At 68.8% G+C, this 55,938-nt stretch carries 53 protein-coding genes and 1 pseudogene (1 of these 54 only partly in view); 22 read left to right on the top strand and 32 right to left on the bottom strand.

Annotated features, from left to right (window positions below):
* Both ACRYA2_RS20270 and ACRYA2_RS20265 read left to right on the top strand, forming a co-directional pair.
* Positions 1-397 (top strand): annotated as a pseudogene (locus ACRYA2_RS20270) (PAS domain S-box protein); its annotated part reaches 992 nt to the left of the window's first position; the annotation flags it as partial.
* Entirely contained in the window at positions 309-1,121 is an 813-nt protein-coding gene (locus ACRYA2_RS20265; RefSeq protein ID WP_433632535.1) for a sensor histidine kinase, read from the top strand. The pseudogene ACRYA2_RS20270 and the gene ACRYA2_RS20265, both read left to right, overlap by 89 nt.
* A gap of 18 nt (positions 1,122-1,139) precedes the next feature.
* Here the strand turns inward: ACRYA2_RS20265 and ACRYA2_RS20260 are convergent, their stop codons facing one another.
* From ACRYA2_RS20260 to ACRYA2_RS20245, 4 genes are all read right to left on the bottom strand, one after another.
* Complete coding sequence (locus ACRYA2_RS20260; protein ID WP_433632370.1) at positions 1,140-1,859, bottom strand: DUF2270 domain-containing protein; 720 nt, start codon at positions 1,857-1,859, stop codon at positions 1,140-1,142.
* Positions 1,860-1,955: 96 nt separating this feature from the next.
* Positions 1,956-3,008, bottom strand: a complete 1,053-nt coding sequence (locus ACRYA2_RS20255) for an enolase-like domain-containing protein (RefSeq protein WP_433632368.1) — start codon at positions 3,006-3,008, stop codon at positions 1,956-1,958.
* Between the two features lie 55 nt (positions 3,009-3,063).
* Entirely contained in the window at positions 3,064-4,116 is a 1,053-nt protein-coding gene (locus ACRYA2_RS20250) for a TrmB family transcriptional regulator (protein ID WP_433632365.1), read from the bottom strand.
* A gap of 57 nt (positions 4,117-4,173) precedes the next feature.
* Entirely contained in the window at positions 4,174-6,252 is a 2,079-nt protein-coding gene (locus ACRYA2_RS20245) for an alpha-amylase family glycosyl hydrolase (RefSeq protein WP_433632363.1), read from the bottom strand.
* 106 nt (positions 6,253-6,358) lie between these two features.
* Between ACRYA2_RS20245 and ACRYA2_RS20240 the strand changes: the two genes are divergently transcribed.
* Complete coding sequence (locus tag ACRYA2_RS20240; RefSeq protein ID WP_433632361.1) at positions 6,359-8,389, top strand: DUF7997 domain-containing protein; 2,031 nt, start codon at positions 6,359-6,361, stop codon at positions 8,387-8,389.
* Here the strand turns inward: ACRYA2_RS20240 and ACRYA2_RS20235 are convergent.
* Positions 8,386-9,513 carry an ABC transporter ATP-binding protein gene (locus tag ACRYA2_RS20235; RefSeq protein WP_433632358.1) on the bottom strand — a complete coding sequence of 376 codons (1,128 nt, stop codon included), beginning with the start codon at positions 9,511-9,513 and terminating at the stop codon, positions 8,386-8,388. The genes ACRYA2_RS20240 and ACRYA2_RS20235 overlap by 4 nt on opposite strands.
* 256 nt (positions 9,514-9,769) lie before the next feature.
* Here ACRYA2_RS20235 and ACRYA2_RS20230 point away from each other — a divergent pair, with 256 nt between their 5' ends.
* The 4 genes from ACRYA2_RS20230 to ACRYA2_RS20215 all read left to right on the top strand — a co-directional run bounded on the left by ACRYA2_RS20230 (position 9,770) and on the right by ACRYA2_RS20215 (position 14,143).
* On the top strand, positions 9,770-11,008 hold the full coding sequence (locus ACRYA2_RS20230; RefSeq protein ID WP_433632356.1) for an extracellular solute-binding protein: 1,239 nt from the start codon (positions 9,770-9,772) through the stop codon (positions 11,006-11,008).
* Between the two features lie 7 nt (positions 11,009-11,015).
* Positions 11,016-12,035 (top strand): carbohydrate ABC transporter permease, encoded by a 1,020-nt coding sequence (locus ACRYA2_RS20225; protein ID WP_433632353.1) that lies wholly within the window; start codon positions 11,016-11,018, stop codon positions 12,033-12,035.
* Positions 12,032-13,114 (top strand): sugar ABC transporter permease, encoded by a 1,083-nt coding sequence (locus ACRYA2_RS20220; protein ID WP_433632351.1) that lies wholly within the window; start codon positions 12,032-12,034, stop codon positions 13,112-13,114. Before ACRYA2_RS20225 ends, ACRYA2_RS20220 begins: the two co-directional genes overlap by 4 nt.
* A 63-nt stretch (positions 13,115-13,177) precedes the next feature.
* Positions 13,178-14,143, top strand: coding sequence for a diacylglycerol/lipid kinase family protein (locus ACRYA2_RS20215; protein ID WP_433632348.1), 966 nt, complete (start codon positions 13,178-13,180; stop codon positions 14,141-14,143).
* Between the two features lie 233 nt (positions 14,144-14,376).
* On the opposite strand, the gene ACRYA2_RS20210 is transcribed toward ACRYA2_RS20215, so the two are convergent.
* The 3 genes from ACRYA2_RS20210 to ACRYA2_RS20200 all read right to left on the bottom strand — a co-directional run bounded on the left by ACRYA2_RS20210 (position 14,377) and on the right by ACRYA2_RS20200 (position 16,527).
* The gene (locus ACRYA2_RS20210) at positions 14,377-14,574 is read right to left on the bottom strand and encodes a DUF7835 family putative zinc beta-ribbon protein (RefSeq protein WP_433632345.1); all 198 of its coding nucleotides are present in this window, start codon (positions 14,572-14,574) and stop codon (positions 14,377-14,379) included.
* A 267-nt stretch (positions 14,575-14,841) separates the two neighbouring features.
* The gene (locus tag ACRYA2_RS20205; protein ID WP_433632342.1) at positions 14,842-15,198 is read right to left on the bottom strand and encodes a hypothetical protein; all 357 of its coding nucleotides are present in this window, start codon (positions 15,196-15,198) and stop codon (positions 14,842-14,844) included.
* Between the two features lie 108 nt (positions 15,199-15,306).
* A complete protein-coding gene (locus ACRYA2_RS20200) occupies positions 15,307-16,527 on the bottom strand; it encodes an ornithine cyclodeaminase, nickel-pincer nucleotide-dependent (protein WP_433632339.1) in 1,221 nt (406 codons plus the stop codon).
* Positions 16,528-16,724: 197 nt separating this feature from the next.
* On the opposite strand from ACRYA2_RS20200, the gene ACRYA2_RS20195 reads away from it, so the two are divergent.
* Positions 16,725-17,474: an SDR family oxidoreductase gene (locus ACRYA2_RS20195; RefSeq protein ID WP_433632336.1), complete on the top strand. Its 750-nt coding sequence runs from the start codon at positions 16,725-16,727 to the stop codon at positions 17,472-17,474.
* A 96-nt stretch (positions 17,475-17,570) separates the two neighbouring features.
* On the opposite strand, the gene ACRYA2_RS20190 is transcribed toward ACRYA2_RS20195, so the two are convergent.
* From ACRYA2_RS20190 to ACRYA2_RS20170, 5 genes are all read right to left on the bottom strand, one after another.
* On the bottom strand, positions 17,571-17,723 hold the full coding sequence (locus tag ACRYA2_RS20190) for a hypothetical protein (RefSeq protein ID WP_433632333.1): 153 nt from the start codon (positions 17,721-17,723) through the stop codon (positions 17,571-17,573).
* Between the two features lie 235 nt (positions 17,724-17,958).
* Positions 17,959-18,405, bottom strand: a complete 447-nt coding sequence (locus ACRYA2_RS20185; protein ID WP_433632330.1) for a universal stress protein — start codon at positions 18,403-18,405, stop codon at positions 17,959-17,961.
* A 133-nt stretch (positions 18,406-18,538) separates the two neighbouring features.
* Positions 18,539-19,510 carry an aldo/keto reductase gene (locus tag ACRYA2_RS20180; RefSeq protein ID WP_433632328.1) on the bottom strand — a complete coding sequence of 324 codons (972 nt, stop codon included), beginning with the start codon at positions 19,508-19,510 and terminating at the stop codon, positions 18,539-18,541.
* Positions 19,511-19,623: 113 nt separating this feature from the next.
* Entirely contained in the window at positions 19,624-21,021 is a 1,398-nt protein-coding gene (locus tag ACRYA2_RS20175) for an FAD-binding oxidoreductase (protein ID WP_433632326.1), read from the bottom strand.
* Between the two features lie 426 nt (positions 21,022-21,447).
* Complete coding sequence (locus tag ACRYA2_RS20170) at positions 21,448-23,178, bottom strand: MutS-related protein (protein WP_433632323.1); 1,731 nt, start codon at positions 23,176-23,178, stop codon at positions 21,448-21,450.
* 66 nt (positions 23,179-23,244) lie between these two features.
* On the opposite strand from ACRYA2_RS20170, the gene ACRYA2_RS20165 reads away from it, so the two are divergent.
* Together ACRYA2_RS20165 and ACRYA2_RS20160 are read left to right on the top strand one after the other, a co-directional pair.
* A complete protein-coding gene (locus ACRYA2_RS20165; RefSeq protein WP_433632321.1) occupies positions 23,245-25,968 on the top strand; it encodes a PAS domain S-box protein in 2,724 nt (907 codons plus the stop codon).
* Between the two features lie 61 nt (positions 25,969-26,029).
* Positions 26,030-27,298 (top strand): M20 family metallo-hydrolase, encoded by a 1,269-nt coding sequence (locus tag ACRYA2_RS20160; protein ID WP_433632318.1) that lies wholly within the window; start codon positions 26,030-26,032, stop codon positions 27,296-27,298.
* 115 nt (positions 27,299-27,413) lie between these two features.
* Here the strand turns inward: ACRYA2_RS20160 and ACRYA2_RS20155 are convergent, their stop codons facing one another.
* Positions 27,414-27,824, bottom strand: a complete 411-nt coding sequence (locus tag ACRYA2_RS20155) for a hypothetical protein (RefSeq protein WP_433632316.1) — start codon at positions 27,822-27,824, stop codon at positions 27,414-27,416.
* A 152-nt stretch (positions 27,825-27,976) separates the two neighbouring features.
* Positions 27,977-28,708 (bottom strand): DUF502 domain-containing protein, encoded by a 732-nt coding sequence (locus tag ACRYA2_RS20150; protein WP_433632313.1) that lies wholly within the window; start codon positions 28,706-28,708, stop codon positions 27,977-27,979.
* Positions 28,709-28,924: 216 nt separating this feature from the next.
* Here ACRYA2_RS20150 and ACRYA2_RS20145 point away from each other — a divergent pair, with 216 nt between their 5' ends.
* Positions 28,925-29,278 carry a hypothetical protein gene (locus ACRYA2_RS20145; RefSeq protein WP_433632311.1) on the top strand — a complete coding sequence of 118 codons (354 nt, stop codon included), beginning with the start codon at positions 28,925-28,927 and terminating at the stop codon, positions 29,276-29,278.
* A 42-nt stretch (positions 29,279-29,320) separates the two neighbouring features.
* Here the strand turns inward: ACRYA2_RS20145 and tuf are convergent, their stop codons facing one another.
* On the bottom strand, positions 29,321-30,589 hold the full coding sequence (tuf, locus tag ACRYA2_RS20140; RefSeq protein WP_433632308.1) for a translation elongation factor EF-1 subunit alpha: 1,269 nt from the start codon (positions 30,587-30,589) through the stop codon (positions 29,321-29,323).
* Between the two features lie 223 nt (positions 30,590-30,812).
* Here tuf and ACRYA2_RS20135 point away from each other — a divergent pair, with 223 nt between their 5' ends.
* Together ACRYA2_RS20135 and ACRYA2_RS20130 are read left to right on the top strand one after the other, a co-directional pair.
* A complete protein-coding gene (locus ACRYA2_RS20135) occupies positions 30,813-31,166 on the top strand; it encodes a DsrE family protein (RefSeq protein ID WP_433632306.1) in 354 nt (117 codons plus the stop codon).
* 96 nt (positions 31,167-31,262) lie between these two features.
* The gene (locus tag ACRYA2_RS20130) at positions 31,263-32,327 is read left to right on the top strand and encodes a zinc-dependent alcohol dehydrogenase family protein (protein ID WP_433632304.1); all 1,065 of its coding nucleotides are present in this window, start codon (positions 31,263-31,265) and stop codon (positions 32,325-32,327) included.
* A 115-nt stretch (positions 32,328-32,442) separates the two neighbouring features.
* On the opposite strand, the gene ACRYA2_RS20125 is transcribed toward ACRYA2_RS20130, so the two are convergent.
* A complete protein-coding gene (locus tag ACRYA2_RS20125) occupies positions 32,443-32,646 on the bottom strand; it encodes an HVO_2901 family zinc finger protein (protein WP_113276325.1) in 204 nt (67 codons plus the stop codon).
* Positions 32,647-32,788: 142 nt separating this feature from the next.
* On the opposite strand from ACRYA2_RS20125, the gene ACRYA2_RS20120 reads away from it, so the two are divergent.
* Together ACRYA2_RS20120 and ACRYA2_RS20115 are read left to right on the top strand one after the other, a co-directional pair.
* Positions 32,789-33,058 (top strand): MarR family transcriptional regulator, encoded by a 270-nt coding sequence (locus ACRYA2_RS20120; protein ID WP_433632300.1) that lies wholly within the window; start codon positions 32,789-32,791, stop codon positions 33,056-33,058.
* An 87-nt stretch (positions 33,059-33,145) separates the two neighbouring features.
* Entirely contained in the window at positions 33,146-33,574 is a 429-nt protein-coding gene (locus ACRYA2_RS20115; RefSeq protein ID WP_433632298.1) for a DUF7979 domain-containing protein, read from the top strand.
* Here the strand turns inward: ACRYA2_RS20115 and ACRYA2_RS20110 are convergent, their stop codons facing one another.
* From ACRYA2_RS20110 to ACRYA2_RS20090, 5 genes are all read right to left on the bottom strand, one after another.
* Positions 33,575-35,419, bottom strand: coding sequence for an SLC13 family permease (locus ACRYA2_RS20110; protein ID WP_433632295.1), 1,845 nt, complete (start codon positions 35,417-35,419; stop codon positions 33,575-33,577).
* Positions 35,420-35,461: 42 nt separating this feature from the next.
* Positions 35,462-38,353 carry an Eco57I restriction-modification methylase domain-containing protein gene (locus tag ACRYA2_RS20105; RefSeq protein WP_433632292.1) on the bottom strand — a complete coding sequence of 964 codons (2,892 nt, stop codon included), beginning with the start codon at positions 38,351-38,353 and terminating at the stop codon, positions 35,462-35,464.
* A 31-nt stretch (positions 38,354-38,384) separates the two neighbouring features.
* Positions 38,385-38,660: a DUF7521 family protein gene (locus ACRYA2_RS20100; protein ID WP_433632290.1), complete on the bottom strand. Its 276-nt coding sequence runs from the start codon at positions 38,658-38,660 to the stop codon at positions 38,385-38,387.
* Positions 38,657-39,028, bottom strand: a complete 372-nt coding sequence (locus ACRYA2_RS20095; protein ID WP_433632288.1) for an ArsR/SmtB family transcription factor — start codon at positions 39,026-39,028, stop codon at positions 38,657-38,659. The genes ACRYA2_RS20100 and ACRYA2_RS20095 overlap by 4 nt, the downstream gene beginning before the upstream one ends.
* A gap of 124 nt (positions 39,029-39,152) precedes the next feature.
* Positions 39,153-41,801, bottom strand: coding sequence for a heavy metal translocating P-type ATPase (locus ACRYA2_RS20090; RefSeq protein ID WP_433632285.1), 2,649 nt, complete (start codon positions 41,799-41,801; stop codon positions 39,153-39,155).
* 257 nt (positions 41,802-42,058) lie between these two features.
* Between ACRYA2_RS20090 and ACRYA2_RS20085 the strand changes: the two genes are divergently transcribed.
* The 3 genes from ACRYA2_RS20085 to ACRYA2_RS20075 all read left to right on the top strand — a co-directional run bounded on the left by ACRYA2_RS20085 (position 42,059) and on the right by ACRYA2_RS20075 (position 44,415).
* Complete coding sequence (locus ACRYA2_RS20085; RefSeq protein WP_433632283.1) at positions 42,059-42,451, top strand: SPW repeat domain-containing protein; 393 nt, start codon at positions 42,059-42,061, stop codon at positions 42,449-42,451.
* A gap of 92 nt (positions 42,452-42,543) precedes the next feature.
* Positions 42,544-43,548 carry a uroporphyrinogen decarboxylase gene (hemE, locus tag ACRYA2_RS20080; RefSeq protein ID WP_433632280.1) on the top strand — a complete coding sequence of 335 codons (1,005 nt, stop codon included), beginning with the start codon at positions 42,544-42,546 and terminating at the stop codon, positions 43,546-43,548.
* A 45-nt stretch (positions 43,549-43,593) separates the two neighbouring features.
* Positions 43,594-44,415 (top strand): ABC transporter permease subunit, encoded by an 822-nt coding sequence (locus tag ACRYA2_RS20075; RefSeq protein ID WP_433632277.1) that lies wholly within the window; start codon positions 43,594-43,596, stop codon positions 44,413-44,415.
* A gap of 56 nt (positions 44,416-44,471) precedes the next feature.
* On the opposite strand, the gene hemG is transcribed toward ACRYA2_RS20075, so the two are convergent.
* Positions 44,472-45,803, bottom strand: a complete 1,332-nt coding sequence (gene hemG, locus ACRYA2_RS20070; protein ID WP_433632274.1) for a protoporphyrinogen oxidase — start codon at positions 45,801-45,803, stop codon at positions 44,472-44,474.
* A complete protein-coding gene (gene hemH / locus ACRYA2_RS20065; protein ID WP_433632271.1) occupies positions 45,796-46,848 on the bottom strand; it encodes a ferrochelatase in 1,053 nt (350 codons plus the stop codon). The genes hemG and hemH overlap by 8 nt, the downstream gene beginning before the upstream one ends.
* A 132-nt stretch (positions 46,849-46,980) precedes the next feature.
* Between hemH and ACRYA2_RS20060 the strand changes: the two genes are divergently transcribed.
* Positions 46,981-47,577, top strand: a complete 597-nt coding sequence (locus ACRYA2_RS20060; protein ID WP_433632268.1) for an AsnC family transcriptional regulator — start codon at positions 46,981-46,983, stop codon at positions 47,575-47,577.
* An 18-nt stretch (positions 47,578-47,595) separates the two neighbouring features.
* Here ACRYA2_RS20060 and ACRYA2_RS20055 read toward each other — a convergent pair whose 3' ends face one another.
* The 4 genes from ACRYA2_RS20055 to ACRYA2_RS20040 form a co-directional block, all read right to left on the bottom strand.
* Positions 47,596-48,570 (bottom strand): aldo/keto reductase, encoded by a 975-nt coding sequence (locus ACRYA2_RS20055; RefSeq protein WP_433632265.1) that lies wholly within the window; start codon positions 48,568-48,570, stop codon positions 47,596-47,598.
* A 39-nt stretch (positions 48,571-48,609) separates the two neighbouring features.
* A complete protein-coding gene (locus ACRYA2_RS20050) occupies positions 48,610-49,299 on the bottom strand; it encodes a triose-phosphate isomerase (RefSeq protein WP_433632263.1) in 690 nt (229 codons plus the stop codon).
* 57 nt (positions 49,300-49,356) lie between these two features.
* Entirely contained in the window at positions 49,357-49,845 is a 489-nt protein-coding gene (locus ACRYA2_RS20045; protein WP_433632260.1) for a hypothetical protein, read from the bottom strand.
* A 67-nt stretch (positions 49,846-49,912) separates the two neighbouring features.
* Entirely contained in the window at positions 49,913-50,071 is a 159-nt protein-coding gene (locus tag ACRYA2_RS20040; RefSeq protein ID WP_433632258.1) for a hypothetical protein, read from the bottom strand.
* A 90-nt stretch (positions 50,072-50,161) separates the two neighbouring features.
* Between ACRYA2_RS20040 and ACRYA2_RS20035 the strand changes: the two genes are divergently transcribed.
* On the top strand, positions 50,162-50,818 hold the full coding sequence (locus ACRYA2_RS20035; RefSeq protein WP_433632256.1) for an O-methyltransferase: 657 nt from the start codon (positions 50,162-50,164) through the stop codon (positions 50,816-50,818).
* 44 nt (positions 50,819-50,862) lie between these two features.
* On the opposite strand, the gene ACRYA2_RS20030 is transcribed toward ACRYA2_RS20035, so the two are convergent.
* The 3 genes from ACRYA2_RS20030 to trpS form a co-directional block, all read right to left on the bottom strand.
* The gene (locus tag ACRYA2_RS20030; RefSeq protein ID WP_433632254.1) at positions 50,863-51,723 is read right to left on the bottom strand and encodes a universal stress protein; all 861 of its coding nucleotides are present in this window, start codon (positions 51,721-51,723) and stop codon (positions 50,863-50,865) included.
* A 61-nt stretch (positions 51,724-51,784) separates the two neighbouring features.
* On the bottom strand, positions 51,785-52,579 hold the full coding sequence (locus ACRYA2_RS20025; RefSeq protein ID WP_433632252.1) for a creatininase family protein: 795 nt from the start codon (positions 52,577-52,579) through the stop codon (positions 51,785-51,787).
* A gap of 54 nt (positions 52,580-52,633) precedes the next feature.
* On the bottom strand, positions 52,634-53,737 hold the full coding sequence (trpS, locus tag ACRYA2_RS20020; RefSeq protein WP_433632250.1) for a tryptophan--tRNA ligase: 1,104 nt from the start codon (positions 53,735-53,737) through the stop codon (positions 52,634-52,636).
* A 237-nt stretch (positions 53,738-53,974) separates the two neighbouring features.
* Here trpS and ACRYA2_RS20015 point away from each other — a divergent pair, with 237 nt between their 5' ends.
* On the top strand, positions 53,975-54,307 hold the full coding sequence (locus ACRYA2_RS20015; RefSeq protein WP_433632248.1) for a hypothetical protein: 333 nt from the start codon (positions 53,975-53,977) through the stop codon (positions 54,305-54,307).
* Positions 54,308-54,409: 102 nt separating this feature from the next.
* On the opposite strand, the gene ACRYA2_RS20010 is transcribed toward ACRYA2_RS20015, so the two are convergent.
* The gene (locus ACRYA2_RS20010; RefSeq protein ID WP_433632246.1) at positions 54,410-55,660 is read right to left on the bottom strand and encodes a chloride channel protein; all 1,251 of its coding nucleotides are present in this window, start codon (positions 55,658-55,660) and stop codon (positions 54,410-54,412) included.
* Between the two features lie 11 nt (positions 55,661-55,671).
* On the opposite strand from ACRYA2_RS20010, the gene ACRYA2_RS20005 reads away from it, so the two are divergent.
* Positions 55,672-55,938, top strand: a 267-nt coding sequence (locus tag ACRYA2_RS20005; RefSeq protein ID WP_433632243.1) for a hypothetical protein, incomplete at its 3' end; no start/stop codon positions are given.

The raw sequence follows: 55,938 nt of genomic DNA, 5'->3' as shown, positions 1-55,938 counted from the left end.
TATCGCCGACCAGACGATACAGAACGGCGAGTCGTACGTCATCGACGACGTGCGAGAGGTGGAGGACGCTAGCCCGGCGCAGTCGGAGTACCGCTCGCTCGTCAGCGTCCCGCTGGGCGAGATGGGCGTCTTCCAGGCGGGGTCCCGGGAGGTGGGCGCGTTCGACGACGACGTGGAGCTGATAGAACTCCTGCTCTCGCACGCCGTCGAGGCGCTGCGACGCATCCGTTCACAGGAGGCGCTCCGGGAGAGCGAGGAGAAGTACTGCACCCTCGTCGAGCAGAGCCACGACGCCATCTACATCTACCGTGACGAGGAGTTCCTGTTCGTCAACCAGCGCGTGTGCGAGCTCACCGGCTACTCGCGGTCGGAGCTGTACGAAATGCAGGTCTGGGACGTGTTGCATCCGGACGAGCGCGAGCGCCGTCTCCCACGACCTTCGGAATCCGCTGAACGTCGCGCAGGGTCACCTCGAACTCGCCCGCGAGCGCGAAGAGGACCGTCACTTCGAGAAGACCGCCGGCGCGCTCGCCCGGATGGAGGACCTCATCCGCGACCTGCTGACGCTGGCTCGACAGGGGCAGGTGGTCAGCGAGACGGAACCGGTGGAGCTGGAACCGGTGGTCCGTCAGGCCTGGGCGACCGTCGAGACCGAGGAGGGCTCGCTCGTCGTCGCGGACTCGGTCGAGGTCGAGGCGGACGAGGGGCGGCTCACGGAACTGTTCGAGAACCTGTTCTGCAACGCGGTCGAACACGCCGGTCCCGCCCCGACGGTCCGCGTCGGCCGGCTCGACGCCGCGAGTGCGGAGCGACCGCCGCGAACGGACGACGCGAACGGCGACTTCCCGGCCGGGTCCGACGCCGGCTCGTCAGCGTCGGGCGAGGACGGGGCTCCTCGGGGAACGAACCGGACCGGGGGCGGATTCTACGTCGCCGACGACGGTCCGGGTATTCCGCCGGAGCAGCGCGAGGCCGTCTTCGAGCACGGTCACACCACCGCGGCGGACGGCTCGGGTCTTGGCCTCTCCATCGTGAAAGGCATCGCGGAGGCTCACGGATGGACGATAGAGGTCCGTGAGAGCGACAGCGGCGGTGCGCGTTTCGAGATTCGTTCCGCGTAGCGAGCGCCCAGAACTGCGTTACTCCGACCGCTTCCAGCGCCCGGGTTCCTCGCCGTGGAACTCGCCTTTGGCCCGTCGTCCGGTCGGCCAGAACGTGACCACGACCACGACGACGAAGAAAATCGCCACGACGCCGGCGACGATTTCGCCGGGGACGCCGGAGACGGACGCGGTCTCCGTCCACGGCTCTCCGGGCGCGAAGAGCGTGATTCGGAAGACCCACGCACCTCCGAGGAGGAGATAGAGCAGGAAGTAGACGCGTCGGAGTCGGCGCGACAGCGCCTCCAGGTACGACACCTTCAGCGTCGGCCTACGGAGGTCGGTGCCGAGTTCCTTCCGCCACTCGTCGACCGGCGTCCCCGCAGGGTCGAAGGTGTTCGCGAACACGTTCTCCTCCAGGAGACGAACGCGGGCCCGGGTCGCGTCGTAGATGCGATACCGGCGAACGTCGAAGAGCAGGAACGCCGAGACGGCGACGATTCCTATCAGCAGGAGGTACGCGGTCACGTCGCCGCCCTGGAACGCGAGCGCGAGCACCGCCGTCACGACGGCTATGGCCCAGTCGACGGTGAGGTCGAGGCGGTCCATGAGGCTGTTCGCCTGCGCGACCTCGCCGCGGTAGTAGTGGGGCAGCATGGAGAGGAACTTCTCGTGGTCGGTCGCCGCCTCGCTGGCTACGTCTCGCTCCTCTGGTTCGGTCGAATCGAAATCCTCTGGGTCGACGTCGGAGTCCGACATCACGCTCTCTACCGCATCGACTCGATTAACTCTCCGCCTCGGTTCCGGGCGTCGGACGGTCGTAGCGAACGCCGAGGGCGACGGAGCCCCCGTCGCCTACCGCTCCCACCGGAATCCGGTCGCGTCCTCCGGCGCGGGCGCGTCGAGCGGACTCGACGGGAGACCCGGCGACGGCTCGGGGTCGTTGTACGCTCGCGGCGCGACGTCGTTCGGCGCGTCGGGATAGAACAGCGCGGCGAGCAACTGAACCTGGCCGCGGCCGACGCCGAGTTCGAACTGTCCGCCGCCGTACGTACGGATGTCCCGGCGGTCGCAGTACTCCAGCGTCTCCAGCAGCGAGGCGACGCTGCCGAACCGGGAGGGCTTGACGTTCAGCCAGTCCGGCTCGAACGGCAGCGCTTCGACGCTCTCGACGCCGTGGATGGGGGCGTCCCAGGCGATTCGCTCGCGCGCGGCGTCGAGCACGTCGGTCGTCTCGTCGGTGTACGCCGGGTCCTCGACGAGTGCATCCGGCAGGCCGTCGCGCACTCGACGGTAGAGGTCGGCGTCCGGTCGCTGGTTCACCTCCGCATCGCCGTACTGGGCTTTCATGTCGACGACGCGTACTGCGCCGGTGTCGGCGAGGTCGGCGACGAGGTCGTCGGTCCACTCCGAGGTCGCGTCGAGTTTGAACTCCAGTTCCGGGTCGTGCTCCAGCCAGCGCTCGACGCGGTCGGTGGTCGGCGGGTCGCCCAGTCCCATGCTCGTGACGAACCGCACCGCGTTCGGCTCACGGTCCAGCGCGTCGGCCAGGCGCTCGCCGGCCTGCCGGAGCGCCAGGTCGAGCGCGGCGCTCTCGAACCCCCAGCGGCGGTAGTCGCGAAAGTCCTCGCGGCCGGGTCCCGTCGGAAAGAGGTCCAGTTCGCCGACCGTTCGGGAGAACTCGTCGAACTCGTACTCACCCGAGAGGTCGAGGTCGGCGTCGGGGAGCGACCGCTGGTCGTCCTCGTCGTAGGTCACGTCCTCGCCGCGGCCGGTCGCGCCCTCGCCGTGCAGGGCGATCTCGGTCGTGACGCGGGTGAATCCGCTGGAGGTGTCGCGCTCGTGCTGGTCGAACTCGACGCCGTCGACGACCAGCGGCAGGTCGGCTATCCGGTCGTAGAGTGCCATGGTGGACCGTCGGCGGGCGAACAGTTAATTCCGGTGTTGATTCGGTCGGTGCGGACTACTCGGCCGGCGTCAGTTCGACCTCGCTGGCCTGGAAGTCCTCGACGAACGCCCCCTCGCCGCCGACGCTGTACGTCCCCGCTTCGGTCTCGACGACGAGTGCGTTCTCGACCGGGAAGGAACTGGTCGTCGGCTCTATCAGCGACTGCCGAACGTCGACGACGACGCCGTCGAGTTCGCCGGCGGCGTCCTCGTCGTACAGCGGATGGCCGGTCACGCGGGCGCGAATCTCCGTGCCGGAGCGGAGGTGAAGCGACGCCTGCAGGACCGCCTGACGAAAGTTCCGGAAGGTGGCGGGCAGTGCCATCGGTTCGGCGGTGTACACCTCCGCCGCCATCGGGAGGTAGTTGCCGAGGAATGACCCGACGATGACCGGGGTGAGCTGTTCCTGCGCGAAGACGATGGCCTGGGTCGGGCTGTTGGATTGGGAGAGCAGCTCGCCGGGGGCGACGAGGCCGTCCGTCTGGTTGACGGTCAGCATCGTCGGCATCGGCTGGTCCCAGGCGCGGGCGACCGAGGCCAGTCCGTCGAGGCCGACCGCTTCCTCCGGGTCGACGCCGGTGACGAGCAGGAGTACGAGCACGTCGCGCTCGACTGCCGCCCGGAGTTCGTCGGCGACCTCGTCGAGCAGGCGGTAGGGTATCGCGAGCGTCACCTCGGTGTCGGCGCGCGACAACAGTTCCGAGATGCGCTTGAGGACGGTGACGCGGGACTTGACGACCTCGAACCGCTCGGTCCGGGAGTCCGTCCGCGAGAACCGCGAGTCCAGCGCCGGCCGCATCTCTTCCAGGTCGTCGGTCAGCGCGCCCACGACGTCCTCCGGCGAGTTCGCCCGTATCGTCGTCGGGACGGCGTGGTTGTTCACCTCGACGAAGCCCCTGTCGGACAGCGTCTCGGCGATGCTGTAGACGTACCGCTTGGAGACGCCCGCCTCGTCCGCGATGGTGCTCGCTTTCGCCTCCCCGAGTTCCAGGATGGTCAGGTAGGTGTCCACTTCCTTGTCAGAGAACCCGAATCGCTGTAGCTGGTCCTCGAGCGACGCGTCGTCCATACCGGGGGTTGCGACCGGCCGATACTTACATCACCCGATGGCCGGAGCGTCGCGGTCTCACCGCGCTCGCAGGACGACGGCGTCGCGGACCCGGACCGCGTCCGCTCGCTCGCCGGCGCTGGCGTCGGCCCCGGCGAGCAGGTCACGGGAATTGACGGCCCGCCCGAGCGTCACCGTGGCCGGTTCCGCGCCGAAGTTCAGGACGACGACGAGTCGTTCGTCGCCGCCCGTGCGCTCGTAGGCGACGACGCGCCCGGGGTCGCCGTCGTGAACGTCGCACGCGACGCGCTCGACGCCGGCGACGCGCAGCGCCGGACGGTCGTTCCGGAGGTCGACGAGGCGGCGGTGGAACTCGGTCAGTGCTGCGTCGCCGTCGTGCCAGCGCATCGTCCCGCGCTGCTCGGGGACGCCGCGCTCCTGGCCGTAGTAGATCATCGGCGCGCCGGGGAGCGTGAACGTCGCGGCCGCGGCGGGTCGCAGCGTCCCCTCGTCGCACTCGGTCGCGTAGCGGTCCTCGTCGTGGTTCTCGACGTAGCGCATGTGGACCGCCTCGTCCGGGTAGCCGACGCGCGGGGAGTCCTCGAGCGCGTCGAAGAGGGCGTCCGCCGGCGCGTCGCCGGTGCCGACGTCGCGCAGTGCGTCGTAGAGGTCGGTGTCGTAGTGGACGTCGAACTCGTTCTCGCGGAAGTCGGCGTCGCGCGGAACCGTCTCGTCGAGCAACAGGAAGTCGTCGTCGCGGGCCTTCAGTCGCTCGCGGACCTCCTTCCAGAAGCCGTGCGGAACGCCCCACGCGACGTCACAGCGGAACCCGTCGACGACCGGCGCCCACTCGTCGACGACGTCGAGTATCCACTCGCGGACGGCCAGCGAGTCGTAGTTCACGTTCGGTATCTGCGTCCAGGTGAAGTAGTGGCCCGGCGCGTCGTCGCCGGCCCAGTCGACGTCTGACGCGTCCTGGTCGGCGGGGATGCGCTCGTAGCGGTCGGCGTACTCGGGGACGCCGGCGCGGTGCAACTGGAAGGCGGGGTGGTCCCGCGAGGTGTGGTTGACGACGAGGTCGAAGACGACCCGTATGTCGGCCTCGTGGAAGCGCTCGACGAGCGACGCGAACTCCTCCCGGGTGCCGAGGTCCGCGGCGGTGTCGAAGAAGTCGGTGACGTGGTAGCCGTGCCGGGTGGGACTCGCAAGGACGGGGGTGAGCCAGACAACGTCGACGCCGAGCGACTCGATGTAGGGGACGCGTCGCTCTATCTCCTCGAACGTGGTGTCGACGGTCTCGCCGGCGAACTCGCGGACGAATATCTCGTAGATGGTCGCGTCGCGGACCCAGTCCGGCGCGTCGGCGGGCCGCTCGAAGGAGACCTCGTCACCGTCGCGAATCGTCAGCGTGTCGGCGACGCCGTGGCGGACCGCGTTCGAAGTGTCTCGCCCGGCGACGGGGACGGCGTGGACACGGGAGAGCACCGGGAGCGCGTCGCGAGGAACCCGCAGTTCGTCGCCGTCGACGGTCACGTCCTCGCGCGCGAGCGCGTCCCGGTCGTCGAGATGGAACTCCACGTCGGGGTCCGCGTCGTCGGGGGCGGCCCGGGCCGTCGCGGTGACGACCACCGCCTCCCCCTCCCGTCGCCCGTCGAGACGGACGCGGGGCCGTCCCGCGCCCTCGACGGTGGTTTCGGCGGTGGCGAAGGGGTCGAACTCGTCGTCGAAGGCGAAGATGGCCTCGTGGTCGCCCGGCGGCAGCGCCGCGTCGAGAACCCACTCGTCGCCCTCGAGCTCGGCGCGGTGGACCCCCATCGTGAAGTCGTTGAACGCGCCGATGACGGTAGCGTGGTCAACGTCCCGGACGTCCCCGTCCACGTCGTCCGCGGCGACGGTGAACCGCGCCTCGCGGCGGGGGTCGGGGAACGCCCGCACCGTCTGTGCGTGAGCGCCGTCGGGCGCGTCGAGTTCGACCCGGTAGGTGCCGGGGACGTCCGGCGCGAGGTGGACGACCGGGCCGTCGCCGACCGTCGCCGTGCTCTCTGCGGGCCTGTCCGTGACGCGCCACCGGTGGGTCGCCGACGGGTCGGGAGCGCGCGGTGCCAGTTCGACCGAATCGCCGACGTGGAGGAATCGCGGCGGTCCTGGATGTGGCATACCCCCACGGTTGCCGGTGGTGGTTTTTACCCTTTCGGATTGTGGAAAATTTGTGAACTACAATTTCACCACAGTTATTAGTAGAGGGGCGTGTACGTCTCGGCCAATGCAACTCCGCGACGCGCTGAACGATTACAAACGCCACCGGGACGACAGCACGCGGTTTCCCGGTGAGCGACGAACGACGACCGGTCGGTTCTCCGGCCGCGACGGACGGCTGGTCCACGTCGACGAGGACGGAGCGGTCCGGGACTTCAGCTACCCGCTCGTCGGGTTGACCGGCGTCGCTCGCTCGCGGTTCGGCGTCCGCCCCGCGAACGAGGAGGACGCCGAGACGACGTGGTTTGATGCCGCGGGCGACCAGCGGTACCACGACCGCACGGCGCTCGTCGTCACCGACCACGAGACCGTCCACGGCCGCGTGACCCAGTACGACCTCACCGTCAACGGCGTTCACGTCACGCACGTCAACGCGAGCGACGCCGACGAGGCGCTCGACGTGGTCGCCGGCTTCGGGTTCGCCCCCGACGGCCGCGACACGCGCATCGCACAACTGCACCACGGCGACGCGGTCGAGGTGTACCACGCCGAGGAGGCCGATTTCCTCGCGAGCGCGACCGGGTTCGAGGCCGTCCGGGGGTCGGCGTTCGGCGGGTTCCCGGAACTGCTCGAGGAGACGCCCGCCGAGTACCCCCGGACCGGTCGGCGGAACCCCTACGACGAGGACCTGCTGAGCGGCGACGTGGTCGGCGTTATCCCGACCGAGGACGGGACGGCGACGCTGGCGACGCTGCTGACGAGTCGCGAGGAGACGCCCCGCGCCGACGCGCTCGACGCTGTTCGGACGGCCGCCGCCCGCGACGCCGCGGCGCTCGAACGAGCGGCCGAAGCGCAGGTCGACGACCCCGTCGACGCCGACCGACTGCACGCGGCGGCCATCGCCGCCGACCGCCGCGTCCTCTCCCTGCTCACCGGCCGGTCGGGCCTGCGCATCGCCGCCCCCGACTTCGACCCGTATTACGCCCACTCCGGCGGCTACGGCTACTCGTGGTTCCGCGACGACGCCGAGATATCGCGGTTCCTCCTGGAGGCGGACCGCCACTTCGGCCTCGGACTCGACGACTGGCACGACCGCAGCGCGGCGGTGTACGCCGAGACGCAGCTCGACGACGGCACCTGGCCGCACCGGGTCTGGCCGTTCGACGCCTCGCTGGCCCCGGGCTGGGCCAACGGCCGGATGGAGGTCGGCGACGGTCTCAACTACCAGGCCGACCAGACGGGGAGCGTCACGACCTACGTGGCGGCCTACGACGAGGGCGGAAACTACGGCGACGTGCTGGCGCGGGCGCTCGACGGCCTCGACGCCACCCTGGCCGACGACGGCCGACCGGTCGCCTGCCAGAACGCGTGGGAGGACATGTCCGGTCGGTTCGCCCACACGGCCGCCACCTTCCTCGAAGCCTACTCCGCGCTGGCGGCGACCGACCCCGACGACGTCGCGGACCGCGCGGCCGACCGCGCCCGCGAGGTGTACGACGCGCTCGACGACCTCTGGGTCGACGACCGCGGCGTCTACGCACTGCGCGAGTACGCTGACCACCACGAGGACGCGGGCGAACTCGACGAACGGGCCGACTCCGCCACGCTCGCCCTCGTCGGGGCACACCGCGCGTACGACCGGGTCGGCGACGTGGACGACGAACGGCTGGACCGCCTCGTCTCGCACGTCGAGACGGTCGTCGACGAACTGTTCCACGACCCCGACGGACCGGTCGCCGGCCTCGTTCGGTACGAGGGCGACGGCTGGCGGCGGCGCGAACAGGACGGCGAGAAGATATGGACGGTCTCGACGGCGTGGGGTGCCAACGCGGCCGGGACGCTCGCCGCGATGCTCGCGGACCGCGGCGACGACCGCGCCGACGCGATGGCCGCGACGGCGCGGGACCTGCTCGCGTTCGTCCTTCCGGACGGACCGCTCTGTCTCGACAGCGGGTACCTCCCCGAACAGGTGTTCGACGACGGCACGCCGGACAGCGCGACGCCGCTCGGGTGGCCCCACGCGCTGCGACTGGCGACGATGGCCCTGCTCGACGAGTACGACTTCCTCCAGGAACGGACGGTCCCGGCGGACGACTAAACCGTCGCGGCGGTGCGTTCCCGCTCGCCGTCGAACAGGAGCGACTCGCCGCTCTCGGGGTCGAACAGGTGGACGTCCGACTCGTCGAACGTCACGTAGATGACCTCGCCCGGTTCCGGCTCTATCCCGGAGGCGACCCTGGCGATGAACTCCTCGCCGAGGTCGAGGTGGAGGTAGTTATCGCTCCCGACGGGTTCGACGACTTCGACGGTGGTCCCGATGCCGTCCCGGTCGTCGACGACGGCGACGTTCTCGGGGCGGATTCCGAGGCGCGCTCGCTGCACGCTGGCGTCGGCGACTCGGTCGGCGCGCTCGCCGGTCAGCGAGTACGCGAACCGGTCCCCGTTCCTGAGCGTGACGCCGTCGCCGGCGTCCTCGACCGTCACGTCGACGTTGTTCATCGACGGCGACCCGACGAACCCGCCGACGAACTCGCTTCTCGGGTTCGCGTACACGTCGCTGGGCCGGCCCGTCTGCTGGAGGACGCCGTCGTTCATGATGGCGAGGCGGTCGCCCATCGTCATCGCCTCTTCCTGGTCGTGGGTCACGTAGATGGAGGTGATGCCGAGTTCCTCCTGCAGTCGCTGGATCTCCGTCCGCATGCTCGTCCGGAGCTTCGCGTCGAGGTTCGACAGCGGTTCGTCGAACAGGAACACGTCCGGTTCGCGGACGATGGCGCGGCCGAGCGCGACGCGCTGTTTCTGCCCGCCGGAGAGTTCGCTCGGCTTGTCGTCCAGCAGGTCGTCGATGCCCATCATCGTCGCCGTCTCGTCGACCTTCTCGTGGCGTTCGTCTTCGTCCATGTCCGTGCTCATCCGGAGGCCGAACGCCATGTTCTGCCGGACGGTCTTGTGGGGGTACAGCGCGTAGTTCTGGAACACCATCGCCACGTCGCGGTGGCGCGCGTGCACGTCGGTGACGTCCTCGTCGTCGATACGGATCGCGCCCGACGTCGGCTGTTCCAGCCCCGCAATCATCCTGAGCGTCGTCGACTTCCCGCACCCGGACGGGCCGACGACGGTGACGAACTCCCCGTCCTCGACGGTCAGGGACACGTCGTCGACCGCGACGATCTGTCCGCTGTCGAACTCCTTTCTGAGATTATCGAGCGTTACAGTTGCCATTTGGCGGTATCTCTTGACGACGGAATATAGTTCTTGCCCTCAATATTCGATTCGTGAGGTATAATTACGTAGTAGTTTGATGATCGAGGCGCTCGCCGGAATCGGGCCGCGACGCTACGGTCATGCCCGCAGGCCTTGGTCGTCGGGACTGCCCGTCGAGGCCGTCCTGTCGGCCGAGCGCTCGTGTCCCGGTCCAGTGGTGCGCGTTGGTCAATCCCATGATTTAAGTCGTGAACGAATAATACATCGTTATTCCATGACAATGGATCGTAGAACCGTGCTCAAGCACGTCGGCGGTGCGGCTGGTATCGCGGCACTGGCGGGCTGTACCAGCGTTCAGGAGAGCAACTCCAACGGAACGACCGATTCCGGCGAGTCGTCCGGCAAGGCGAAGGCGTGGTACTCTCTCCCCGAGACGGAGATGCCCCAGCGCAAGCAGGCCATCAAGTCGTTCAACCAGCAATCCCCACACACGATACAGGGCGCAGACATCTCCGAGATGGAGAAGAAGACGACGAGCACCATCCCCGCCGGACAGGGGCCGAAGACCTTCGAGTGGGCTCACGACTGGGTCGGCGACTACTACGAGCGAGGCTTCGTCGTCGACCAGAGCGACGCGGTCGACGTGAGCCTCGACCAGTTCATCGGCCCGGCCAGAGAGGCCATCCAGTACGAGGGCAACCTCGTCGGCCTCCCGCACGACGCCGAGACGGTGACGCTCATCTACAACACCGACGTCGTCGACTCGCCGCCGGAGACGGTCTCGGACATGGTCTCGATCATGGAGGAGTACCACGCCCCGAAACAGAACAAGTACGGCCTGAGCTACCCCTTCGACCCCTACTTCACCAGTGCGTGGCTTCAGGCGTTCGGCGGGTACTACTTCGACCCGAACGAGGACCCGATGCTCGGCGTGGACAAGAAAAAGACGGTCCGCGGTCTGAAGTTCGCACTCGACAACTTCGTGCCGTACATGCCGGACGACGCCAAGTACGAAACCCAGGCCGCCCCCTTCGCCGACGGCAACGCCGCGTTCGCCATCAACGGCCCCTGGTATCTCGCCACGCTCAACGACAAGGACGTGAACTACGAGGTCACGACGCTCCCCACCGTCGACGGTGGCGAGCCCAAACCCTACACGGGCATCACCATGTGGTACTTCTCGAAGGGCATGAAACAGGGCGGCGCGGACACGAAGGCCGCCCGGAAGTTCATCGAGTGGTACGCGACCAACGAGGACCTCATCCGCAAGCGCGCCGAGAAACAGGGTGCCATCCCCGTGCTCGACAGTCTCGTCGGCAGCGACGACCTCCCGAACCAGGTGACGGCCTTCTCGAAGAGCGTCGACCAGGGGACGCCGATGCCGACCCACCCGAAGATGAACAAGGTCTGGCCGCCGATGAAGACCGCGCTCACCAAGGCGTTCAACGGGGACGCCAGCCCGGAAGCGGCGCTGAACCAGGCCGCCAAGACCATCCGGAACAAGTGGGGGTAGCAGGCACGTGAGCACGTCTTCCCGCATCGCGCGACGGTTCGAGGCGACGCCGTTCCTCGAGAAGCGGGACGTCTCGCTCCTGTTCGTCCTGCCCGGACTGTTCGTGTTCACGGCGTTCATGCTGTTCCCGGTGCTGTATCTCGTCGGCATCTCGTTCACGAACGCCACGCCGGCGACGCTGTTCGCGGGCGACGGAGCGCTGTCGGTCCTGACGCTCGGGGAGGCGGAGTTCGTCGGTCTGCAGAACTACGCGCAGGTCCTGTTCGGCGGCCAGTTCCACGTCGTCCTGCTCGGGGAGACGCTCGCCACCCTCCCCATCAACGGCCAGTTCTGGAACTCCTTCGGCGTGACGTGGCTGTTCGTCGCCACGAGCGTCACGCTGAAGATCGGCCTGAGCCTCGGCATCGCGATGGTCGTGACGAGCGACCGCGTCCGCGGCAAGCGGCTCATGCGGTCGTTCATCATCCTCCCGATGGGACTGCCGGCCATCTTCACTGTCACGGTGTGGCGTGGCATCTTCAGCTCCGCCGAGTTCGGGCTCGCGAACCAGATCCTCGGCGAACTCGGGGTCGGTTCGGTTTCGTGGCTCGCCGAGCGGTGGCCCGCCTTCTTCGCGTACAACGTCACGGAGGCGTGGCTCGCGTACCCGTTCATGGTCATCATCACCGTCAGCGCCCTGCAGGACGTGCCCGAGGAACTGCACGAGGCGGCGAAGGTCGACGGAGCGGGCTACTTCTCCCGGTTCCTGCACGTCACCCTGCCGTCCATCAAGCGACCCGTGCTGTTCGCGTCCATCCTGACGGCCGCCGCGTCGTTCCAGCAGTTCCTCATCCCCTACGTGTTCAACCAGGGCGGCCCGGCCCGCGCGAACGAACTCCTGGTCGTCTACGGCTACCGCGAGGCGCTGCGGTTCCAGGAGTACGGGCGCGGGGCGGCTATCAGCCTCGTCGCGGTCGCGTTCATCGGCATGTTCATGTGGCTGAACGTCAAGCGCGGCAAACTCGCCGACGGGGTGTCCGAGCAATGAGTCTGTTCGACGGCGTCGGACGGAAGCTGAAAGAGGACGCACGGACCATCGCGCTCGCTCCCGTCGGAACCGTCCGGGACGCGACGTACACCGTCGAGCAGGTCCGGCGCGGCGAGCTTTCGCCGGTCGAACCGCTGAAGACTGTCGGGGCCACGCTCGGCGCGCTCGTGATGGTACTGCTGTTGCTGTTCCCCGTCTACTGGATTCTCATGGCCGCCCTGGCCGGAGCCGGCGGTTCGCTGCTCTCGTCGGACGGCCTGCAACTGTTCCCGGAGACCCCGACGCTGAAGCCGTTCCTCTGGGTCCTCGGCGACCTCGGGATTCCGGCGTACACCATCGCGGTGAACCTCCCGCTCACCGACCTCGCGCTCGTCGTCGAGACGCCCGAGTTCGTCTTCCTCGACGTCTCCCAATACGGCGTCGAGAACCCCTCCTCGTTCAAGAAGTTCTTCTGGAACAGCGTCTCGGTCGCCGTCCCGACTGTCCTCATCTCCATGTCACTGGTCGTGCCGGCGGCGTACGCGCTCTCGCGCCGGGAGTTCATCCTCCGTCGCAAGGTGCTCTTCCTGTACGTCCTGATGACGCAGGTCGGCGGCGGCCTCGGCGTCGCGTTGCTCATCGGACTGTACACCGTCTACGTCCAGTTCGGAATCAACGACAGCAAGCTCGCGCTCTCCGTCTACTACGCCGCGACCGCGGTTCCGTTCAACACCTGGCTCCTGAAGACGTACATGGACGGCATCCCGGTCTCCTACGAGGAGGCGGCCGTCGTCGACGGCGCGCCGCCGTGGCGCGTCGTCACCGAGGTCATCCTCCCCCTGTCCACCGCGGGACTGGCGACGGTGTTCGTCTTCACGTTCCTCGCCGGCTGGACGGAGTTCGTCGTCGCCCAGACCCTGCTCGGCACCGACAACTACACGCTGCCCGTCGGGCTGTTCTCGCTCGTCAGCGAGTACTCCATCCCGTGGGCGCGCTTCTCGGCGTTCGCGCTCACCTTCGCGACGCCGATAATGCTGGTGTACCTGTTCGCCCAGCGGTACATCGAGGGCGGCCTCTCTTTCAGCGGGATGGAGGGCTAGCGCCTCGTTCTCCGCTTCGACGACGCAACAGCCTCTTTCTGCCTGCGGACCCTGTCGTGACGTATGACCGACGAAGCGCGACCGTCCGCCGGCACGGCAGCCGAGGAGGCCGCTTCGCGTTCGGGCGACCGACGCTGGCTCGTCCTGAATCCGACGAGCGGAACCGCCGACCACATCGACGACGTCCGACGGCTCGCTACCGAACGGGGGTACCGCATCGAGGAGACGGAGGGACCGGGGCACGCAGACGAACTCGCGCAGGACGCCGTCGCGGAGGACGTCGACCGTCTGGCGGTCGCGGGCGGCGACGGAACGCTCAACGAGGTGGTTCGCGGTCTCGACCGGGCGAACGGTCTCGATTCCGTGACGCTCGGCGTCGTCCCGACGGGGACGGCGAACATCTTCGCGACGAACGTCGGCATCACCGGCATCGAACACGGGTTCGAGATGCTGGACCGCGGCGAACGGCGGGACATCGACGTCGGCGTCGCCGGCGACACGCCGTTCGTGATGTCCTGCATCGCGGGACTGCCGGCGGACGCGAGCGTAGCGACGAGCGGCGAACTGAAGGAACGCTTCGGCTCGCTCGCGTTCGTCATCGCCGGCCTGCAGGAGGTCGCCTCGTTCGACGGTCTCGACATCGAACTCACCGCGGTCTCGCAGGGCGAGGAGACGACCTGGCAGGGTGAAGCACTGAGTGCACTCGTCGGGAACATCCGCCGGTTCACGAAGAAGGGCGGACAGGCGAACGTCGAGGACGGCCTCCTCGAGGTGGTCATCATCGAACAGATGCCCCCGAGCGACATCATCGAGGAGGGAATCGCCCATCGGCTGTTCGGCCAGGACACCGAACACGTCGTTCACGTCCGGGCGAGCCAACTGGAGATCGACAGCCAGAGCGGCGAGCCGATAGATTTCAGCCTCGACGGCGAACTGAGCTCGCACGAACGGCTCGTGTTACACACCCGACCGCACGCGCTCACGGTCTGCGTCGGACCGGAGTACGACCCCGACCCGGCGTACGAGTAACGGCCGTGACTCTCGTGTGACGAGTCGCTCACGGCGACCGCTCCCCGTCACCGGGACGGGTTAGGACCGTTCTCGCCGGACGACTCAACGTTGACGCCGCACATCCTGTGTCACGACGACGCGGACGTCGTCCCGATGGCTCGCTGCGGGTCTTCGTCCGGACCTGGCAAAAAAGGAATGCAGCGACCGATTGACTATTGACGCGACCGCACTCGGCGGGAGAGTCGTCTCCGTCAGGCGTTGTTCATCCGCTGGCTCGTCGTCTGCCCGCAGCTCAGACACTCCGTGACGCGGTATGGTTCCCGCGAGAACTCCGTGTTCTCGTTCTTGTCGCTCTCGGTCCGAATCTTGATCTGGACCTGATGCGGCGTCGTGCCAGCACAGTTGTCACACGATTCCTCGACGTCGCCGGTTGCGGTGTCAACAGACATGGTGTATCACTGGCGTTCGGTCACGGTGAGGCACTACCGGCGTCCGCCGCCGGACGACCGCACCTCGCCGCTCCGTGTCTTTCCATTCCCCGTTCAGTGGCTGATTTCTCCTGCCTGTCTGTGCAAGTCGACTTTAAGTGAGCCGTTGTATTCGTCCGTTCCTCCCAGAACGAAACACGTCCTCTTCCTACCTCGCCAGCATTTTCCCCGTCAGTTCCGAACGTCGGAGCCGGCCGAACGGCCGGATATCGTCCTCACCGGGTGCGCTCAGCGTCGGAGCGCGCGACGGAGGCGCGTGAGGAGGCCGTCCGAGGTCGGGAGTTCGCGGGCGAGCGCGTCGAGTTCGTCGTCGCCGAAGCGGTCGTCCGTCCGGGCCTCGCGCAGCCACTCCTCCCACTCGGTCGCGGTCAGCGTGCCGCGCGACTCCGGCCCCCACTGGTCGACGAGCGCCTCCCGGTCGGCGAACGGAACGTCCATGCCGCTGTCGCCCCAGAACAGGGGAGCGAGTTCGAACGCGTACGCGTCGTCGTCCAGGAACCTGACCCGGTACGGATACCCGTTGTAGAGGACGACGTCGCCCTCGGTGACGACCTCTCCGTTCGGCAGTTCGAGCGTCCGGCCCATTTGGCGGGGTTACGTACTCGGACCTCTTGGGGATTCTCCCCGCCCCGCCTCGGTCCGGGAATCGCGCCGCCTGCCGGCGACCTCGGCGTGGCCGACGCGTCGGTACGGCTAGTCGAGAATCTCCTCGGCGAGCGCCGGGACGAACGTCCCGACGTCCGTCACCATCCCGATGGCCTGCGCGCTCCCCCGGTCGAGGAGCTGGGTAACGGTCGCGGGATTGATGTCCACGCACACCACCGGCGTCGTCGACGGGAGGCAGTTGCCCACCGCGACGGAGTGCAGCAGCGTCGACAGCATCAACACCATGTCGGCCTCGTGGGCCTGCTCGCGGATGGCGTCCTGAGCTTCGACGGCGTCGGTTATCGTGTCCGGGAGCGGCCCGTCGTCCCGGATCGACCCCGCGAGGACGTACGGCACGTCGTTCGCGACGCACTCGTACATCACGCCCTCCTCGACGAGTCCCTCCTCGACCGCCGGCTCGATGCCCCCGGCGCGAACCACCTCGCTGATGGTGTAGATGTGGTGTTTGTGACCCTTCCGTGGATGCTCCATCGTCTCCACGTCCATTCCAAGCGAGGTACCGTAGACGCCGCGCTCGATGTCGTGGACTGCGAACCCGTTGCCCGCGCTCAGCATGTCGACGTATCCCTCGCGGACCAGTCGCGCCAGGGCGTCGCCCGCCCCCGAGTGGATGAGCGCCGGCCCGGCGACTGCCAGCACCGTGCCGTCATCGGCTTTCGTCTCGACGAGGACCTCGGCTATCTCGCGGATGAGCGACGCCGACGGGCGCTCGCTCGACACTCCGCCCTGCATGAAGCCGAACGGACCGCTGCCGCCGCGCGGGCGTTCCGGCGGGTCCACGCGCACCCCCGCCTCGCCGGTCACGACCAGGTCGCCCGCCTCGATGGCGTTGAGCACCTTCGTGTACGCCCGCCGCTCGTCCGGTTCGACGACGACGGCGCAGTCCATCTCGATCCGCTCGACGTCGATCCACTCGTCCTCGTGGCGGACCTGCGTCGGGTGATTCGTCGTTGAGTAGAAGCCGTTCGGGACGACACGGTCGGCCGGCGCTGGTTCCAGCCTCGCGTTCGGCGGGTCCGTCAACTGCGCACCGCTCTGATGGAGTTCGTGCAGTATCGAGCGCAGCGTCTCCTCGTCCGGCGCGGTGACCGTCATCCGGCAGTACGACTCCTCGTCTTTGTGTTCACCTACGTCGAACTGCTCGACGTCGAAGTTGCCGTCCAGGTCCATCACTACGCCGAAACACCGCTGCATCATCCCGGAGTCGATGATGTGTCCTTCGAGTTCGACCGTCCGAGCGACCGTCATAGCCCAACAGAGGACGGTCGCTCGTATCAGCGTTGTCACGCGGGCAAAGCTACGTCGCTTCGAGGGCCCGCTCCCCACTCCGCCCACGCGACGGACGTGACCGCCGGGGAGTCGTCCCGGGAGCGACCGGTCGACTGCACGCGCCGCCGGTTGTCGCGGCCGTCCCGTTTTATCCCCTGGAGAGCGACGACCCACACATGTCCGACGGAACCCGTCTCGACGACGCCGCAACGCTCGTGACCGGTGCGACGGCCGGAATCGGTCGCGCCAGCGTCCGCGCTCTCGCCGAAGTGGGCGCGGACGTCGCGCTCGCCGCCCGCCGCGAGGAACGACTGGAGTCGCTGGCCGCCGACGTCGAACGCGAGTTCGGCGTCGACGCGCTCGCGATTCCGGCCGACGTCACCGACGAGGCGCAGGTCGAGGCGATGGTCGACCGGACCGTCGACGCGTTCGGCGGTCTGGACGTCGTGGTCAACAACGCCGGCCTCGGCCGCGAGGAGGGGGACCTCACGGACCTCTCGACGAAGAAGTACCGCCAGATGATGGACGTCAACGTCGACGGCTCCTTCTTCACCGCGCGTGCGGCACTGCCGCATCTGCGCGAGTCCGCGGGCAACCTCATCTTCCTCGGGAGCTTCGCCGGGCAGTACCCCCGTCCCGGTGCGGCGGTCTACGCGGCGACGAAGTGGTGGACGCGCGGGTTCGCGCTGAGTCTCGCTGGGAGCGTCGGCGAGGACGGCGTCGGCGTGACCGTCGTCAACCCCACGGAGGTCCGCACGAAGTTCGGCTCGGAGGACGACGACCCGTTCGAGGCGCGTTTCAAGGAGGGCGAAGTGACCGAACCCGAGGAGGTCGCCGACGCGGTCGTGTTCGCGGCGACCCAGGAACCGCCGACGACCGCGAACGAGATCGATCTCTACCGGCGGGACAAGTTCGAACACTTCTGAGGGAGGCCGCCGTGGCCGAGGCGATCACCGTAGCCTCCGGGAAGCGCCCCGTCGCGCGTCGCCCGCGCCGTTTCCGCCGGGGAACGGTACCGAGGGTCAGTCCGTGCGCCGGAACGTGTACGCGCCACACTCCGGGCACACCTGTCGCTGCCGTTCGAAGAAGCAGCCACAGCCGGTACAGACGTAGAGCGGATCGCTCTTGCCGTCTCGGTCGAACAGGGTCGCCTTGAACGTGGAGAAAACGCCCATTTCAAGTCACCGTAACCTGGAGTTCGGGCGCTTCCACCATAGGTAATCCCTGCTTAACGCCGGTTTGAGCCGGTTTGTCCCTCCGAGTAGCGCGCCCGGACGGACGTCTCGTGAATCGTCTGGGCCTGTCTGGGGAAACTGAACCCTGGGGCGTCGAGGGTAGTGTGCCGACGGCGACCCCCCGACGAATCGTTCGTCTGCTACGGACCTGCCGTCGCGGCGTCGCCCGGGACGGTCACTCGGTGACGACCGTCACCGTGCCGTCGAAGTCGAGGATGACCGACTGCGTGGTGTCTCCGAACAGCGCCTTCCCGGCCGGCGTGCGCTTGTCGCCCGCGAGGAAGACGTGGTCACAGCCGTACTCGTCGGCCGCGGCGAGAATCTCGTCGCGTTCGTTGCCGATGCGCCCGACCGCCTCCCACTCCGCGCCGACGTCTTCGAGCATCTCGCGGCCGATGTCGGCCGCGAACTGGCGCGCACCCTCCAGCGCCTGCCCCGCGGTGTACGACGACTCCACGTCGGGAATCCGCTCCAGCGACTGGCGCGTGGACTCGTACTCCTCGTCCGTGGTCACGTGGAGCAACACGAGGCCGGCGCCGACGCCCGCCGCGAGTTCGCCCGCATCGTGAACCAGTCGTTTCGCGGACTCCGACGCCTCGACGACGGCAAGTGCTCGTTCCATATCGACCGTCGTTTACGTTCATGTAATAAATAGATTGGCACTTCGGCGCAAGCGCCGGCCGCACTGGCGCGCTCGCCCCGTCTCCTGCCAGGGCGAGTTCGACGCGACCCCGAGCGTCGACAAAGTCGGCTGCTCAGTCCGCACGGGCGTCGGTGATGCGGTCGAACTGGTCGTCAGAGAGCGATATCTCGGCCGCGCCGAGGTTCTCCTCTAGCTGGTCGACGGTGCGCGCGCCGACGATGGGGGTGCAGGTGAACTCGCGCTGCTGGACGAGCCAGCGGAGCGCGACCTGCGGCGGCGTCGCGTCGAGTTCGTCCGCGACCGCCCGAATCTCGTCGAGCACGTCCCACCCCGTCTCGGAGACGTAGTACTCCTCGAAGCTGTCGACGAGCTCCGCCCGGGAGCCCTCGGGCGCGTCGCCGTCGCGGCTGTACTTCCCCGTCAGGAAGCCGCCGGCCAGCGGCGAGTACGGACAGACCGCGACGTCCTGGTCGGCGCAGACGTCGAGGTAGTGCTCGACCGTCTCGTCGGTCGCGGCCGCGTGGTACATCGGCTGGGTCACGTCGAAGCGTTCCAGCCCCTCCACGTCGCTCGTCCAGAGCGCCTTCGTCAACTGCCAGGCGGCCATCGAACTCGCGCCGAGGTAGTTCACCTTCCCCTCTTCGACGAGTTCCGTGAGGACGGACAGCGTCTCCTCGATGGGCGTCTCCTCGTCCCAGCGGTGGATGTAGTAGAGGTCGAGGTAGTCGGTCCCGAGGCGCTCGAGCGTCCCTCGAATCTGGCTGCGGATGTGCTTGCGCGAGAGGCCGCTGTCGTTGGGACCGTCGCCCATCGGGAAGTACACCTTCGACGCGAGCACGAAGTCCTCCCGGTCGCGGTCGGCCAGCCAGTCGCCGATCCAGTCCTCGCTGGTGCCGGAGGGGTCGCCGTACACATTCGCGGTGTCGATGAAGTTGCCGCCCGCTTCCGCGAACGTGTCGAGCAGGGCGTGGGCCGTCTTGCGGTCCGTCTCGACCACGCCGTCGCTCTCCTTGGCGAATCGCCACGTGCCGAGACAGAGTTCCGAGACCTTCGTTCCAGTGTCGCCGAGCGTCCGGTATTCCATGTGTGAGTCGTCTTCGCGGAGTGACCTAAAAGTCGGGAAAGCGGTGAGACGGGAGCGGCGTCGAACGGCGGCACGCCGTCGGAGCGCCGTCGAGAACGGTCGCGACACGACCATCAACCGGTCGGTTCGACGTTCTGGTTCATCCTGAACAGGTTCCCCGAATCGTACTCGTTCTTCAGTTCGACCAGTCGGTCGTAGTTGCTGCCGTAGGCCGTCCGTTCGCGCCCTTCGCGGTCGCCGATGAAGTTGACGTACGCTCCGCCGGTCGCGTGTTCCGCCAGGGCCTCGTCGCACTCCCGCACCCACTCGACGTACTCGTCGCCCTTCGATGAATCCTCCCAGCGTGCGGCGGGGCTCACGATGAACTCCGCGTTCCGATGCGGGTACGCGGTCGCGTCCGAGGCGACGTCGTTGACGGCCCCACCGACCTGGTGGACGAGGATCTCCGACTCCGGCGTCGGAAGCCGTTCGGCGTACTCGACCACGGTGTCGACCACTTCGTCGGTCAACTCCGTGAAGTTCTGCGACTTCCAGTAGTTCCGCGCGCCCGCAGACTGTAGCTCGTCGAACGTGGTCTGGGCGGCCGTGTACCGCGTCGGCGCGACGGTGTCGGCGACGGGGTCGCCGTACTCCCGGAGCGGTGCGAGCGCCGCCTCACCGTCTCCGACATCGCCCGCGTAGAACGCGACAACGACGAGAACCTTCGTTCCGACGTGCTCCTCGGGGAGGAACGGCAGGGGCGGTGCCGTCAGGCTGTTCACCCAGACGCAACACTCTCGCGGTGCGTCGCGCGTGAAGTCCCCGTAGTGTCGGAGCACGTCGGGCGCGTCCTCGTACGCGTAGACGATCGGCCCGAAGAGCACCTCGGGACCGACCTCGTGACACCGAAATTCGAACGACGTGACGACGCCGAAGTTCCCGCCACCACCGCGGACCCCCCAGAAGAGGTCCTCGTTCTCGTCCTCGCTTGCGTGGACGAGTTCGCCGTCCGCCGTCACGAGATCGACCGAGCGCAGATTGTCGATGGAGAGTCCGTACTTGGGGCTGAGCCAGCCGAGTCCGCCGCCGAGCGTGAGGCCGGCGACGCCGGTCGTGGACACGACGCCGCCTGGGGTCGCGAGGCCGAACGCCTGGGTCTCGTGGTCCATGTCGCCCAGCGTCGCGCCGGGACCCACGCGGACCGTCTCCGCCTTCGGATCGACGCGAACGTCGTCCATCTCCGAGAGATCGATCATCAGGCCGTCCTCGCAGATGGCGTTGCCCGTGACGTTGTGACCGCCGCCTTTTACCGACAGAACCAGGTCGTTTTCGCGAGCGTAACTGACGGCGGTTACGACGTCCGCGGTGCCAACGGGTCGGGCGATGAGTCCCGGCGTCCGGTCGATCATCGCGTTCCACACCGTCCGGGCTTCTTCGTATCCCTCGTCGCCCTCGCGGAGCACGTCCCCCCGGAACCGGTCTCGAAACGTCTGCGTTGCAGTTTCGTCCGTCGTCGTATCCCTCGATTTCATGTCGTTCACTCCAAGCAGCGACCGTACGCGTCCGCTGCTGCGACCCGTATCGCCCCGCCCGGTCGCCGTCCCCCCTCTGTTTACGGGCGTACGGGGGTTCGAGTACCCGTAGCGGCTCAGCGGCCTGACCACTCGCTTCGCAACGGCATAGTAATTCGGGCATTGGTACCATACCACGATAGCTTGCCCGCCGGCGTCTCGAAACCGAGGAGAACGCCGGTCCGACGGAACCGACTGGTAGACCATCGACGGACGAAAACGCCGATGCCGTTCCGATTCGGCGTCCGTTCGAGACCCCGTCGCGGAGAGACGTTTCGAGACGAGGACGCGCTTCGGAGGAGGGACGTCGAGCAACCGCACCCGCCAGGGGAAAGCGTTCGGTACCGAACCGAGACGGCCCGGACGGTCGGGCGCCCCCGGCCCACCTCACTCGTCGCCGCCGGCCCAGGAGTCGAGCGTGCGCTGGACGGCCGCCTCGCCGACCGCGCGTCCGAGAACGTCGAACCCGGCGCGCTCGCTGCGGTCGTCGGCGGAGGCGATGAGCCGCGAGACGATGAACTCCGGCGTCGACCTGCCCACCGTGTCGAACCGCGGCTGGTAGTCGACCTGGAGTTCGAGGTCGTCGTCCAGCCCCTCGGCGAAGATGCCGTCCTTCCGCGCCTGGTCGGGCAGGGGATTGAGGTCGTCGGCGAGGTGGGTGACGAACACGCCGAGCGCGCCCTTGTCCACGGTCAGGCCGACCAGTCCGTGCAGGAGGTCGGCGGCGCTCCCCGGTTCGGTGATGGCCTCGAACTCGTCGACCAGCATCAGGGTGCGTCCGTCCGTGGTCAGCGGCGGGACGATGCTCCGGAGCGTCGACTCCAGCACGCCGGCGTTGAAGCTCGCGTGCCGGCGGTGGAAGACGATGGCGTCGGACGGGGACACCTGCGCGCGGTCGGCGGGGACGGGCATTCCCATCTGGGCGAGCAGGCCGACCTGACAGAGCGTCTCGAGCAGCGTCGTCTTCCCGCCGCTGTTCGCGCCGGTGAGCACCGAGACGCGGTCGCCGCTCGGCGGCCCCGCCACGCGGTGGTCGCCGACGCCGTACGTGATGGGCTGGACCGACCCGCTCCCGGCGGCGAGAAAGAGGTTGCGCGCGTTCTCGACGGCGAACGCGCCCTCGGCGAACTCCGGGCGGGTCATCTCGAAGGCGTCCGCGAAGCGGGCGAGCGACAGGTGGAAGGCGAGGTCGTCGACGGTCTCGACGGCGGCGTCGATGGCCTCGCGGGCGGCCTCGATATCCTCGCGCAGTTCGGCGGCCACCCGCTCCTCGCGCTCCTCGACCGCCTCGCGCTGGGCCTCGACGACCGCCCGCAGCGACTGGCTGACGAAGTCGGTCGCGTCGGTGGCGTCGCCGGTCGTCGCCGACCGAATCTCCCCCGGTCCGATGCCCGTCTCGTCGGCGACGTACTCGACGAACGACTCGCGGAACTCGTCGGGGCCGCGCACGTCCCCCGACTGGACGCGTTCGAGCACGTCGAGCGCGCCGCTCTCGAGGCGCTCGACGGCGGAAAGCGCCTCCCGTCGGCGGTCGAGCTCCTCGTCCGCGCCGGCCGCGACCTCGCCGTCGTCCAGCTTCCCGAGCGCTCCGACGGCGGACTCGAGCGCGTCGCCGTCGATGGCCGCGACGGGGGCGAACGCGCCGTCCGAGACGCCGGCCTCGCGGAGCGCAAGCACGGTCTCGACCGCCGCGCGCTCGCCGCCGTCGTACCCCTCGAACGCGTCGAGGACTGCCTCCCGCGTCGCTTCGTCTACGTCGCCCCACGAGTCGGTCGCCTCCGTCACGGCGTCGAGACGCTCCTCGGCCGCTTCGCGGGTCGGGAGCGGCGTCAGCACCCGGATGCGGTCGGCGGCGTCCTCGGTGACGGCGTAGTCACTGGCGAGGTCGAGCAGGTCCTTGTACACGGAGCGCGTGTCGCGGGTCGCCAGCACGGCCATCCCCTCGCCGCCGTTCGCGCGCCGGAGGATGCGGGTCGCTCGCCCCCGCGCGAGCCCCGCCTCCGTCAGCGCGCGCACGTCGCTTCCCTCGATGGCCTCGATCGCCCGCTCGACCCCGAGTTCGGATTCGAGCAGGTCGCTCGTCTTGGGTCCGACGCCCCAGTAGTCCTCCAGTCGCATACCTGTCGGCTGACACGGACCCACCTTAACGATTTCCAGTGGGAGCCGAAGCGTTCAGGTGTCCTCGTGACATCTTTCTTCCAGATGGCGGTCGACGAATCCACCCCTCCGCCCAGCGTCGTTCACGTCGGAGTACCGGCCGGCGTCCGCGACGCGGCGGCGCGACTCGACGAGACGGTCGAGGGGGTCGCGGACGCGTCTGCGGCGTTCGACCCGGAACCGGAGTGTCTAGTCTGCGAACACCGACCGCCGGAGCGCGACGCCCGCGAACTGCTCGCGACGGCGGCCGAGCGCGCGCCGGACTGTCCCGTCGTCGTGGTCGCGCCGGACGCCGCCCACCCGGAACTGATCGACGCGGGCGCGACGGACTGCGTTCGCCCCGACCGCTCCGCGCGCCTCGCGCGCCGGGTCGAGAACGCCGCCGAGCGCCGCCGCGCCGAGCGAGACCGGTCGACGGTGGCCGCCCGCTTCGACGCGCTTGTCGACTGCGGCCCCGACGCGGTCGTCGTCGTCGACGACGCGGGCACGATTCGGTACGCGAACGCCGAGGTCGACCGTATCCTGGGCTACGCCCCGTCCTCGCTCGTCGGCGAACCGCTGGCGACGCTCGTGCCCGAACCCCGACGGGGCGACCACCGCGACGTCCTCGACTACTGTCTCGCGGGCGACGGGGGAGCGGACGACGGGGGCTACCGCGAACTGCCGGGTCGCCACAGCGACGGTCACGAGGTTCCCTTGACGGTCGCGTTCCGCCTGTTCGAACGCGACAGCGACCGGCGGTTCGTCGGCGTCCTCCGGGACGTCTCCGGACGGCGCGCGGCCGAGACGGCGCTCGAAGCGACCCAGGAGCGCTACCGGACGCTGGTGGAGACCTGTCCGGACGCCCTGTTCGTCGCGGACGCCGAGACGGGCACCGTCCTCGACGCGAACCCGGCGGCCGAGGACCTGCTCGGCAAACCCCGCGAGGAGATACTCGGCCTCCACCAGAGCGACCTCCACCCGTCGGACGACGAGACGTACTACCGCCGTATCTTCGACGACCACGCCGACCGCGGCGGCATCACGCGCCGGGACGGCGACCTCACCGTCGTCCACGACGACGGCCACGAGGTGCCGGTCGAGATAAGCGCTAACATGACGGAACTCGACGGACGGGAGGTCATCTACGCCGTCTTCCGCGACGTGACCGAGCGTGCGGAACGGACGACGGCCCTCGCCTCGCTGCGCGCGGCGGCCCGTGAGTTCATCTCCGCGGAGACGAGGGAGACCATCTGCCAGGTGACGGTCGAGACGGCCCGGGACGTCCTCGGCACGTCGCTGGCGGCCGTTCACCTGTTCGACGCCGACGAAGACGTTCTGCGGCCCATCGCGGCCACCGACGAAGCCCACCGGGTGTTCGACGGCGTCCCGACGTTCGGGCCGGACGAGTCGCTCGCGTGGGACGTGTACGAGAGCGGCTCGCCGGCGGTGTTCGGCGACGTCGGGTCGATGACCCGCGCGTACAACCAGAATACGCCCGTCGACACGGAGGTCATCGTACCGCTGGACGACCACGGCGTCCTGACCGTCGGGTCGCTCGACGCCGCGACCGTCCCTGACTACGCGCTCGATTTCGCGCAGATTCTCGCCGCGAACGCCGCTCGCGCACTCGACCGGGCGGAGCGCGAGGGGACCCTGGCGTCCCAGCGCGCGGAACTGGCGGAGCTGAACCGCATCAACGCGGTCATTCGCGAGGTGGACCGCGCGCTCGTCCGGGCGACGACCCGCGAAGCGGTCGGCGACTCCGTCGTCGAGCGGCTGACGGACGGCGGCCCCTACGAACACGCCTGCATCGTCGAACGCGGGGCGGGCGGCGACGTCCGGAGCGAGGCCGCCGCGGGCGAGACGAGCGGAGACCCCGAGGCCGTGGCGACGCGAGCGGCCGACGCCGGACGCGTGGTCGTCGAGGAGGGCGGGGAGGACCTGGCCGCCATCCCGCTGGAGTACCACGAGACGGCGTACGGCGTCCTCGTCGTGACCGCCGACAGGGCGAGCGCGTTCGACGACCGCGAGCGCACCGTGCTCGTGGAACTCGGGGAGACCATCGCTTACGCCATCGCCGCCGTCGAGAGCAAGAAAGCGCTCGTCAGCGACGCCGTCGTGGAACTGGAGTTCGCGGTCAGCGCCGCGGCCGACCACTTCTTCGTCGACGTGCCGAAGCACGCCGACTGCGCGTTCGAGTTCCGCAGCGCGACGGTGACCGCGGGCGGGTCGATGCTGTACTACCTCACGGTCAGTGGGGCCTCGCCCGAGCAACTGATAGAGCGGGTGCGGTCGTTCGACGAGGTCGAACGCGTCCGGGTCGTCGACGCTCACGACGACGGCGGCCTGATAGAGGTCGTCAACGACGACGCGCTGGTCCTGGCGCTGGCCGACCACGGCGCGACCCTGACGTCCGCGAGCGCCGGCCCGGACGGGGCACGAGCCGTGGTCGAACTCCCCGTGGACGCGGACGTCCGCGGCGCGGCCGAAACCATCGAGCGCTACTATCCGAGCGTGGAGTTGCTGGCCCAGCGCGAGCGCGACCGCGTCGGGACCACGCCCCGGCACATGCGGACTGCGCTCGACGAGGCGTTGACCGACCGCCAGCGCACGGCGCTCGAAGCCGCCCACCTCGCGGGCTACTTCGAGTGGCCCCGGGCGAGCACGGCCGAGGAGGTCGCCGAGTCGCTCGGCGTGACGGCCCCGACCTTCCACCAACATCTGCGACGAGCCGAGTCGAAACTGCTCGACGCGTTCCTCGAGGAGTAGTTCCGTCGCGGTCGCGTACGCTACCCACACGCTCATGACCGGTGCGTCCGTCGGACGACGCATGCAAGTCGAAGTCGACCGATTACGGTCGGACGTCGAAGCGAACGCCGAGTTCGGCGCGCTGGACGTCGACGGCTGGGGACGGACCGTACTCGCTGGCACCGACGCGAACCGGCGAGCGCGCGAACGCCTGGTCGACCGCCTCGAAGACGCCGGACTGGACGTGCGGGTCGACGCGGTCGGCAACGTCGCAGGACGGTGGACGCCGCCGAGCGCGGACCCCGCTGCCGCCCCGGTCGCGGCCGGCAGCCACCTCGATTCGGTCCCCGAGGGCGGCATCTTCGACGGCCCGCTCGGGGTGTACGCCGCGCTGGAGGCCGTTCGGGCGATGCAGGACGCCGGCGTGGACCTCGACAGGCCCGTCGACGTCGTCTCGTTCACCGAGGAGGAGGGCCAGCGGTTCGCCGACGGACTGCTCGGCTCCTCCGTGGCGGCCGGCGAGCGGTCGGTCGAGGACGCGCTCTCGTTGACCGCCGAGCGCGTGGACGAGAACGGAGACGGCACGGACGACGAGGAGACGCTCGAATCGGCGCTCTCGTCCATCGGATTTCGCGGGGAGGGACGGCTCGACGCGAGCGAGTGGGACGCGTGGCTGGAACTGCACGTCGAGCAGAGCCAGCGCCTCGAACGCGCCGGCGTTCCGGTCGGCGTCGTCACGACCATCACCGGCATCACACACTGCGCGGTCGACGTGGTGGGCGAGGCTGACCACGCGGGGGCGACGCCGATGCTCGAACGCACGGACGCGCTGGTCGCCGCCAGCGAGTTCGTCCGCAGCGTCGAACGGGCGGCCCGCGACGCCGACAGCGAGACGGCGGTCGGGACGGTCGGCAGCCTCGACGTCTCGCCGAACGCGACGAACGTCGTCCCGGGCCGGGTCGAGATGGGCGTCGACGTGCGCGACGTGGACTACGACGCCATGAACGACATTGTCGACGACGCCCGGTCGACGCTGGCGCGCATCGAGGACGAGCGCGGCGTCGAGACGCGACTCGACCGGCGCTTCGACCTCCGCCCGACGCCGATGAGCGACCGGGTGCGCGAGACGGCCCACGACGCCGGCGAGGCCGCGGACGTCGCGACGCTGGACCTCCACTCCGGCGCGGCCCACGACACGATGCACGTCGCGAAGGTCGCCGACGCCGGTCTCCTCTTCGCACCCTCGCGCGACGGCGTCTCGCACAACCCCGCCGAGTGGACCGACTGGGACGACTGTGCGACCGCGACCCGCGTGCTGGCCGGCGCGCTCGCCGACCTCGCCGGGGCGTAGACGCATCGCTCGGCGCTTGAATCGTCGGCATCGACGTGATGCACCGGGCGGTGACGTCCACTGGTGCGAGGGACGCGAACTCCCTCTCGCGTCGTCCCCGCGGGTCCGAAAACGGCTACTCCCGGCTCGGTTGCGTCCCCGATGCGTTCTCGCAGGTTTCACAGGATCGCGAGTGGCGGTAGACGACGAGACCGCCGAACAGGACGGCCGTGACCGCACCGAGGAGCGGACGAAGCGGGTCGAAGTACGTCGTGAGCGCGGAGCTACCGAACAGCGCGAGCAGGAACGCGTTGCAGATTGGGCAGCCGAACGCCAGGAAGCCACCGACCGTCCCCACGGTCGCAGCGCCGTCGTCGCGCCAGTTCTCGGGGACGGTCCTCTGGACGCTGTAGATGCCGAGGAACGCCGCCGTGAGCGTGAGAAACAGGTAGTCGAGCGCCGTTCGGGGAACCATACGTGCGTACAGCGGGTTCGGAATCAGCCCCGTGACGACGCCGAAGAACGCGAACGCTACGACGCCTACCACGACACCCTTTCCGAGTCGCCGTCGAGCGGTCGACACGACCGTGACGTAGCGCCGAACCCGTTTCAAGGCCACGAACGGTTTCCGAGCCTGAAAACGCCGTCCGGCACCGGAATCGATCGCGGCAGCGACGAAGCGTGCCCGGAGCGCGGCGGCTAGTCGCCCTCGTCGCTCCGTTCGGTTCCCGCCTGAGCGACGGGGTCGTACCCGGTGAGGTCCCGGAGTTCGTCCTCGGAGAGGCCGGTTCCCTCGTGGGCCACCGCGTCGATGCCGACGCCGCTGGTGACGACGGTGCGGAACGCCTCCTCGACGGTCATGTCCACGTCTTCGAGGCTCTCGTCGGGAACGTTGATGACGAACCCGCCCATGACCGGATTGGGTGCCATCGGGAGGAAGACGGTCGTCATCTCCTCGTTTCCGGTGGCCTCACAGATGCCGTCGGGCGTGTTCGCGGTGACGAACGCGACGGTGTAGGAGCCGTCGATGGGGAACTCCAGCAGTCGCACGTCGCGGAAGTTGTCGGCGTCGCTCTCGAGCATCGCGTCGCCCATCCGGCGGAAACTCCGGTAGACGGTACCGAATCCAGGGACGCGGCTGATCGCCCTGTCGAAACCGTCGATGGCCGTGTCGCCCATCGGGGAGTGAGCGAGGAGTCCGACGAGGAAGACGAGAGTGGTTATCAGCAGGGCGGCGACCAGTCCCAGCACGACGACGGAGTCGACGGGGACGAGGCTGAGCATCGGGACGAGCAACCGCGAGACGAAGTTCAGCAGAACGACGATGACGTACAGCGTGACTATCAGCGGCAGGACGACCGTGATGCCCGTCAGCATGGCCTCCCGTACCGTCTCGTAAAGCCCCTGCGACCGTTCGGACTTCGTACCCATTTCCCTACCGTACTCTCCCGGCCCTTCAAGGTGTGATGCCTGCAAATGCAACCTTCGATCCGAAGCGCCTGCAGGCGAGGCGGGAGTCGAGCATTCGTACGATTCGACGGGAGCGGACGCGATTCGTCGCCGTTCGAGCGACTTTAGACGCGGCTTCCGCGAGTTCGTGGCGGAGTGGCCAGTTCCCTTACGGACCGTCGCGGCGAACGAACGTCCATGAGCCATCCCGTCGAACTCACGCAGTCGGAAGCGCGCGAGGTCATCGCGGCGCTCTCGGCGGAACCCGCCGGGTCCGGAAGTACGAGCGACGAGCGACGTCTGAACGTTCGCGAACAGTTCGAGGAGGCGTTCGGCTTCGAGAACGAGACGACCCAGGAGGGACTGGTCGACCAGGCGAAAGACCTCCTCGACGACGAGTCGAAAGAACGGGTCTCGCTGTCCGACCGCGAAGCCGAGACGGTCGTCGACGCGCTTTCGTCGTTCGAGGGGACCACTGACACCGACCAGGAGACGGTGCGGGACCTCCGCGAGACGTTCGAATCGGAGTACGACGTGCACGGCGGGCGGTAGCCGGACGGTTCGCGGGTCTCCGCCCGACGACCTCGTCCCGCCTTACTTCTCGTTGACTTCGAGGACGCGACCGGCGGCGATGGTCTGGCCCATGTCGCGGATCGCGAAGCTGCCGAGCTCGGGAATTTCGCTGGACGGCTCGATGGAGAGCGGCTTCTGGGGGCGCACCGTGACGACGGCGGCGTCGCCGCTCTGGATGAAGTCCGGATTCTCCTCCTCGACCTCCCCGCTCGACGGGTCGATTTTCTGGTCGATGGACTCGATAGTACAGGCGACCTGCGCCGTGTGGGCGTGGAAGACCGGCGTGTAGCCGGCCGTGATGACGCTCGGATGCTGCATCACGACGATTTGCGCCTGGAACGTGTCAGCAACGCTGGGCGGGTCGTCGGCGGGGCCGGCGACGTCGCCGCGGCGGATGTCGTCCTTGCCGACGCCGCGGACGTTGAACCCGACGTTGTCGCCGGGGCCGGCCTCCGGGACTTCCTCGTGGTGCATCTCGATGGTCTTGACCTCGCCGCTCACGTCGCTGGGCTGGAAGCTGACGTTGTCGCCCGTGTTCAGCATCCCCGTCTCGACGCGCCCGACCGGCACCGTCCCGATGCCCGAGATCGTGTACACGTCCTGGATGGGAAGCCTGAGCGGCGCGTCCGTCGGCGGTTCGGGCGTCGGTAGGTCGTTCAGGGCCTCCAGGACGACCTCGTCGTCGTACCACGACATGTTGTCGCTGAGTTCGACGACGTTGTCCCCCTCCAGCGCCGAAATCGGGATGAACGAGGCGTTCTCCGTGTCGAACCGCACCTGGTCCAGCAGGTCTTTGACTTCGGTGACGACCTCCCGGTAGCGGTCCTCCTCGTAGTCGACGAGGTCCATCTTGTTGACGGCGACGATGAGCTCGCTGATGCCGAGCGTGCGGGCCAGGAACACGTGCTCCTGGGTCTGGGGCGCGACGCCGTCGTCGGCTCCCACGACGAGCACGGCGTTGTCGGCCTGGGACGCGCCCGTGATCATGTTCTTCACGAAATCGCGGTGGCCAGGCGTGTCCACGATGGTGAAGTAGTACTCGTCGGTGTCGAACTCCTGGTGGGCGATGTCGATGGTCACCCCGCGTTCGCGTTCTTCGGCGAGGTTGTCCATCACGTAGGCGAACTCGAAGCCGCCCTTGCCCTTCTCTTCGGCCTCTTCTTTGTGCTGTTCGATGACGTGCTCTGGAATCGATCCCGTCTCGTACAGCAGTCGGCCGACCAGCGTGGACTTCCCGTGGTCGACGTGGCCGATGATGGCCAGGTTCTGGTGTGGTTTGTCGGAACTCATGATTAACCCCGGTACCCCCGTACCGTGTTCGACAGTCGGGGCCGAGATACAAAAATCGTTGTGTCGGTTCAGGCAGTCGCAGATAGGTGGGGGTCAAAGGTGCCGTCCGGTTCCGTCGTTTCGCTCTCGTCTGCCGACCGCCGCCCCCGCCCGATCGTCCACGATACGGGCGGGAACTTCCCCCTTCGCAGGTCGTATTGCCGTCCCGCTCCACGGACGACGCGTGACGAACGTAGCAATCCTCGTCCTCGCGGGCACCGAATCGCACGCCGACCTCGGCCGCGTCACGAACGCGCTCCAGGCCGCCAAGGAGTTCGACGACGCTGGCGACGACCTCGAAATCGTCTTCGACGGCGCGGGCACCCAGTGGGTCGCGGAACTCACCGACGACGACCACGATCTCAACCGCCTCTACGAGGCGCTGGAAGACCACGTCAGCGTCTGCGACTACTGCGCGGGGGCCTTCGATGTGGAGGGTGCCGTCGAAGAGAGCGACGCGACCGCTCTCGACGAGTACGAGGGCCACCCGAGCGTGCGCGACCTGGTCGCGGACGGCTACGAGGTCATCACGTACTGAGCCACCGACCCGTTCCGTCTACGGCGATGGCTCCGGACGACGGCCGCCAACCCCTTTCCCCTGTCCATTTAAATAACTGAACGACCAGGATGGCGTATGCGCGCGGCTGTCCTCCACGAGTACGGCGAACCGCTCTCCATCGAAGATGTCTCCGACCCCGACACCGCCGACCACGGCGTCGTTATCGAAACGGAGGCCTGCGGCATCTGTCGCAGCGACTGGCACGCCTGGCAGGGACACGGCGAGTGGGCCGACGACCGGGTGCCGAGAGGCCAGATTCTGGGCCACGAACCGGCCGGCACCGTGGTCGCGGTCGGCGAGCAGGTCGAGAGCGTCCGCGAGGGCGACCGTGTCGCGGTCCCGTTCAACCTGGGGCGCGGGCGCTGTTCGTACTGCCGGAACGGCCACGGCAACGCCTGCGAGAACGGCATCGCGCTCGGGTTCGAGGCGGCGGCTCCCGGCGCGTTCGCCGAGCGAGTGCACGCGCCCCACGCCGACTACAACGTCGTCAGGTTGCCGGACGGCGTTGGCGCGACCGAGATGGCGGCCCTGGGCTGTCGGTTCGCCACGGCGTACCACGCGCTGGCCCACCGCGCGGACCTCACGCCCGGCGACTGGGTGGCGGTCCACGGCTGCGGCGGCGTCGGTCTCTCTGCGGTTCAGGTCGCGGACGCGCTCGGCGCGAACGTCGTCGCGGTCGACGTGGACGACGACGCGCTCTCGGGCGCGGCGGACCTCGGGGCCGACGAGACGCTGAACGTGGCGAACGCCGACGCGCCGGCCGTGATACGGAACGTCACGGGCGGCGGTGCCGACGTCTCCGTCGACGCGCTGGGGGTCGCCGAGACCTGCCGGAACTCCGTCGACTGCCTGCGTCGCCGCGGCCAGCACGTCCAGCTCGGCCTGACGACCGACGAGGAGCGCGGCGAGGTGTCGCTCCCGACCGACGCGATGACGATGCGCGAGATAACGTTCCTCGGTTCGCGGGGGATGCCGCCGTCGCGGTACGGCGAACTCCTGCGGATGGTAGAGCGCGGTACCGTCGACCCGGGCGCGCTCGTCGGTCGCGAGGTGGCGCTGTCGGAGGTACCTGACCGCCTCGCCGCGATGGGCGACTACGAGACGAGCGGCATCGAGGTCGTGACGGAGTTCGCCGAGTAGCCCGCGGCGGCAGCGACGTGAGAACGGCGAGAGTGCAAGTGGAGAGAACGCGAGGAGTCCCTGGCGACCGGGAGAGCGAGCACGCAGTACGGAGACGCCGGAGAGGGCGAGTTCGCTATCGCGCCGACGGGAGTACGTCGGTCACGGGCGCGAGGTCGTCGCCGATTCCTTCGGCGTCGCAGTCGTCGTTCGGACATCGATAGTGCCAGCCGTCGTCGGTCGCCGCGTCGGCGTCGAAGCGCTCGCCGCACTGCTTGCAGAAGAGGCGGTCGATATCTGCCGTGCTGGGGCGCTCCCGACTTGCAAGTTCAAGTCCCATAGTTACCCATTCGCCAGCATCCATAAAAGAACCTCCGCTTTTTCTCGGGCGACCGGAACGCCACCGCGCCAGTGACGCGAACGTCACCGGGTTACCTGCGAGTTAGCCAGTCGTTTAGTGGCTGGCGTTCGAGGGACGTGATATGGCAGACCCCGAAAACATCTGCGAGCTTCCGCCGAGTGCCAAACTGGTGTTCAAAGTCCTCGAGTACGACGGCGCACACACCCAGAAGGAACTCGTCCAGCGGTCGCGGCTCTCGGCCCGGACGGTCCGGAGCGCCCTGGAACGGCTGACCCAGGTCGGTGCCGTCGAGGAGGAGGTGTACATCCCCGACGCTCGCCAGCGTCTCTACCGCCTGAACGACGCTCGCAACTGGGAGCAGGTGAACTGCATCGACGAAGCGCCGGTCTGAGGTTCGCGGACACGGGCAGGGGTCGGGACATCCCTGCCATCGCCGAGGGGAACGTTTTAAGTCCTGATACTTCTCGGGTTGAGGTAGATGAGGGGCTCCGGCGTCGCGATACAGGTGCTCGCCGCGCTGATGCTGGTCGCCGGTCTCGCCGTGACCGGGTACGCCCTCTCGCGGCCGGCGGGCGACGACACCGTCCACACGCTCGAAGTCACGAAACTGGAGGGCAACCCGCCCGGTAGCGAGTCGAAGGCCGTGAAGTACGGCGACCTCTCGACGGAGGCGCGCTCGGCGTTCGCGGAGGCGAAGCTGAGCGGTACGCACACGACGCAGGGGGACCTGCCCTCGCAGTTGGAGGCGAACACCTACGTCCGGGACGGGAAGACGGTGTACGAACTCGCCGTCTCCGAACGGGAGCACATCACCGACCGCCTCGTCTTCCTGTTCGGCGGAACGACCACCGGGCTCATCGGCGCCTTCGTGTTCGTCTCGTGGCTCGACGTGGGCCAGCGCCGGTAGTCACACGCCCCAGAACGCGACGATGCCGGCGACGGTGACGACCGACAGCAGTATCTGGAGCGGCGCGCCGATACGGAAGTAGTCGGTGAACCGGTAGCCGCCGGGACCGTAGACGAACAGGTTCGTCTGGTAGCCGATGGGACCGAGGAAGGAGGTGCTCGCGGCGAACGTCACCGCGAGGACGAACGCGAATGGGTCGGCCCCGATGCGGGTCGCGGCCTCCACGGCGACCGGAATCATGAGGACGACGCTGGCGTTGTTGCTGATGACCTCGGTGACGAGACCGGTGGCGATGTAGAACACCCAGAGCACGCCGACGACGGGGAGGAAGTCGGCGCTGGCGGCGACGGCTTGACCGAGCAGCTCGGCACCGCCGGAGCGTTCGAGCGCGACGCCGAGCGGAATGACGCCCGCGAGCAGGAAGATGACGCTCCACTCGACGGAGTCGTACAGTTCGCTCGGGTGGAGGACGCCGGTGACGACCATCGCCACCACGCCCGCCAGCGCCGACACGAGGATGGGGTAGACGTCGAGCGCCGGCAGCGCGACGACCCCCGCGACGATGGCGAGCGCGACCGGAATCTTGTCGGTCCGGTAGTCCGGGTCCTGGGGCTGGTGGGCGACGATGAAGTCCGGGTTCGCGGCCAGGCGGTCGACGCTGTCGGCGGACGCCTGGACGAGCAGGGTGTCGCCGACGCCGATTCTGACCGCCTCCAGCCGGTCGCGGATGCGTTCGCGTCCGCGGCGGAAGGCCAGGACGCTCGCATCGTATCGCTCGCGGAACGTCGACGACGCGAGCGTCTCGCCGACGAGCGCCGACCCGCGCGGAATGACGACCTCGAACAGCGACGCCTCGTCGCCGGGTTCGAGGTCCTCGTCGGCCAGCCGGGCCCCGACCGGCGTCAGTCCCCCGTCGGTCAGCAACCGCGAGAGGGTCCCCCGGTCGGTCCGCAGCGTCATCGCGTCACCCGCCTGGACGGTCGTCTGCCGGATGGGTTCGAGGAACGTCCGCTCGCCGCGGACCAGCTGGAGCACGTCCACGTCGAACCGCTCGGTGTCGATGGCCTCCTCGACCGTCGACCCGACGAGTGCGGAGTCCTCGTCGACGACCACCTCGGTGAGGTACTCGTCCATCTCGTACTCGTCGACGTAGTCCTCCTCGGGCGGAATTCGCTCCGGCAGGAGGTGGTGACCGACGAACAGTAGGTAGAGGCTGCCCGTGAAGAGGACGACGACGCCCAGTTGCGTGAACTCGAACATCGAGAACCGGTGCAACGTCGGGTACTGGCCGCCGAGCCGACCCGCCACGTTGCTGGCGAGGAGGTTCGTGGAGGTGCCGACGAGCGTGAGCGTGCCGCCGAACATCGAGGCGTACGACAGCGGGATGAGGAGCTTAGAGGGGGACGTGTGCCCCTCGTGGGCGAGGTCCGTGACGACGGGGACGAGGATGGCGACGACAGGCGTGTTGTTGACGAACCCGGAGGCCGGCCCCGACACGCCGATGACGGCGAGTAGCTGTTTCCGGAGGTCGTCGCCGGCGAACGCCGCCATCCGGGTTCCCAGCATCTGGACGACGCCGGTCCGGGCGACGCCCTCGCTCAGGATGAGCATGGCCAGCACGGTGATGGTGGCCTCGTTGGAGAACCCCGAGATGCCCTCTGCCGGCGAGATGCCGGTCCACGGTTCGAGGACCATGAGCGTCACCATCACCAGGATAGCGGTCACGTCGACCGGGAGGAGTTCGGTGGTGAAGAGCGCGAGCGCGAACAGGACGACGCCGAAGACGACGAACACGTCCGTCGGGACGCCGACCACTCGGGTCGCGTCCACCAGCGACGAATCCATACGCAGTGACACGATTGCCGCGAAGAAAACGGTTTTCGTACCTCACGAGCCGCCGATAGAAACCTCCGGAGCGTCGCGGGGGACCGCCCGCCGACTCGCCGACCGGGGAGCCAGCCGTTCGACCAGCGCTACCTCCCAGTCGTCCAGGCCGTACGCCCGACAGACCCGGCGGTCGATCTCGGCGTCGGTCGCGGCCAGTTCGGCGTCCAGTTCGCGAAGTCGCCGCCACTCGGCGAGGAACTCCCCGGCGTCCTCCACCGTCGGCAGGCGGAGACGTTCGAGGCGTTCGAGGAGCGAGATGGTCTTGCCGGCCTGCGAGCGCACGTCGCCGCGGTCGACCGCCCGCGGGACGAACGCCCGGAGGAGCTCCCGGCGAGCGGCCGAGACGTCGAATGCGAGCGCGGGCGTCGGCTCGGTCTCCACGAACCCCCACCGGTCGCTCTCGTGGTCCCCGTCCTCCGGCCGGTAGCGCGCCGTCGCCGCGAGGACCAGCGCGCCGTCCTCGTCGTCCGTCCGGATCGCGACGCGTCCGAGTCGGAGCCCTTCGTGGGTCCGGGTCGTCCCCCCAAGCGGGGTGTCCTCGCCGACGCGAAACGGGTCGAGGTCCGCCAGTCGCGGCCCCGCCGTCGGCGGGGACGGCAGCGTACACCGTGACCGCTCGCGGCGCAACTCGCACATCCGGGTCGCGAGCCGCGCCAGTTCCTCGCGCTCGTGGGTCGACGCGTCGGGCAGCGGGAGGTTCGCGGCGAACATTGGCTTGAACCGCAGGTAGCCGCCGTTGACGTGCGTGCCGCCGTACACCTGCCGGAAGTAGACCGCCGCGAACGCGGAGTTCACGACGGCGAGGACGTACCGCAACGACGCGTCGGAGTTCGGTCGCTTCCGGACGCTGTAGAGGGTGTTCAGCGCGTACAGTCCCTCGTCGTCGTAGGCGGCGACTGGGCGGTCGCTGATGTCCGGAACGAGCAGTTTCTCCGTCGCGAACACGGTTGGGTCGCGCAGGTCACCGTACGCGCCGTCGGCGGCGACGACCGACTCGTCCCGGCGGAGCCAGTCGCCGTCCCACTCGACGCCGTACCGTTCGACCGCGCTGCCGCCGACGACGCGCTCGCAGTCGTCATCGCCCTCGTCGACCACCAGTTCGTCCCGGACGTTGCCCGTGTGGACGCCCTCCGTCAGCGTGACGTGCTCGCCGAGGCCGTCGCACTCGCGGCGGACGCGCTCGGCGACCGGGGCGAACGAAGGCTCGATTCCGACGGGAATCACGCGGTCGCCGAGCGCCTCGACGAACGACCGCGAGACCGCCGTCTCCGGTCCCGAACGCAGTTCGCCCGGCGAGTCGACGGACCGGACCCGGAACGACTCGGTCGGCCCGTCGTCGGCCCGGACCGAGACGACGACGGGGTACACCTCCGCGTCGGCGAACACCGGCAACTCGCTGGCGTCGACCACCTCGACGAGGCGGTGGCGGTCCAGCAGTCGGTCGCGGAGGCGCTGACCGTACCGCGCCGTCGTCCACTTGTTCGGCACGACGGCGCAGACGCGCTCGCCGAGGTCGCACATGCGCTCGACGAACGGGACGTAGAGGTCGAACGCGCCGTGAGCGGTGTCGAACCGGTCCCGGAGGTCGGCCTTGCGCTCGTCGTTGATGTGCCTGCTGCGGACGTACGGCGGGTTCCCGACGACGGCGTCGAACCCGGACTCGAACCACTCGGGGCCGTCGCCGAGCGCGTCGGCCGCCCGGAGGCGGTCGTCCGGCCAGACGCCGGCGCGGAGCCAGACGGCGGCGCGGGCGAGTTCGACCGCCAGCGGGTCGACGTCGACGCCGAACACCTGTCGGGCCGCGCGACGGCGCGCGTCGGCGAGCGTCTCGTCCGTCGTCCGGACGCGTTCGACCGCGAGGTGGTCGAGCGCGCGGACGAGGAAGTGGCCGCTCCCCGTCGCCGGGTCGAGTACGGTCGCGTCCGGGTCGTCCACGGCCTCCGCGACCGCGTACTCGACGACGTGCTCCGGCGTGTAGTACGCGCCCGCCGAGCGACGCCGTCGCCGGTCGCCGTCGACGTCGAGGTGGACCGCGCCGTCCTCGATCCTGAGGTCGGCGTCGAGCAGTCGCTCGTAGGCGTCGCCGAGGTCGCGGGCGTCGAGGGCGGCGTAGTCGACGGCGGCCGCGTCGAGCGCGTCGACGACCGCCGTCGTGGTCTCGTCCGGGAGCGCCCGAAGACGGCGTCGTTCGTCGGCGAGCGCCGACGAACGACCGAACGGGAGGTCGCCGTTCCATCGGGCGACGGCGTCGAGGTCGGCCACGTCGCGGCCCCGCGCCGCGGCGAAGCGGGCCGCGGCGAGTCTGACGGCGAGCACGCAACCGGTGTCGAACGCCGCGTCCAGGTCCGACCTCGCCGTCGTCACCAGGGCGCTCGCGGTCGTCCGGACGGCGTCGCGGAGACCGGTCTCGAGTGCGGTCCGCGCCCTCTCGCGGTGCCGTTCGCGAGCGTCGCGCAGTCGCTCGAACGCCGCGTCCGGACCGAACGCCAGCGCGAACGCCCGGAACGCGTCGCGGTCGTCGAGCGCCGCCGGGAGGTCGACGTCGAGACGGCGGTCCGGCGGCTCGTCGGCGACGAGCAGCCGCCAGCGTCGCCCGTCGGTGACCGCCGCTCGTCCCCCGTCGAGGTCGGCGTGGGCGTCCACCGTCGCGCGCTCGTCCGGCAGCGCCTCGACCACCGAGACGCCGTCCGGCCGGCCGCCGAGCGCGTCGAGGACGGACTCGACGAGGTCGCGCCGCGCCGCCCTCCCCGACCTCGTCCGGCCGTTCTCGTACCGTTCGGCGACCAGTTCGCGGGTTCGGGCGAGGTCGGGGAGCGCGTCGGCAGTCCGAGCGCTGTCGAGGAGTCGAGCGCGGAGGCGATCGGAGAACAGCGTTCCCGCGAGCGCGTCCATGCAAGCGGTTGACACGCCCGGCGAGATAAAGCTACTCCGCGTACAGCGAGTACGCGATGGCGGCGAAGCCGATGGCGGTCAGGCCACTCTCGATGATGAGCACGGTTTCCCGGTTCATGTTCAGCGCCTGGTCGGCGACGCCCGCCAGGAACGCGCCGAGCGTGACGACGCCGAATCCGATGGCGAGCGAGCGGAGCGCGGGCGAGCCTGTGCGTCGATAGGCTTTGAACGCGAAGTACGTTATCAGCCCGCCGAGTGCGAGCGTCAGCGTCTTCAGCGCGATGACGATGGTGGTTATGTGTGTCATGTCTCTTTGCGCACCTCCGACCAGAGCTGTTCGAGGCGTTCGTCGGTGGACTGTGGCGGTCGCTCGATGTTCACGTCGAACTCGCGGTCGTCGTCTAACGTGATGTTGACCGACTCGACCGCGACCCGATACCGGCTCGTGTGGTGGCCGTCCTCGCGGATTTCGGTCAACTCGTTGAGTAGTGAGGCGTCGGTCAGCAGGTCTATCTTTCGGTAGAGCGTCGAGAGCGGAATGTCCGTCTCGTCGGCGAGTTCGCTTGCTGTCATCGGTTCCTCGAGTTCCTGGATGATGGTCCGGCATGCGGGGTCGTCGAGGGCATCGAGTATGGCCTGCAACTCGGGGCCGTCGTCCGCCAGATCCCGCAGCATTCGTCAGAAACTTTCGAAGGCCGGTACATAATTCGTTCGACTACTGGCCGACAACCGCATCGACTAGGGGTCCTTCGTTTCCGCTGTCTCCTCCACGGGCTCCGTCGTCCCCGACGGGGGGAGCTTACCGCAGTGCCCCGAGCAGTTCGTAGTCGTGGTCCGGCGTGTAGGTGCGGAACAGCAGGCTGTTCGTCAGGACACTCACGCTGGAGAACGCCATCGCCGCGGCCGCCAGCGCCGGCTGGAGCAGGCCGAGTGACGCCAGCGGAATCATGGCCGTGTTGTACCCCAGCGCCCAGAAGAGGTTCTGCTTTATCTTCGACAGCGTCCCCTCCGAGATGCGGATGGCCCGCACCACGTCGCGCGGGTCGTCGCGCATCAGCGTCACGTCCGCCGCCTCGATGGCGACGTCCGTCCCGCTCCCGATGGCCGTGCCGACGTACGCGGAGGCCAGCGCGGGCGCGTCGTTGACCCCGTCGCCGACCATCATCGCGTTCCGGCCGTCCGCCTCAACGTCGTCGACGGCGTCGGCCTTCTCGTCCGGCAGGACCTCGGCGCGGACGTTCTCGCGGTCGATGCCGACCTCGTCGGCGACCGCGTTCGCGGTCCGCTCGTTGTCGCCCGTCAGCATCAGCACGTCGAGGCCGCGCTCGCGGAGGGTAGCGACCGCGTCCTTGGCGCTCGCTTTCACCTCGTCCGCGTCGGCGACCACGCCCACGAGCCGGCCGGCTCGCGGTTCGTCACCGCTCGACCGTTCCGAGGCGCTCTGCGCCTCGCGGACGCCCACGAGCATCGCGGTCTTGCCCTCTCGCTCCAGGCGCTCCATCGCTTCCTCGCCGGGGGCGGGGTCGATACCCTGCTCGCGCAGCAGCTTCCGGTTGCCGACCACGACCTCGCCGTGACTCGTCGTCGCGAGGACGCCGTGACCGGGAACGTTCTCGAAGGACTCCGGTTCCTCGACCTCGATGCCGCGCTCGCGCGCTCCCTCGACGATGGCCTGTGCGAGCGGGTGTTCGCTCCCGTGCTCGGCGCTGGCCGCCGCCGCGAGGACGAACTCCTCGGTCACCTCGGAGCCGGCGGCGGACGACGCCGCGCTGACGCCGCCGTCGGCCGCGACGTCGCCGTCCGGGGCGAGCGCCACGACGTCGGTCAGGCGCATCTCGCCCTCGGTCAGTGTCCCGGTCTTGTCGAAGACGACGGCGTCCACGTCCCGGACTCGCTCCAGGACGTCGCCGCCGCGGAAGAGCACGCCGTTGCGCGCGCCGATGGCCGTCCCGACCATCGTCGCCGTCGGGGTCGCCAGCCCGAGCGCGCAGGGGCAGGCGATGAGGACGGCGCTGGCGAACACGACGACGGCGAACTCGAAGCCCGACACCGCGCCGCCCGCCGCCGCCGGACCGCCGGCCACGAGCCCCCAGAGCGGTAGGGCGTTCACGAAGCCCGCGAGCGTCTCCGGAACGAGGAGCCACGCCGCGCCCCAGAAGAGGGCGTTGGCGATGACCGCTGGGACGAAGTACGCGCTCACGCGGTCCGCAAGGTTTTGTATCTCCGGCTGGCGGGCCTGCGCCTCCTTCACGGTCTGGACGATCTGCTGGAGCGCCGTCTCCTCGCCGACCTTCGTCGCCTCGACGAGCAAGACGCCGTTCTCGTTCATCGTGCCGCCGATGACCTCGTCGCCCTCGCGCTTCTCGACGGGCACGGACTCGCCGGTCACCATCGACTCGTCGACCGCGCTCTCGCCGTCGACGACGACGCCGTCCGTCGGCACCTTCTCGCCCGGGCGAACCCGCAGGCGGTCGCCGACGTCGACCTCGTCGAGCGGAACTTCCTCCTCCTCGCCGTCGGTCACGACAGTCGCGGTGTCGGCCTCCAGTTCCAGCAGTTCGCGCAGCGCCTCGCCCGCGCGACCCTTCGAGCGCGCCTCCAGCCAGTTACCCATCGTGATGAACACGAGGATGAGCACGGCGCTGTCGAAGTAGAGACCGCCCGGAATCGCGCCGAGCATGACCGCCACGCTGTAGAGGTAGGCCGTCGAGGACCCGAGCGCGATGAGCACGTCCATGTTCGCGGTCCGGTTCTTCACGAGCGCCGTGTAGCTGTTCTCGTAGAACTCCTTGCCGAGAAGCACCTGCACGGGGGTCGCCAGCAGGAACTGGACCACGCCGAGGTCGACGCCGAACAGTCGCTCCCCGAGAACGTCCGGGAAGAACAGGTGCTCGAACATGAAGAAGACCAGCGGCACGGCGAGCGCGGCCCCGAACAGCGTCAGTCGGAACTGCTTGCGAATCTCGGCGTCCCGGGCCGCCTCGCGGGCGTCCGCCTCGGCTTCCTCCGGGCCGTCCTCGCCACCCGCGTTCTCGCGGACCGGCGCGTATCCGGCCGCCTCGATGGCGTCGAAGAGGTCCTCGCGGTCGACCTCCCCCGGATTGTACTCGACGCTGGCCTCGTCCGTGGCGAAGTTGACCTCCGCCGAGACGACGCCCGGCACCGACTCCAGGGCCTCCTCGTTGCTCTCCGCGCAGTTGGCACACGACATGTCGGCGATGCCGACGGTCGTCGTGGCGCGAACCGGCTCGTATCCCGCCTCCTCGATGGTTGCGTAGATAGCGGCCAGCGAGACACGCTCGGGGTCGTACTCGACGCTGGCCTCGTCCGTGGCGAAGTTGACCTCCGCCGACGAGACCCCGTCGAGCGATTCGAGCGCGTCGCCGACCGTCGTCGAGCAGTTCGCGCAACTCATCCCGCGAACGTCGAGTTGCGTCCGTTTGCTCACAGTAGTCACCTGTCGATTACTACGGGTTCCGTATTAATGCGAGTTGTCCTTAGCAAACTTCGGCTCTCGGACCCATCCACCTTCGATGTTTTAACTCGCCCCGAAAAGAGGGACGCTTCCTGAGACGATTCCGCCTGACGGCCTTTCGTTCGTCTGCCAGCCAGTCGGGTCGAACGGTCGGCGGTCGTACCCGGAGTACGAGTCGCGGGCAGGGACCCCACCGGTTTAACTCTCCGTGCGTCGTTGACGGTACGGGGATGCGGGGGAACCTGACTGCCGTGGGCGGTCCGCTTCTCGGAACGTGGTTGCTCACGGCGCCGTTCGTCGTCTTCGCGTCGAGCCTGCCGTCGAACCTCCGGGGCGACCTCCTCTCGGCGGCGACGCTGCTGGCGGTCGGTCTGTACGCCACCGTCCGGGTGGCCCGCGAGGAGCCGGTGTCGCCGGCGGCGCCGGTGCTCGTCGCGCTGATAGGCCTCGTCCAGGTCACGCAGCCGTTCGTCGTCGGATCGGCGAGCGTCGCGAACCGCTGGAACGACGTCGCCGTGGGCGTCGCGCTCGTCGCGCTCGCGGTCGCCGAGTTCCGGACCGACAGACGGCCGGACGAGGCGACCTCAGACGACGCGACGACGCCGGAACCCGGACGGCGCTGACTGCCGGCCGTCGCCACCGTCGAAGCGGGGCGACGCCCTCGTCCAGCACCGGCTTCGAAACGCTTAGACGCGCGCCGCCGAATTGTCGAGTCATGAGCGACCTGCTAGTTCGTGCGGCCCGGGGCGAACGCACCGAGCGCCCGCCGGTCTGGCTGATGCGTCAGGCCGGGCGGTACATCCCCGAGTACCGCGACATTCGGGAGGAGTACACGTTCAGGGAGGCCATCGAGACGCCCGAAGTGGCCGAACGCATCACGCTACTCCCGTGGGAACTGTTCGAACCCGACGGGCTAGTGATGTACTCCGACATCCTCACCGTGCTCGAACCGCTGGGGTTCGACTACCACATCGAGAGCGGCGTCGGCCCCGTCGTCGAGAACCCCGTCTTCGACCCGGAGGACGTGCCGACGGAAGCGGGCGACGTGCGCGAACAGCTCGACTTCGTCGGCGCGCTACTCGACCGCCTCCAGGAGCGCGTCGGCGACCGGACGAGCGTCATCGGCTTCGCTGGCGGCCCGTACACGCTGGCGTCGTACGTGGTCGGCGACGAGCCGAGTTCCCGGAAACCCCTCCGGCGCTTCCGGGCCAACCATCCCGAGGCGTTCGCGGCGCTGCTGGAGGCGTTCACCCGCGTCGTCGAGGAGTACGTCGAGTACCAGGTCGACCGCGGTGCCGACGTCGTCCAGGTGTTCGACACGTGGTCGGGCGTGCTGACGCCCGCGGACTACCGCGAGTTCCTGCTCCCGCTCCACCGGCGCATCTTCGACGCCATCGACGTGCCGTCCGTCGTCTTCGCGCGTAACGTCGGGGGAAGACTCGACTTGCTCGCGGAGTCGGGCGCGGACGTGGTGAGCCTCGACTGGACCGTCGACATGGCCGACGCCCGCGAGGAACTGGGCGACACGCCCGTCCAGGGGAATCTCGACCCCTCCTACCTGCTTGGCGACGAGGCGTTCGTCCGCGAGAAGACGCGCGAGGTCATCGAGAAGGCGGGCGACGCGGGGCACATCCTCAACCTGGGACACGGCATCGACCGCAACACGCCGGTGGAGAACGCGAAGGCGTTCGTCGAGACGGCGAAGACCGTCGAGCGGTAGGCGCGAACGCGAACACTTTTCATGTCAGTGTGATATAATGCGTGTGTGTCCGGGTCCCTGATCGCCCGCAAGGAGTTCGGCGATGCGCTCCGCACGAGAACGCTCCGCCTCGTCTCGGCCGTCTTCGCCCTCCTCGTCGTCGGCGACGCGTACCTCTACACCCTCCAGTCGTATCACACCGGCAGCACCGCCGACGTCGTTCTCCACTTCGTGCCGGCCGCCCGCGCGCTCGTGCCGCTCGTCGGACTCGCGGTCGGCTACCGCGCCGTCGTCGGCGAGCGCGCGTCGGGAAGCATCAAGATACTGCTCGGCCTGCCGCACTCCCGGTGCGACGTGGTCCGGGGCAAGTTGCTCGGTCGCTGCGTCGTCGTCGCCCTTCCGCTACTGGCGAGTTTCGCGCTGGCCGCCGCGCTCGTCGCGACCCAGTACGGGGGGTTCGCGCTCGTCCCCTTCGCCGGATTCGTCCTCCTCACCCTCCTGCTCGGCATCGCGTTCGTCGCGCTGGGCGTCGGCGTCTCGGCGGCGACCGCTACCCCGCGGCGCGCCGCGGCCGCCGCCGTCGGCGCGTTCGCACTCGTCGAACTGTTCTGGGGCGCGCTCGTCAACCTCGTCGGCTACGTCGTCACGGGGTCTGCGTCGATGACCTACCCCCTGCCGGCGTGGGCGTACTTCGTCCAGCAGCTCAGCCCCACCGGTGCCTACGAGGGGCTGGTCCGGGCGCTCGTGTCGCGCGGAACCGTGCAGCTAGCCGGCGGCGGTCCCGCGCCGGCCTATCTCTCGCCGTGGGTGGCGCTGCTGGTCGTCCTCGCCTGGGCCGCCGTCCCGCTCGCCGTCGGTGCGTGGCGATTCCGGAACGCTGACCTGTAGCGAACCGCGATTCCGGCGGTCGAACGTCCGTAACCTCCACCAAGAGCAGACCGGCACTACGACAGCCGTTCGGCCAGCTCTCGCGCCTCCCGGATGCGACTCGGCACGCCCATCCGGGCGGTGTAGTTCGTCGCGAGGAAGAGACCGTCCGGCGTTTCGACGTCGTCAAGGGCGTCCCACGACCGGTCGTACGCCGGAAACCCGCGCTCCAGGCGCTCGACCGACAGCACCTCCGCCGGAACGTCCATCACCTGCTCGAACTCCTCGCTGGCGACGGTGCCGAGGGTGTCGTCGTCCGCTTCGACCAGCTCCGGATTCCGCATTCCTCCGAGAAACGCCGTGTACACGCCACCGCTTCGCTCCGCTCGGGAGCCCCCGTCGTTCGCTTCGCTCGCGAGGCCACCGTCGCGGTCGAACATGCTGACGTTCCACGAGACGCCCAGGGTGTCCAACCCCTCGTCGTGGCGCACCTGGTACCCGAACCCCTCCCGGTCACCGTCGGCCAGGAGATGGACCATCGCCAGCGGATTGTAGTTCAGTTCCGCGAGCGCGGTCGCGGCGTCGGGCGCGAGGTCCGCGAGGAGGTCGGCGGTCACGTCCGCGGGCGTGGTCACGACCACCCGTTCGACCGCGACCGTCCCGTCAGCCGTATCGAGGGCGTACCCCGCTCCCTCGCGTCGAACTCCCTCGACCGGCGTTTCGAGGCGGACGTTCGTCCGGTGCGCGTCGTACAGCGCCTCGGAGAGTCGCTGGACGCCCTCCTCGAAGGAGATGGCCGGCGCCGACGCTCCCCCCTGCATCGCCCGCTTCACCGCGGGTTTCAACAGGCAGTCGTACCGCTCTTCCACCGCCATCAGACCGGAGAGGGCGTGCCGGACCGGCATCTCCGCCGGGTCGGAGCCGTAGATGCCGCCGAAGAGCGGGCCGAGCAGGTTCCGGTAGGCCTCCTCGCCGAACTTCCGTGTGAATAGTTCCGCCGCGGTCTCGTCCGGCCGCGCGGGGTCGGTCGCCGGTTCGCCGACGACCGTCAGTTTCGCCTCCTCGGAGAGCAGGTCGGTCTCGGCGAAGGCGTCGAGGGAGAACGGTGCGCGGCCGAGGCTGCCGTCCGCGTAGACGAACATCTCCGTCTCGCCCGCTTCGAGCACCTCGTCGTCGAGTCCGAGGTCGACGACGAGTTCGTCGACGGGGTCGGTCCGGCGGAGTCGCTGGGGACCCCACTCCAGCAGGTAGCCGTCGACGCGCCCGCTCCGGATGACGCCGCCCGGTTCGTCGCTCGCCTCCAGGACGACGTGGTCGACGCCCGCGTCGTCGAGATGGTGGGCGAGCGCGAGTCCCGTGATGCCCGCGCCGACGACGCCGACCGCGGCGTCGAACTCACTCTCAGTCATCGCCGAACGGGGCGTTCAGACACATCGTGCCCGGCGTGTCCTTGCACTGGCACTGCCTGAACTGGTAGTACTCGGGGGCGAAGTCGGCGACGAACGGCTCGACGAGGTCGGCGAGCACGCCGGCGAACCGGTCGTCGTCGTGCGGTACCGGCACGCGGTAGAAGTCCAGCCCCTCCGCTTCGGCCTCCTCGCGGAGTTCGTCGTCCAGTTCCGACAGCGTCTCGCTCTGCTCGTGCATGAAGCTTATCGGCTCGACGACGACGCGCTCGGCCGCCACGTCCTCGATGGCCGCCTCCACGTCCGGCTCCGTCCACGGGATGTCCCGGTTTCCGTGGTTCTGGTAGCCCAGCGTGTACGAGTCGACGCCGAGTTCGGCGGCCATCACGTCGCAGAACTCCTCGACGTACGCGTCGTAGCGACTCCCCTCGTCGAGGTAGTGGGCGGGCGTACCGTGCGCGGAGAAGAACAGTTCGGTGCCCTCGTCGGTCACGTCGACGCCCTCGGCGGCGGTGTAGCTCCTGACGTTGTCGGCCCGGATGCGGTTGTACGTCGGGTGTTTGTGCCAGCCCGTGACCTCCTGGACGTCGACGTCCCAGTCGCGCTCAGCGACGGCCGTCGCGAGTTCCTCCAGCGCCGCGACGGTGGTCGACGCGCCACAGAGCGGGTAGACGGGGAGGCCGACGAGTTCGTCGACGTCGTCCTCGCGAGCCGCCTCGACGGCGTCCTCGACGAACGGTGCGGTGAACTGCATCCCGACGTACGTCTCGGCGTCGAATCTGCGGGCGTCCAGTTCCGCCTTCAGGGCCTCGGCCTGCGCCCTCGCCTGGGGGTTCAGCGGCGACCCGCCGATCTCCTCGTACTCCTCGATGAGGCCGGGAGCGCGCCGCTCCGCCAGTTCCCGGGAGCGCTCGCGGGCCTCCGCCTTGGTCGTGTCGCCCTCGAGGTCCCTGTTGTTCATGAAGATGCGCTCCAGGTAGTCGATGACGTTCTCTCGCGTCGGTTCCGCCGGTTCCCCGAAGTTGAGTAGCACGACGCCGGTCGTCATGGTCGAAACTGAGGACGGAGGTAGGGAATAGTTGTCGCTCCGTTCCCGGAGCCTGAGAACCGGCGACGCCGTCCGGTCCGCTCGTCGGCGCTGCCACAACGCGTTTTCCTGCGCGCCTCGAACCGAACCCTGATGGCCGAACTCGACGCAACGGACAGGGAGATTCTCCGGTTGCTGATGGAGAACGCCCGGCGGTCGTACCGAGACATCGGCGAGCAGGTCGGACTCTCCCCGCCGACCATCTCCGAGCGCGTCGACCGCCTCGAGGACCTGGGCGTCATCCAGGGGTTCACGCTTGATGTCGACCGCTCGACGCTGGTCGACGGCGACGCGGTCCTCGTCGAGATTCGAACGCGTCCGGGCCGCACGGGCGAGGTGGCGGACGCCCTCGCGGGCGTCGAGGCCGTGGCGCACGTGGTCCAGACCGTCGACGCCCGCGTGCTCGCACGGACGTACATGGACGCGGCCGAACTGCGGACGCTCGTCTCCGAGACGCTGGACGGCGACGTCGTTCGGGAACTCGACATCCGAAAGGTGGTCGAGTCGGCGTGGAGTCCGACGCTCGGCGAGGGCGACCTCGTCGCCGAGTGCGTCCAGTGCGGCAAGGCGGTCGAGGGCGAAGGCGTCACGGTGACGTTCGACGACGAGGAGTACCACCTCTGCTGTACGTCCTGCGAGACGCTGTTCCGCGACGAGTACGAGGAACTGCAAGCCGGCATCGAGGAGTAGGGTCGTCGACGCGACGCTTCAGTCGTGGCCCGAGACGGGCACCGGCTCGTACGGCTCTTCGAGGTACGCCTGGTCGCTCGCCGTCAGGTCGACGTCCAGCGCCTCGACGGCGTCTTCCAGGTGCTCGACGCTCGTCGTACCGACGATGGGAGCGTCGACCCACTCCTGGTGGAGCAGCCACGACAGCGCTATCTGGGCCATCGTGACCCCCTTCTCGGCGGCGAGTTCCTGGACGCGCTCGTTTATCTCCCGGCCGCCGCCCCCGGCGTAGGGGTGTTCGTGGGCGTACGAGTCGGTCTCGCCCCGCGTCGTCGCCTCGAACTCCTCCTGCGGCCGCGTGAGGTACCCACGGGCGAGCGGACTCCACGGGATGACGCCGACGCCCTCGCGGTCGCAGAGCGGCAGCATCTCGCGCTCCTCCTCGCGGTAAACGAGGTTGTAGTGGTTCTGCATCGTGGCGAACCGCTCGGTGCCGAGGTCGTCGGCGGTGTGGAGCGCGTCGGCGAACTGGTGGGCCCACATCGAACTCGCGCCGACGTAGCGTACCTTGCCGCGCCGGACGGCGTCGTCGAGCGCTTTCATCGTCACGCCGATGGGCGTCGACTCGTCCCAGCGGTGGATCTGGTAGAGGTCGACCGTGTCCATCCCCAGCCGGTCGAGCGAGTTCTCCAGCTCCTGCTCGATGGCCTTCCGCGAGAGTCCGCCCGAGTTGGGGTCGTCCTCGTCCATCTGGAAGTACCCCTTCGTGGCGACGACCATCTCGTCGCGCCGGCCGTCCAGGGCGTCGCCGAGCACGCGCTCGCTCTCGCCCTTCGAGTACATGTTCGCCGTGTCGAAGAAGTTGATGCCGAGGTCGATGGCGCGCTCGATTATCTCGTGGCCCTCCTCCTCGTCGAGCACCCAGTCGCGCCAGTCGCTCGTGCCGAAGCTCATACAGCCGAGACAGATGCGGCTGACCTCCATGCCCGTGTCGCCGAGCGTCGTGTACTCCATGCTACTACGCTCGCACGGAACCTGCAAAAAGGTAGCTGACTACTCGCCGCCGGCCGGAACGGCCCCGGCGATGGAGCGCAGCCACGCCTCACGGTCGGCGGCCTGGACGGCCGCCGACGCCGCGCCGGCCGCGTCGGCCCCGAGGTCGAACGCCGCCGCCACGTCAGCGGCCTCGCCGATACCTCCGCCGAGGAACACCCTCGTCTCCGGACGCTCCGCTTCGACGGCGGCGACGAACGACTCGACGCGCTCGGGGTGGGTCCGGCTGATGGCTCGACCCGTCGCCACGTCCTCTGGTTTCTCGAACAGGAGGCAGTCCGGGTCGAACGACAGTGCGGCCCGACCCTGCTCGATACTGTTCACGCAGACGACGCTCTCCAGGCCCAGGTCCCGGCAGCGCTCGACCTTCGCCTCGACGTCGGCCAGCGCGTCCGGACTCTCGGGGTGGTTGACGAACGCGCCGTCCGCGCCCGCCGCGGCGACCGTCTCGGGCAGGACGCCGCCGGTTCGACGGCCGGGGTCGTCGGCGTCTATCGTCTGCGCGACGACCGGAAGCGACGTCCGCTCCACGACCAGTCTGAGGTCGGGCGTCTGGGGCGCGACGACGAACCGCGCGCCCGTCTCCTCCGCGACGTGCTCCATCGTGCGGGCGAACGCCAGTCCGTCCTCGCCGGCCGTCCCGGGGTACGTCTTGAAGTTGACCAGGAAGTAGGGATAGTCGAGTGCCACGGTACGCCGGTGGTTTCGCTCCACCGAAATATCGGTTCCGACCGTCGTTCCGAACGCTCACCGCGTCGTGGCGTTCGGCGCGCAGGCGTACGCCCCGCCGGGCGGCGACGTGCATTCGCCGCTTTGCAGGAATACGAGGAGACCATCCCGGTCGACTTGCGCGTCGACGACCAGGCAATCTGGGTCCCCCTCCGTCAGGTCGAACGTCTCCCACGCCTCTCGGTCGTCGACGCGGGCACGCAGGACGATTCGCCCGGGTTCCGCCGGCCACGCGCAGGGAACGCTGGCCCACCCCGGCTTGTCGTACGTGGTCCCGTCCTCCGTCACTTCGTGCATCGCCTCGACGTCGTAGGACCGCCAGTGGACGACCTCGCCGTCGTACTCGACCAGCAGGTGGACGACGTGGGCTTCGTCGTGGATATTACTGACTGACAGGCTGCGGAGTTCGGTACCGTCGTTCGAATCGCCGCCGAAGGGAAGTCCGGTCCAAAGACAGCCTGCGGTGCCGAGCGCGGGGAGGGCGGCGAGGACGTGGCGTCGGCGCATCGCGTAACTTGCACTACCATTCTAAGTATAATAAAATCTCTTACTCCTTCGGCGGTCGACGGACGGCTCAGACGCTCTCGGCCACGTCGAGTTCGTCGGCAGTCTCCCCGTCCGACAGCAGCGCCGGTTTCCCGAGCGGGAGCGAGCCGAAGAGGGCGTAGTGGACGGCGAACGACGCGGCGAGCAAGGCGACGAGGACGGTCAGGGTTCGTTTGACGCGTACCATACGTGAGGAGTGGGCGCACCCCGAAATGAGCGCTTCGGTCCGCCGCGGCGCGACGGGAGAGTTAACTGCGCGCCGGCCGTCACGCCGGTCGTGACAGAGATACTCCCCGAATCGACGAGGCGGTTCACCCGCGCGGCCATCGCCGAACCGGACGACGTCCTGCGCGAGATGGAAGAGCGCGGCGAGGAGTTCCCCACCGTCGGTCGCGAGGTGGGCCAGTTCCTCAGACTGCTCGCCCGGATGGTCGACGCCCGCCGCGTCTTCGAGTTCGGCTCCGGGTTCGGCTACTCCGCCTACTGGTTCGCGGGGGCGCTCCCCGAGGACGGCCAGGTCGTCCTCACCGAGCACGACCCCGACGAACTGGACGAGGCGCGCGAGTACCTCGACCGCGGCGGGTTCGCCGACCGGGCAGCGTTCGAGGAGGGCGACGCTCTCGACACCGTGCAGGGGTACGACGGCCCGTTCGACGTGGTGTTGATCGACCACCAGAAGCGACGCTATCCGGAGGCGCTGGCTGCGGTCCGGGGGAAGGTCGCACCCGGTGGCGTCGTCGTCGCCGACAACGCGATGGTCAGCGGCGCTCAGGACTTCGACGGCATCCTCGACGCGCTGGAGGGCGACGCCCCCGACCTGGACGAGGAGTCCCGCGGCATCGCGGAGTACCTGACGACGGTGCGCGACGACCCCGAGTTCGAGACGAGCGTCGTGCCGCTCGGCGAGGGCATCGCGGTAAGCTACAGGCGGTAGGCGTCCGAACAGCCGAACCGCCGAACCACCGCGCCCACTGCCGATTACGGCGGCGAGGTGACGACCAGCACCGGCACGTCGACGACCCGCAGGACGCGCCCCGTGATGCTCCCGAGTCGCTGGCCGGAGAACCCTGACTGCCCCCGCGACGCCATCACGACGAGGTCCACGTCGTTCTCCTCGACGTACTCGCGGATGGCCCGGTGGGACGTACCGCGAATGACGGCCGACTCGTGGTTGCCGCCTCCAACCTCCGCTTCGAACCGGTCGAGTGCTTCCCTCCCCTGTTCTTTGAGTCGCTCGACGTACTGCTTTGAGACGCCGCCGGCGTCGAACGGGCCTGCCACGGCCTGGAGGTCCACGACGGTGAGGAGGTGAAGCGCGGCGTCGCAGCGCTCGGCGACGCTGCCGGCGTACGGAGCCGCCCACTCCGCGGCCTCGCTCCCGTCGGTCGTGGCGAGCACGCGTTCGTACCCCCGGTCTCCCGGCGAGTCGCCGTCGGGGACGACGAGCACCGGCGCGTCCGTCCGGCGCAGCACCTGCTCGGTGACGCTGCCGAGGAGCCGGCGTCCGACCCCGACACGGCCCTTCCGGCCGACGACGACGAGGTCGACGTTCTGGTCGGCCGCGAATCCGGTGATGGCTTTCGCCGGCCGCCCCTCGACGACGTGCGTCTCGACCGCGACGTCACGGTCGGCGGCCAGTTCGGCCGTCTCGTCGACGATGGCCTGTCCGCGCTCGGCCGCGGTGTCGTCCGTCCCGTCGCGACCGAGCAGCGACCGCTCCCTGTATGCGTAGAGCAGGTCGACGGTCGCATCGTACGCGTCCGCCAGGGCGAAGCCGAACGTCGCCGCGCGGCGCGCGTACTTGCTCCCGTCGACTGCGATGAGAATCTGGTCGAACATCCTTCGTCTATCGAAGAGTGCACGGGAGCAAGTTTATAATTGGGCCCCGATTGGCCCGAAGTCAGCGTCGACTGCCGGGCTGTGGGTCGACGTGCGGCTTCGCCATCAGGTCCTCGAACCGGCTCTCGTCGACGAACTCCAGCAACCGGACGAGCTGTTCGGTGGCGGCCTCGAAGAGCTGCTCGCCCTTCTCGGGGGTCGCGTCGGTCTGGTCGCCGAGGACGCCGTTCTCGGTGTTGTCGATGGCGTCGTAGAAGTTGCGCGCGCCGTAGCGGTACGGGTCGGCGTCCTCGAACACCGGTACGCCGCCGTCGCGAGCCTCTTCGAGACGGTCCTCGCGCACGAGTTCCGGCGCGAGGTGCATGATCATCGCGGTCTCCTTCGGGCCGCCGTGCGGGCCGTTGCGCTCGAAGAGGTCGTCCACGAGGTCCGGAATGGATTCGTCCCACATCCACTCGACTGCGAACGCCGCCCGGTCCTCGCGCAGGCGACGCCCCACCTCGCGGAGATGCTGCATATTGCCGCCGTGGGCGTTGACGTAGACGATGCGGTCGACGCCGTGGTAGGTGAGGTTGCGCGAGAAGCTCTCGACGTAGTCGCGGAACTCCGGCGGGTCGACCCACATCGTCCCGTGGAACTGCTTGTGGTGCGGGCTGACGCCGACGTTCACGGTGGGCGTACAGAGGAAGCCCGCACGGGCGGCGGCCTCCCGGGCCAGCCCCTCGGCGATGAGGTGGTCGGTGGCGAGCGGTAGATGCGGTCCGTGCTGTTCGGTCGACCCGAGCGGAACGACGGCGACCGACTCCTCGGCGACGTAGTCTCCGAGGTCCGGCCACGTCTGGTCGGCGAGGTACATACACTGATTCCGGCCGCGAGGGCGTATAAATCCCGCTCTCCCGGCGAACCGTGACTACGGCTCCGCGACCGTGTGCTCCGCGACGTACTGCTCAACCTCCGGTCGCGCCGCCTCGCGCTTGCGCCGGTGCTCGCGCAGGAACGCCGCGAGGCGTTCCTTCGCTATCGATTTCAGTTCGCCGGAGAGCATCTCGCCGGACTCGTACTCCTCACGGATGCGTTCGAGTTCGTCGTCGTCCGCTATCAGGTGAGCGGCGAGCAGCTCGAACACCACGTCCTCCTCGATGTCCGCGCCCTTCCGGCGGTGTTCCTCGACGCTGACCCGGCCGCCGGTCTTCGCCCGGTCTATCTTCCGCTTCGCGTCCTCGACGTCGTCGGTGAGCGCGACGTAGCTGTCGGGGTCCGAGGAGCTCATCTTGCCGCCCTGCAGACCCCGGAGGAAGCGGTGGTAGGTGCTCGCCGGCTTGACGTAGTCGGCGTCGCGGAACCGGGCCGCCACGTCCCGCGTCATCCGGACGTGTGGGTCCTGGTCGATGCCGACCGGGACGACGGTCGGCTTCGGTCCGCCGCGCTCGGGCGACTGGGGCCGGAGCACGTCGGCGTACTGCGTGAATGCCGCCGTCATCTTCGCGGGGTCGGCGCCGCCGTAGGTCGCCGCGAACTCGTTTTCGGTGACGTGGCGGGCGAACAGCTTGCTCCGGACGTGGTGGTCGTTGCCCGCACCGGACTGGAAGTAGAAGTCCGTCGAGTCGAGGTCCAGCCCCAGCGCGACGTAGTTCAACAGGTACTCCTCGACGACGCGCTCGCGGGCGTCCGAAAGCGACACGTCGCGGGTGACGTACGACTCGACGTCCGCCGCACAGAGCGTGACCGCCGCGCCCATCTTCTGGAACGTGAGCACCTGCTCGACCACCGCGAGGTGGCCGAAGTGGAACCTGCCGGAGGGCATCAGCCCGGTCATCACCGCGAACGGTTTGCCCGCGTCGCGGGCGTCGAGCGCCCGGTCCAGGTCGCGCTGCCCGAAGACGACGCCGCGCCGGACGAGGCGGTCGTCGGGCAGTCGCTCGGCCACCGACTCGATGGGTTCGATGCCGAACTGCGCCATCGTCTCGTCGTAGTCGCCGACGTCGACGTCGCCCCAGGGGTCGATTTCAGCCACGGCTGGTCACCTCCCCGGTTTCCACTCGGAACTGTACGTTCGTTACCGCAGAATTCGTCTCAGTGCGCGCTGGTCGGCCAAAATCGACCACCGGCAGAAGCGGCTTCTGACATGCCGGTCGTAGCTCCGGCCAGCACGCTCAAAAGGGTTTCCCCCAGGAGGCCGGGCACGTTCGGCGCGGTCGGTCCGGCCCTTCGGCCCCAACCACTAATCCCGTGCTGGCTAGCTAGTCAGACCATGCAGGACGACGATCAGCGCACCGACGAACCCCCCGCAGAGGAGGCGTTCGACGACTCGATCTTCCCCTACGGAGGCTCCCCGTACGGGTTCGGGTGGTCGGCCTGGCCGTGGTCGGACGTGGAGGACGAGAACGACGCGTACGGCGAGAGCGACGAGTTCAGGCCCTCCGAAGCGACGGACGAGGGCGGTCGGTTGGGCGAAGGGGTCGTCTCTGTACTCCTCGTCGTGGGCGTCGTCCTCTTTCTCTTCCCCGAACCGGCCACCTCGGCGATCGGAATGGGTCTCGTCGCTCTCGGACTGGCCATGTGGCTGCTGGATTGGCTACCGTAGAATCGGCCGGAGGTCACAGCCGTCTCGTTCGAACCGGCGTGCGGTCCCCGGACGCGTCCCGCGAGGAGCTACCGGCGACGGTGGGTCGGCCTCGCTACGAGGTCAATCGTCGCCGGAGACGTGGAAGTTCGGCGATTCCGACCGCGAGGCGGCCTCCTCAACGAACCGCACCGACGGACTCGCGGCGAACGCCACGAGCGAGGCGAGGAACAGGGGCGTGATGCTGGCTCCGTCGCTGAGCGCGATGGCGATGAGCGCGGACGACAGCGGCGTGCCGGTCACCACGGAGTTGAACGACGCCATGCCCGCGAGCATCGCCAGCATCGGCGGGAGACCGGGGACGACCAGCGCCGTCGCCTGGCCGACGAGCGCTCCCATGAACATGTGGGGGACGATGAGGCCGCCGATCCAGTTTCCGTGGATGGTGAACGCGGCGGCGACCATGACCGCACTGAGCGTCAGCAGCAGCGTCTCCAGCGAGAAGCCGCCCTCCAGCAGGACGCTCATCTTCGCTCCGCCGTAGAAGTACGACAGCGGCACGAGCCAGCCGAGCACGCCGATGACCGCGCCGGCGAGCGTCGTTCGGACGTACACCGCGAGGGACAACCGGCGGAACGCTCGTCCGACGAGCGAGAACGTCTTCGAGTACACCAGCCCGAACGGGATGCAGACGACGCCGATGCCGACGGCCCAGCCGAGCGTCCCGAGCGTCGGCGAGGCGAGCGCGGTCGTCTCCCACGTGGGGAACAGCGCCATCCCTCCGAGCGAGGCTTCCGTGAGATACCCCGCGAACGACGCGACGAACGTCGGGATGAGCGCCTCGTAGTACTCGAGCCCGTGGTCGTGGGGAAGTTCCAGCCAGAGGAGCGCCCCGCCGATGGGCGCACCCAGAATCGTCCCGAACCCCGCCCCCATCCCCGCGAGCGTCAGGAGTTTCGTCGAGTTCTCGAACCCGAACAGCTCCGAGACGTACGTGCCGAACGAGCCGCCGACGACCGACATCACTCCCTCCGGTCCCGCGTTCTGTCCGGCGACCAACCCGATGAGACCGACGGGGAGAATCGGAACGTTCTCCTCGAGTTCGACCCGCCCCTCGGCGTGGAACTGCTGGACGAGCGCCGAGAGGGCTCCCGGGTAGAACGTCGCGTAGAGGACGGCTCCGACGACGACGCCCGCACCGATGCTGACCGGGACGCGCCAGTACGTCGCGGTCAGCGTCGTCCAGAGCTGATGTTTGACGAAGAGCCAGACGAGACGGAACGCCGTGGCGACGAGGCCGACGCCGACCCCCAGGACGGCGGCGACCACCAGCATGTGGTGAAACTCGCGCTCGTTCAGCCGAACGTGGTCCATCGGCGGGCGATATGGACCGGAGCGTGGCGTGTTTTACGTTCTTCGCCGGAGCCGCCTCCCCGAGACGCCGAAGAACGGACCCGACCCGCGAGAACGATTTCGCACGGTCGTTCCGTCGAGGATTTCCGGGAGAGGGTACCCGTCTCAGGCACCGGGGCGTCGCTGTCGACGAGTCAACCCTTTTGGCTCTCAGGCCCCAGTTCTACAGGCTGAGTAGGGTGAGTGCCTCGGGGTCGTTCGAGAGAGCGAAGCTCGCTCGTGATGACGAGACGCCGTTG

The organism is Halomicrococcus pelagicus (assembly GCF_050954125.1).
The sequence above is the reverse complement of the archived record's forward strand: the minus strand, read 5'-3'. Positions and strand labels throughout refer to the sequence as shown.

Bases quoted from the DNA above. Each gene is read 5' to 3' on its own strand.
- ACRYA2_RS20260 (WP_433632370.1), bottom strand. From the start codon at position 1,859: ATGTCGGACTCCGACGTCGACCCAGAGGATTTCGATTCGACCGAACCA.
- ACRYA2_RS20255 (WP_433632368.1), bottom strand. From the start codon at position 3,008: ATGGCACTCTACGACCGGATAGCCGACCTGCCGCTGGTCGTCGACGGC.
- ACRYA2_RS20250 (WP_433632365.1), bottom strand. From the start codon at position 4,116: ATGGACGACGCGTCGCTCGAGGACCAGCTACAGCGATTCGGGTTCTCT.
- ACRYA2_RS20245 (WP_433632363.1), bottom strand. From the start codon at position 6,252: ATGCCACATCCAGGACCGCCGCGATTCCTCCACGTCGGCGATTCGGTC.
- ACRYA2_RS20240 (WP_433632361.1), top strand. From the start codon at position 6,359: ATGCAACTCCGCGACGCGCTGAACGATTACAAACGCCACCGGGACGAC.
- ACRYA2_RS20235 (WP_433632358.1), bottom strand. From the start codon at position 9,513: ATGGCAACTGTAACGCTCGATAATCTCAGAAAGGAGTTCGACAGCGGA.
- ACRYA2_RS20230 (WP_433632356.1), top strand. From the start codon at position 9,770: ATGACAATGGATCGTAGAACCGTGCTCAAGCACGTCGGCGGTGCGGCT.
- ACRYA2_RS20220 (WP_433632351.1), top strand. From the start codon at position 12,032: ATGAGTCTGTTCGACGGCGTCGGACGGAAGCTGAAAGAGGACGCACGG.
- ACRYA2_RS20215 (WP_433632348.1), top strand. From the start codon at position 13,178: ATGACCGACGAAGCGCGACCGTCCGCCGGCACGGCAGCCGAGGAGGCC.
- ACRYA2_RS20210 (WP_433632345.1), bottom strand. From the start codon at position 14,574: ATGTCTGTTGACACCGCAACCGGCGACGTCGAGGAATCGTGTGACAAC.
- ACRYA2_RS20205 (WP_433632342.1), bottom strand. From the start codon at position 15,198: ATGGGCCGGACGCTCGAACTGCCGAACGGAGAGGTCGTCACCGAGGGC.
- ACRYA2_RS20200 (WP_433632339.1), bottom strand. From the start codon at position 16,527: ATGACGGTCGCTCGGACGGTCGAACTCGAAGGACACATCATCGACTCC.
- ACRYA2_RS20195 (WP_433632336.1), top strand. From the start codon at position 16,725: ATGTCCGACGGAACCCGTCTCGACGACGCCGCAACGCTCGTGACCGGT.
- ACRYA2_RS20190 (WP_433632333.1), bottom strand. From the start codon at position 17,723: ATGGGCGTTTTCTCCACGTTCAAGGCGACCCTGTTCGACCGAGACGGC.
- ACRYA2_RS20185 (WP_433632330.1), bottom strand. From the start codon at position 18,405: ATGGAACGAGCACTTGCCGTCGTCGAGGCGTCGGAGTCCGCGAAACGA.
- ACRYA2_RS20180 (WP_433632328.1), bottom strand. From the start codon at position 19,510: ATGGAATACCGGACGCTCGGCGACACTGGAACGAAGGTCTCGGAACTC.
- ACRYA2_RS20175 (WP_433632326.1), bottom strand. From the start codon at position 21,021: ATGAAATCGAGGGATACGACGACGGACGAAACTGCAACGCAGACGTTT.
- ACRYA2_RS20170 (WP_433632323.1), bottom strand. From the start codon at position 23,178: ATGCGACTGGAGGACTACTGGGGCGTCGGACCCAAGACGAGCGACCTG.
- ACRYA2_RS20160 (WP_433632318.1), top strand. From the start codon at position 26,030: ATGCAAGTCGAAGTCGACCGATTACGGTCGGACGTCGAAGCGAACGCC.
- ACRYA2_RS20150 (WP_433632313.1), bottom strand. From the start codon at position 28,708: ATGGGTACGAAGTCCGAACGGTCGCAGGGGCTTTACGAGACGGTACGG.
- ACRYA2_RS20145 (WP_433632311.1), top strand. From the start codon at position 28,925: ATGAGCCATCCCGTCGAACTCACGCAGTCGGAAGCGCGCGAGGTCATC.
- tuf (WP_433632308.1), bottom strand. From the start codon at position 30,589: ATGAGTTCCGACAAACCACACCAGAACCTGGCCATCATCGGCCACGTC.
- ACRYA2_RS20130 (WP_433632304.1), top strand. From the start codon at position 31,263: ATGCGCGCGGCTGTCCTCCACGAGTACGGCGAACCGCTCTCCATCGAA.
- ACRYA2_RS20125 (WP_113276325.1), bottom strand. From the start codon at position 32,646: ATGGGACTTGAACTTGCAAGTCGGGAGCGCCCCAGCACGGCAGATATC.
- ACRYA2_RS20120 (WP_433632300.1), top strand. From the start codon at position 32,789: ATGGCAGACCCCGAAAACATCTGCGAGCTTCCGCCGAGTGCCAAACTG.
- ACRYA2_RS20115 (WP_433632298.1), top strand. From the start codon at position 33,146: ATGAGGGGCTCCGGCGTCGCGATACAGGTGCTCGCCGCGCTGATGCTG.
- ACRYA2_RS20110 (WP_433632295.1), bottom strand. From the start codon at position 35,419: ATGGATTCGTCGCTGGTGGACGCGACCCGAGTGGTCGGCGTCCCGACG.
- ACRYA2_RS20105 (WP_433632292.1), bottom strand. From the start codon at position 38,353: ATGGACGCGCTCGCGGGAACGCTGTTCTCCGATCGCCTCCGCGCTCGA.
- ACRYA2_RS20100 (WP_433632290.1), bottom strand. From the start codon at position 38,660: ATGACACACATAACCACCATCGTCATCGCGCTGAAGACGCTGACGCTC.
- ACRYA2_RS20095 (WP_433632288.1), bottom strand. From the start codon at position 39,028: ATGCTGCGGGATCTGGCGGACGACGGCCCCGAGTTGCAGGCCATACTC.
- ACRYA2_RS20085 (WP_433632283.1), top strand. From the start codon at position 42,059: ATGCGGGGGAACCTGACTGCCGTGGGCGGTCCGCTTCTCGGAACGTGG.
- hemE (WP_433632280.1), top strand. From the start codon at position 42,544: ATGAGCGACCTGCTAGTTCGTGCGGCCCGGGGCGAACGCACCGAGCGC.
- hemG (WP_433632274.1), bottom strand. From the start codon at position 45,803: ATGACTGAGAGTGAGTTCGACGCCGCGGTCGGCGTCGTCGGCGCGGGC.
- hemH (WP_433632271.1), bottom strand. From the start codon at position 46,848: ATGACGACCGGCGTCGTGCTACTCAACTTCGGGGAACCGGCGGAACCG.
- ACRYA2_RS20060 (WP_433632268.1), top strand. From the start codon at position 46,981: ATGGCCGAACTCGACGCAACGGACAGGGAGATTCTCCGGTTGCTGATG.
- ACRYA2_RS20055 (WP_433632265.1), bottom strand. From the start codon at position 48,570: ATGGAGTACACGACGCTCGGCGACACGGGCATGGAGGTCAGCCGCATC.
- ACRYA2_RS20045 (WP_433632260.1), bottom strand. From the start codon at position 49,845: ATGCGCCGACGCCACGTCCTCGCCGCCCTCCCCGCGCTCGGCACCGCA.
- ACRYA2_RS20040 (WP_433632258.1), bottom strand. From the start codon at position 50,071: ATGGTACGCGTCAAACGAACCCTGACCGTCCTCGTCGCCTTGCTCGCC.
- ACRYA2_RS20030 (WP_433632254.1), bottom strand. From the start codon at position 51,723: ATGTTCGACCAGATTCTCATCGCAGTCGACGGGAGCAAGTACGCGCGC.
- ACRYA2_RS20025 (WP_433632252.1), bottom strand. From the start codon at position 52,579: ATGTACCTCGCCGACCAGACGTGGCCGGACCTCGGAGACTACGTCGCC.
- ACRYA2_RS20015 (WP_433632248.1), top strand. From the start codon at position 53,975: ATGCAGGACGACGATCAGCGCACCGACGAACCCCCCGCAGAGGAGGCG.
- ACRYA2_RS20010 (WP_433632246.1), bottom strand. From the start codon at position 55,660: ATGGACCACGTTCGGCTGAACGAGCGCGAGTTTCACCACATGCTGGTG.